The 54,881-nt window shown below is 66.8% G+C and carries 52 protein-coding genes (1 of these 52 only partly in view); 23 read left to right on the top strand and 29 right to left on the bottom strand.

The features are described from left to right. Positions 1-961 (top strand): chaplin family protein (locus tag AB0N61_RS12580; protein WP_363364504.1); only part of this gene is annotated, 961 nt, incomplete at its 5' end. 257 nt (positions 962-1,218) lie between these two features. Here the strand turns inward: AB0N61_RS12580 and rplI are convergent. Genes rplI through rpsF form a run of 4 tightly spaced genes read right to left on the bottom strand, consistent with a single transcriptional unit; the run spans position 1,219 to position 2,871 of the window. Continuing rightward, entirely contained in the window at positions 1,219-1,671 is a 453-nt protein-coding gene (rplI, locus tag AB0N61_RS12575) for a 50S ribosomal protein L9 (RefSeq protein ID WP_056311051.1), read from the bottom strand. An 11-nt stretch (positions 1,672-1,682) separates the two neighbouring features. Beyond that, on the bottom strand, positions 1,683-1,937 hold the full coding sequence (gene rpsR, locus AB0N61_RS12570) for a 30S ribosomal protein S18 (protein WP_042541518.1): 255 nt from the start codon (positions 1,935-1,937) through the stop codon (positions 1,683-1,685). Between the two features lie 50 nt (positions 1,938-1,987). Further along, positions 1,988-2,497: a single-stranded DNA-binding protein gene (locus AB0N61_RS12565; RefSeq protein WP_053098204.1), complete on the bottom strand. Its 510-nt coding sequence runs from the start codon at positions 2,495-2,497 to the stop codon at positions 1,988-1,990. Positions 2,498-2,502: 5 nt separating this feature from the next. Next, on the bottom strand, positions 2,503-2,871 hold the full coding sequence (gene rpsF, locus AB0N61_RS12560; protein WP_029264265.1) for a 30S ribosomal protein S6: 369 nt from the start codon (positions 2,869-2,871) through the stop codon (positions 2,503-2,505). 277 nt (positions 2,872-3,148) lie between these two features. On the opposite strand from rpsF, the gene AB0N61_RS12555 reads away from it, so the two are divergent. Continuing rightward, positions 3,149-3,808, top strand: coding sequence for a hypothetical protein (locus AB0N61_RS12555; protein ID WP_363364502.1), 660 nt, complete (start codon positions 3,149-3,151; stop codon positions 3,806-3,808). Between the two features lie 144 nt (positions 3,809-3,952). Here the strand turns inward: AB0N61_RS12555 and AB0N61_RS12550 are convergent, their stop codons facing one another. The 5 genes from AB0N61_RS12550 to AB0N61_RS12530 are packed head-to-tail and all read right to left on the bottom strand — an operon-like array spanning position 3,953 to position 9,226. After that, positions 3,953-4,792, bottom strand: a complete 840-nt coding sequence (locus AB0N61_RS12550) for an ABC transporter ATP-binding protein (protein WP_363364500.1) — start codon at positions 4,790-4,792, stop codon at positions 3,953-3,955. Beyond that, a complete protein-coding gene (locus tag AB0N61_RS12545; protein WP_167947600.1) occupies positions 4,785-5,660 on the bottom strand; it encodes an ABC transporter ATP-binding protein in 876 nt (291 codons plus the stop codon). The genes AB0N61_RS12550 and AB0N61_RS12545 overlap by 8 nt, the downstream gene beginning before the upstream one ends. After that, positions 5,657-6,568, bottom strand: coding sequence for an ABC transporter permease (locus tag AB0N61_RS12540; RefSeq protein ID WP_363364496.1), 912 nt, complete (start codon positions 6,566-6,568; stop codon positions 5,657-5,659). Before AB0N61_RS12540 ends, AB0N61_RS12545 begins: the two co-directional genes overlap by 4 nt. Next, a complete protein-coding gene (locus AB0N61_RS12535; protein ID WP_363364494.1) occupies positions 6,565-7,626 on the bottom strand; it encodes an ABC transporter permease in 1,062 nt (353 codons plus the stop codon). The genes AB0N61_RS12540 and AB0N61_RS12535 overlap by 4 nt, the downstream gene beginning before the upstream one ends. A gap of 13 nt (positions 7,627-7,639) precedes the next feature. Then, positions 7,640-9,226: an ABC transporter substrate-binding protein gene (locus tag AB0N61_RS12530; RefSeq protein WP_363364492.1), complete on the bottom strand. Its 1,587-nt coding sequence runs from the start codon at positions 9,224-9,226 to the stop codon at positions 7,640-7,642. 149 nt (positions 9,227-9,375) lie between these two features. Here AB0N61_RS12530 and AB0N61_RS12525 point away from each other — a divergent pair, with 149 nt between their 5' ends. After that, the gene (locus AB0N61_RS12525; RefSeq protein ID WP_363364490.1) at positions 9,376-9,963 is read left to right on the top strand and encodes an Lrp/AsnC family transcriptional regulator; all 588 of its coding nucleotides are present in this window, start codon (positions 9,376-9,378) and stop codon (positions 9,961-9,963) included. Between the two features lie 21 nt (positions 9,964-9,984). Here AB0N61_RS12525 and AB0N61_RS12520 read toward each other — a convergent pair whose 3' ends face one another. After that, positions 9,985-10,344, bottom strand: coding sequence for a hypothetical protein (locus tag AB0N61_RS12520; RefSeq protein WP_363364488.1), 360 nt, complete (start codon positions 10,342-10,344; stop codon positions 9,985-9,987). 171 nt (positions 10,345-10,515) lie between these two features. Here AB0N61_RS12520 and AB0N61_RS12515 point away from each other — a divergent pair, with 171 nt between their 5' ends. The 8 genes from AB0N61_RS12515 to AB0N61_RS12480 all read left to right on the top strand — a co-directional run bounded on the left by AB0N61_RS12515 (position 10,516) and on the right by AB0N61_RS12480 (position 18,619). Next, on the top strand, positions 10,516-11,478 hold the full coding sequence (locus AB0N61_RS12515) for a hypothetical protein (protein ID WP_363364486.1): 963 nt from the start codon (positions 10,516-10,518) through the stop codon (positions 11,476-11,478). Continuing rightward, positions 11,475-12,608, top strand: a complete 1,134-nt coding sequence (locus tag AB0N61_RS12510; RefSeq protein ID WP_363364484.1) for a hypothetical protein — start codon at positions 11,475-11,477, stop codon at positions 12,606-12,608. The genes AB0N61_RS12515 and AB0N61_RS12510 overlap by 4 nt, the downstream gene beginning before the upstream one ends. A gap of 375 nt (positions 12,609-12,983) precedes the next feature. Next, entirely contained in the window at positions 12,984-13,679 is a 696-nt protein-coding gene (locus AB0N61_RS12505) for a DUF1684 domain-containing protein (RefSeq protein ID WP_363364482.1), read from the top strand. A 27-nt stretch (positions 13,680-13,706) separates the two neighbouring features. Continuing rightward, complete coding sequence (locus AB0N61_RS12500) at positions 13,707-15,200, top strand: ABC transporter substrate-binding protein (protein ID WP_363364480.1); 1,494 nt, start codon at positions 13,707-13,709, stop codon at positions 15,198-15,200. Between the two features lie 53 nt (positions 15,201-15,253). Beyond that, complete coding sequence (locus AB0N61_RS12495) at positions 15,254-16,216, top strand: ABC transporter permease (protein ID WP_363364478.1); 963 nt, start codon at positions 15,254-15,256, stop codon at positions 16,214-16,216. After that, positions 16,213-17,073: an ABC transporter permease gene (locus AB0N61_RS12490; protein WP_363364476.1), complete on the top strand. Its 861-nt coding sequence runs from the start codon at positions 16,213-16,215 to the stop codon at positions 17,071-17,073. The genes AB0N61_RS12495 and AB0N61_RS12490 overlap by 4 nt, the downstream gene beginning before the upstream one ends. Next, entirely contained in the window at positions 17,070-17,867 is a 798-nt protein-coding gene (locus AB0N61_RS12485; RefSeq protein ID WP_363364474.1) for an ABC transporter ATP-binding protein, read from the top strand. The genes AB0N61_RS12490 and AB0N61_RS12485 overlap by 4 nt, the downstream gene beginning before the upstream one ends. Then, a complete protein-coding gene (locus AB0N61_RS12480) occupies positions 17,864-18,619 on the top strand; it encodes an ATP-binding cassette domain-containing protein (protein WP_363364472.1) in 756 nt (251 codons plus the stop codon). Before AB0N61_RS12485 ends, AB0N61_RS12480 begins: the two co-directional genes overlap by 4 nt. A gap of 117 nt (positions 18,620-18,736) precedes the next feature. Here the strand turns inward: AB0N61_RS12480 and AB0N61_RS12475 are convergent, their stop codons facing one another. Then, positions 18,737-19,177, bottom strand: a complete 441-nt coding sequence (locus AB0N61_RS12475; protein ID WP_363364470.1) for an HIT family protein — start codon at positions 19,175-19,177, stop codon at positions 18,737-18,739. Between the two features lie 253 nt (positions 19,178-19,430). Between AB0N61_RS12475 and trpS the strand changes: the two genes are divergently transcribed. Further along, positions 19,431-20,435 (top strand): tryptophan--tRNA ligase, encoded by a 1,005-nt coding sequence (gene trpS, locus AB0N61_RS12470; protein ID WP_363364468.1) that lies wholly within the window; start codon positions 19,431-19,433, stop codon positions 20,433-20,435. Between the two features lie 245 nt (positions 20,436-20,680). Here the strand turns inward: trpS and AB0N61_RS12465 are convergent, their stop codons facing one another. The 4 genes from AB0N61_RS12465 to AB0N61_RS12450 form a co-directional block, all read right to left on the bottom strand. Then, positions 20,681-21,082 (bottom strand): DUF779 domain-containing protein, encoded by a 402-nt coding sequence (locus AB0N61_RS12465; protein ID WP_363364466.1) that lies wholly within the window; start codon positions 21,080-21,082, stop codon positions 20,681-20,683. Positions 21,083-21,146: 64 nt separating this feature from the next. Continuing rightward, on the bottom strand, positions 21,147-22,712 hold the full coding sequence (locus AB0N61_RS12460; RefSeq protein ID WP_167947568.1) for an aldehyde dehydrogenase family protein: 1,566 nt from the start codon (positions 22,710-22,712) through the stop codon (positions 21,147-21,149). Between the two features lie 123 nt (positions 22,713-22,835). Continuing rightward, on the bottom strand, positions 22,836-24,173 hold the full coding sequence (locus AB0N61_RS12455; RefSeq protein WP_363364986.1) for a GAF domain-containing protein: 1,338 nt from the start codon (positions 24,171-24,173) through the stop codon (positions 22,836-22,838). A gap of 216 nt (positions 24,174-24,389) precedes the next feature. Next, positions 24,390-25,817, bottom strand: coding sequence for a CCA tRNA nucleotidyltransferase (locus AB0N61_RS12450; protein WP_363364464.1), 1,428 nt, complete (start codon positions 25,815-25,817; stop codon positions 24,390-24,392). A gap of 109 nt (positions 25,818-25,926) precedes the next feature. On the opposite strand from AB0N61_RS12450, the gene AB0N61_RS12445 reads away from it, so the two are divergent. After that, entirely contained in the window at positions 25,927-27,678 is a 1,752-nt protein-coding gene (locus tag AB0N61_RS12445; RefSeq protein WP_363364463.1) for an alkaline phosphatase family protein, read from the top strand. Positions 27,679-27,773: 95 nt separating this feature from the next. Here AB0N61_RS12445 and AB0N61_RS12440 read toward each other — a convergent pair whose 3' ends face one another. Both AB0N61_RS12440 and AB0N61_RS12435 read right to left on the bottom strand, forming a co-directional pair. Beyond that, on the bottom strand, positions 27,774-28,829 hold the full coding sequence (locus tag AB0N61_RS12440) for an LLM class flavin-dependent oxidoreductase (protein ID WP_363364461.1): 1,056 nt from the start codon (positions 28,827-28,829) through the stop codon (positions 27,774-27,776). 40 nt (positions 28,830-28,869) lie between these two features. Further along, complete coding sequence (locus AB0N61_RS12435) at positions 28,870-30,393, bottom strand: methyltransferase (RefSeq protein WP_363364459.1); 1,524 nt, start codon at positions 30,391-30,393, stop codon at positions 28,870-28,872. 107 nt (positions 30,394-30,500) lie between these two features. Here AB0N61_RS12435 and AB0N61_RS12430 point away from each other — a divergent pair, with 107 nt between their 5' ends. The 4 genes from AB0N61_RS12430 to trxA all read left to right on the top strand — a co-directional run bounded on the left by AB0N61_RS12430 (position 30,501) and on the right by trxA (position 35,750). Then, positions 30,501-32,684 carry a DUF6049 family protein gene (locus AB0N61_RS12430; RefSeq protein ID WP_363364457.1) on the top strand — a complete coding sequence of 728 codons (2,184 nt, stop codon included), beginning with the start codon at positions 30,501-30,503 and terminating at the stop codon, positions 32,682-32,684. Then, positions 32,677-34,296 (top strand): murein biosynthesis integral membrane protein MurJ, encoded by a 1,620-nt coding sequence (gene murJ, locus AB0N61_RS12425; RefSeq protein ID WP_363364456.1) that lies wholly within the window; start codon positions 32,677-32,679, stop codon positions 34,294-34,296. The genes AB0N61_RS12430 and murJ overlap by 8 nt, the downstream gene beginning before the upstream one ends. 88 nt (positions 34,297-34,384) lie before the next feature. Beyond that, complete coding sequence (gene trxB, locus AB0N61_RS12420; protein ID WP_167947552.1) at positions 34,385-35,359, top strand: thioredoxin-disulfide reductase; 975 nt, start codon at positions 34,385-34,387, stop codon at positions 35,357-35,359. A 67-nt stretch (positions 35,360-35,426) separates the two neighbouring features. Further along, a complete protein-coding gene (gene trxA / locus AB0N61_RS12415) occupies positions 35,427-35,750 on the top strand; it encodes a thioredoxin (RefSeq protein ID WP_042541543.1) in 324 nt (107 codons plus the stop codon). A 96-nt stretch (positions 35,751-35,846) separates the two neighbouring features. On the opposite strand, the gene AB0N61_RS12410 is transcribed toward trxA, so the two are convergent. The 12 genes from AB0N61_RS12410 to rpmH all read right to left on the bottom strand — a co-directional run bounded on the left by AB0N61_RS12410 (position 35,847) and on the right by rpmH (position 47,385). Further along, on the bottom strand, positions 35,847-36,365 hold the full coding sequence (locus tag AB0N61_RS12410; protein ID WP_363364454.1) for a GrpB family protein: 519 nt from the start codon (positions 36,363-36,365) through the stop codon (positions 35,847-35,849). Positions 36,366-36,384: 19 nt separating this feature from the next. Continuing rightward, a complete protein-coding gene (locus AB0N61_RS12405) occupies positions 36,385-36,720 on the bottom strand; it encodes a tryptophan synthase subunit alpha (RefSeq protein WP_167947548.1) in 336 nt (111 codons plus the stop codon). Positions 36,721-36,729: 9 nt separating this feature from the next. After that, positions 36,730-38,178 carry a sugar porter family MFS transporter gene (locus tag AB0N61_RS12400; protein WP_363364452.1) on the bottom strand — a complete coding sequence of 483 codons (1,449 nt, stop codon included), beginning with the start codon at positions 38,176-38,178 and terminating at the stop codon, positions 36,730-36,732. A 62-nt stretch (positions 38,179-38,240) separates the two neighbouring features. Continuing rightward, a complete protein-coding gene (locus AB0N61_RS12395; protein ID WP_363364450.1) occupies positions 38,241-39,209 on the bottom strand; it encodes a ParB/RepB/Spo0J family partition protein in 969 nt (322 codons plus the stop codon). Then, on the bottom strand, positions 39,209-40,135 hold the full coding sequence (locus tag AB0N61_RS12390; protein WP_363364448.1) for a ParA family protein: 927 nt from the start codon (positions 40,133-40,135) through the stop codon (positions 39,209-39,211). The genes AB0N61_RS12395 and AB0N61_RS12390 overlap by 1 nt, the downstream gene beginning before the upstream one ends. Positions 40,136-40,690: 555 nt before the next feature. Then, complete coding sequence (locus AB0N61_RS12385; protein WP_363364446.1) at positions 40,691-41,137, bottom strand: AAA family ATPase; 447 nt, start codon at positions 41,135-41,137, stop codon at positions 40,691-40,693. Positions 41,138-44,329: 3,192 nt separating this feature from the next. Further along, positions 44,330-44,950 carry a 16S rRNA (guanine(527)-N(7))-methyltransferase RsmG gene (gene rsmG, locus AB0N61_RS12380; RefSeq protein ID WP_363364444.1) on the bottom strand — a complete coding sequence of 207 codons (621 nt, stop codon included), beginning with the start codon at positions 44,948-44,950 and terminating at the stop codon, positions 44,330-44,332. 37 nt (positions 44,951-44,987) lie between these two features. Beyond that, on the bottom strand, positions 44,988-45,482 hold the full coding sequence (locus AB0N61_RS12375) for a R3H domain-containing nucleic acid-binding protein (protein ID WP_363364442.1): 495 nt from the start codon (positions 45,480-45,482) through the stop codon (positions 44,988-44,990). Further along, on the bottom strand, positions 45,479-46,549 hold the full coding sequence (gene yidC / locus AB0N61_RS12370; RefSeq protein ID WP_167947536.1) for a membrane protein insertase YidC: 1,071 nt from the start codon (positions 46,547-46,549) through the stop codon (positions 45,479-45,481). The genes AB0N61_RS12375 and yidC overlap by 4 nt, the downstream gene beginning before the upstream one ends. Positions 46,550-46,552: 3 nt before the next feature. Then, on the bottom strand, positions 46,553-46,903 hold the full coding sequence (gene yidD / locus AB0N61_RS12365; RefSeq protein ID WP_363364441.1) for a membrane protein insertion efficiency factor YidD: 351 nt from the start codon (positions 46,901-46,903) through the stop codon (positions 46,553-46,555). After that, positions 46,900-47,241: a ribonuclease P protein component gene (rnpA, locus tag AB0N61_RS12360; protein ID WP_363364440.1), complete on the bottom strand. Its 342-nt coding sequence runs from the start codon at positions 47,239-47,241 to the stop codon at positions 46,900-46,902. Before rnpA ends, yidD begins: the two co-directional genes overlap by 4 nt. 6 nt (positions 47,242-47,247) lie before the next feature. After that, positions 47,248-47,385 (bottom strand): 50S ribosomal protein L34, encoded by a 138-nt coding sequence (rpmH, locus tag AB0N61_RS12355; protein ID WP_022889115.1) that lies wholly within the window; start codon positions 47,383-47,385, stop codon positions 47,248-47,250. Between the two features lie 319 nt (positions 47,386-47,704). On the opposite strand from rpmH, the gene dnaA reads away from it, so the two are divergent. The 6 genes from dnaA to gyrA form a co-directional block, all read left to right on the top strand. Then, positions 47,705-49,096 carry a chromosomal replication initiator protein DnaA gene (gene dnaA, locus AB0N61_RS12350; RefSeq protein ID WP_053098239.1) on the top strand — a complete coding sequence of 464 codons (1,392 nt, stop codon included), beginning with the start codon at positions 47,705-47,707 and terminating at the stop codon, positions 49,094-49,096. Positions 49,097-49,591: 495 nt separating this feature from the next. Then, positions 49,592-50,734: a DNA polymerase III subunit beta gene (dnaN, locus tag AB0N61_RS12345; RefSeq protein WP_363364437.1), complete on the top strand. Its 1,143-nt coding sequence runs from the start codon at positions 49,592-49,594 to the stop codon at positions 50,732-50,734. Between the two features lie 63 nt (positions 50,735-50,797). Continuing rightward, on the top strand, positions 50,798-51,958 hold the full coding sequence (gene recF, locus AB0N61_RS12340) for a DNA replication/repair protein RecF (RefSeq protein WP_363364435.1): 1,161 nt from the start codon (positions 50,798-50,800) through the stop codon (positions 51,956-51,958). Further along, positions 51,951-52,454, top strand: a complete 504-nt coding sequence (locus AB0N61_RS12335; protein ID WP_167947526.1) for a DciA family protein — start codon at positions 51,951-51,953, stop codon at positions 52,452-52,454. The genes recF and AB0N61_RS12335 overlap by 8 nt, the downstream gene beginning before the upstream one ends. 118 nt (positions 52,455-52,572) lie before the next feature. Further along, positions 52,573-54,642 carry a DNA topoisomerase (ATP-hydrolyzing) subunit B gene (gene gyrB, locus AB0N61_RS12330; protein ID WP_185274892.1) on the top strand — a complete coding sequence of 690 codons (2,070 nt, stop codon included), beginning with the start codon at positions 52,573-52,575 and terminating at the stop codon, positions 54,640-54,642. 51 nt (positions 54,643-54,693) lie between these two features. After that, a protein-coding gene (gene gyrA / locus AB0N61_RS12325) for a DNA gyrase subunit A (RefSeq protein WP_363364432.1) crosses the window boundary here: on the top strand, positions 54,694-54,881 show its beginning. It continues 2,374 nt past the right edge of the window; only the first 188 of its 2,562 coding nucleotides appear in the window; it begins with the start codon at positions 54,694-54,696; its stop codon lies off the right edge, out of view.

Raw genomic sequence — 54,881 nt, 5'->3', positions numbered from 1 at the left:
CGGCAACGCCATCTCCGTCCTCGGAGACAGCGAGTCCACCGGCACCACCGGAAACGCCGGCGGCACCACAGGGACCCCGACCGCCGGCAACACCACCACCGGTGATGACGGGGTCGCGAGCGGCACCCAGGTGACCGCACCGATCACCGCGCCCATCACGATCGGCGGCAACGCCATCTCCGTCCTCGGAGACAGCGAGTCCACCGGCACCACCGGAAACGCCGGCGGCACCACAGGGACCCCGACCACCGGCAACACCACCACCGGTGATGACGGGGTCGCGAGCGGCACCCAGGTGACCGCAGCGATCACCGCGCCCATCACGATCGGCGGCAACGCCATCTCCGTCCTCGGAGACAGCGAATCCACCGGCACCACCGGAAACGCCGGCGGCACCACAGGGACCCCGACCACCGGCAACACCACCACCGGTGACGACAGCACCCTCGGCGGCACCCAGGTGACCGCACCGATCACCGCGCCCATCACGATCGGCGGCAACGCCATCTCCGTCACCGGTGAGAGCACGGTGACGGCGCCCCCCGCAGGCCCCGGTACGGACCCCGGAACCGACCCCGGAACCGACCCCGGAACCGACCCGGGAACCGACCCCGGAACCGACACCGGCACTGACCCGGGAACGGACCCCGGCACTGACCCCGGAACGGACCCCGGCACTGACCCGGGAACCGACCCCGGCACCACCCCGGGAACGGACCCCGGAACCGACCCCGGAACCGACCCCGCCACCACCCCGGGCACCAACCCCGGAACCGTGACGGCCGTCGGCACGGGCGCGACCGCGGCCGCTGTCGCAGGCCGCGCCGCTGTGACGGCATCCGGACCTGTGGAGGGCCTGGCCGCCACCGGTGGTTCATCCTCGATCGGCCTCGTGCCGGTCGCCGCTCTCCTGCTCCTCCTCGGAGCCGGGATGCTGCGCCGCCGCCGCATGACGGCGTAGCCGCAGACCCCGGCGGTGTCGACGTCCTCGGGGGAGGAGATACGACACCGCCGGTGTGCGGGTCCCCACGACGCCCAGCGCAGGTTCCCCAGACCTGCCCGCGTCGGCGATGCCGCACAGTTCACGGATGCCCCGCGTCCCCAGCGCGGGGCATCCGTCGTGCCCTCGACCCCCCCTCGCACTGCGAACACAGAGGCCCCGCACACGCAGAACGCCCCCTGTCCCGAAGGACAGGGGGCGTTCGAGAGCGTCGCGCCTTACTTGGCGGCGACGACCTGCAGCGTGATGACTGCGGTCACGTCGTCGTGCAGACGAACCGTGGCCTCGTGCTCACCGGTCGTCTTGATCGCCGACGGGATGTGCACCTTGCGCTTGTCGATCGAGCCGAGACCCGCGGCTGCGACAGCATCCGCGATGTGATCGGTCTTGACCGAACCGAAGAGGCGACCCTCGTTGCCGGCCTTGACGGCCAGGCGCACCTTGGTGCCCTCGAGGGAGTTCTTCAGGGCCACGGCCTCGTCGCGGTCGTGGATCGCGCGAGCCTGACGAGCAGCCTGGATCGAAGCGACCTGCTTTTCGCCACCGCGGGTCCACGCCGTAGCGAAGCCCTGGGGGATGAGGTAGTTGCGGGCGAACCCGTTCTTGACCTCGACCACGTCACCGGCGCTACCAAGCCCGGCGACCTCGTTCGTGAGAATCAGCTTTGCCATCTCGATACCCCTTACCGGCCGGCGCCAGCGTAGGGCAGGAGTGCCATTTCGCGTGCGTTCTTGATCGCGGTGGCGATCAGACGCTGCTCCTGCACCGAAACACCGGTGATACGACGGGCACGGATCTTGCCGCGCTCCGAGACGAACTTGCGGAGGGTGGAGACATCCTTGTAATCGATGACTCCGACCCGGATCGACTTCGCGGGAGCGGTGGGCTTGCCACCCTTCCGCGGCTTGCGGCGGTCGCCGCTCGACTTTCCAGCCATTGTTTTTCCTTAGTTATGAGTCGGATGCCGAAGCATCCGGAGATCCTGTATCAGAAGGGGGTGTCGTCACCGAAGCTGCCCGGAGTGCTCCAGGCATCTGCGCTGGTCGACGAGCCGGGCGTGGACCACGGCTCCTCCGACACCTGCTGCTGCTGCGCGGGACGGGACTGTCCGCCACCGCCGCCGCCACCGGTCGACGCCGCACGGGTGACCTGCGCGGTCGCATACCGAAGCGAGGGGCCGATCTCGTCGACCTCCAGCTCGATCGCGGTGCGCTGGTTGCCCTCGCGGTCCTGGTAGGAGCGCTGACGCAGACGGCCCTGCGCCATGACGCGCATGCCCTTGGTCAGCGAACCCGCCACGTGCTCGGCGAACTCACGCCAGACCGACGCACGGAGGAACAGCGCTTCGCCGTCCTTCCACTCGTTGGCGGCGCGGTCGAAGTTCCGAGGCGTCGAAGCGATGGTGAAGTTCGCCACCGGCAGTCCGTTCTGCGTGTAGCGCAGCTCGGGGTCGGCCGTGAGGTTGCCCACCACGGTGATGACTGTTTCGCCGGCCATCGGACTCAGGCCTTCGCAGCCTTGGCGGCCTTGCGGGCAGCCTTCTCTTCAGAGCGCTTGGCCTCCGAAGCGACCATCGCCTGAGCTTCCTCAGAGCGGAGGACCTTCGTGCGCATGATCTGCTCGTTCAGCTTCAGCTGACGGTCGAGCTCCTGCGTGGCCTCGCTGGTGGCGGTGAAGTTGACGACGGCGTAGATGCCCTCGTTCTTCTTCTGGATCTCGTAAGCCAGACGGCGCTTGCCCCAGATGTCGACCTTGTCAATCGAGCCACCATCGTTGGTGATGACCTTCAGGAACTTGTCGAGCGTAGGGGCGACCTGGCGCTCGTCGATCTCGGGGGTCAGAATGACCATGAGTTCGTACTGGTGCGTCACTTACCCACCTCCTTCGGACTAGAACGGCTTCCGGGACTTTCCCGGAAGCAGGAGGGTGTGTGCACGTCATCCGCCGAGCCACCCCGATTGGGTGCCTGATGGCAGACAACCTTGACAGTGTAGCGGAGAAACCTCTGCGATGCCCCCACGCGCATCCCGTCGCAGTTGGCATGCTGGAATGCGTGCGTGCCGACACTCGGCGCGCACGCGACCGAAGGGGGAAGCGCCATGCGCGTCAACAAGTGGGGGGGTCGGCATCGTCCTGGCCGCCACCGTATTGCTCACCGGATGCTCCGCTGGTGCGGAGGAGCCCGCCGATGCGGAGCCGACGTCGGCCGCCGAAGAGACGAGCGCGCCCGACACCGCTGCATCCGACTGCCCTGAGCTGTCGGAGGGAGCGACGGTCGACGGCAGCGCTCTCGGCGCGTGCATCACCGAGGCGATGACCGACACCGCCGGCTATGCGGCCAAGACGTCGATCCTGGGCATGGACACCACCGCTCGGTACAACCCCGAGACGGATGCCGTCGAGACGATCACGCCCATGGGGTCGCTGATCCTGATCGGCGATGACGCGTGGGTCAAGACGCCGACGACCGAATGGCAGGTCGCCGACCCGAACTCGAGCGACCCGATCGTCGCCGCTCTCAGCAGTGGTGCCGCCACGGCCGCGGGCACCGACCCGGCCACCGCCGCAGGGGCCCTCACCGGCGAGTTCACCGTCACCGGAACCGGCACGCGCCTGGGTCAGGACGTGTACCTCGTGAACGGGACGTCCGAGGCGCAGGGCGTGCCCGTCGACGTCGTCTTCGAGGTCACCGAGGACTACGTGGTGCTGGCGACGACCGGCAGCACCGAGGCCGCGGGCCAGATGATCGAGACCTCGCTCGAGATCACCGAGTGGGACGTCGAGCAGGACATCGTCGCTCCGCTCTGACCGCGAGCGGATGCTGCGGGCCGGGGCTGTCGCCTCGGCCCGCGGTGCGTTCGGACCTGTCCCTCGGGAGGAGTCCTCGCGACAGAGCGGGGATCTGCCGCGGAATCCTCCTCCCGATGAGGAGTTCTCCTCCCGACGGGAGGATCAGTCGAGGACGGGAGCGATCTCCGACCAGACGATCCGCTCGTTCGTCGAGGGCGCGACCGGGATGCGGCCCGCACCGTCGGGCTCGGGGATCGCAGCGAGCAGGGACTGCGTGTACGGATGCTGCGGTGCAGACCACACGCGATCGGTGGCCCCCGATTCGAGCACACGACCCGCGAACATGACGAAGGTGCGATCGGCGATGCGTCGGACCACGGCGAGGTCGTGGGAGATGAACAGCATCCCCGCGCCGGATTCTGCGACCAGGTCGCGCATGAGGGCCGCGACGCTGGTCTGGGTCGATGCGTCCAGAGCCGAGATCGGCTCGTCGGCGACGAGCAGCGACGGCCTCGCGGCCAGTGCCCGCGCGATCGCGAGACGCTGCTTCTGCCCGCCTGAGAACTGGTGCGGGAACCGCGTGGCGACCTCGGTCGGCAGGCCGACCCGTTCGAGCCACTCCGCGACCGTCGATCCCTCGGCGCCCCGGGCCCGAGCGGTCGCGATGCCATCCGCGATCTGATCGCCCACGCGGCGGCGAGGGTTCAGCGAGGTCGACGGATCCTGGAACACCATCTGGATGCCGGTGAGCGCGAGGTCCCGCCGACGGATGCCGAGCGGCTTCACCGGCACATCGCGGAAGCGCACCTCTCCCCCGGCGAGCTTCTCGATGCCGACGACCGCGCGGGCGAGGCTCGACTTGCCGCTGCCGGATTCGCCCACCAGCGCGACGGTCTCCCCGGGGGCGACGGTGAGCGAGACGCTGTCGACGGCGACCACCGGCGGGTTCCCGGGGTAGCGGACGACGACACCCTGTGCGTCGAGGACGGCGACTTCACTCATCTCGGGCCTCCTCTTCGGCATCCTGCGCGCCCGGTTCCGACCGCACAGGGTCGAGCAGCGCGGGATCCGCCTCGACGCCCGCGATCTTCGACCCCGGCAGGGCGGCGAGCAGCGTGCGGGTGTACTCGTGCTGCGGATCGCGGAACAGGGTCTCGCGGTCGGCCCGCTCGACGATCCGCCCGTTCTTCATCACGGCGACCTCATCGGCGATCGCGCTCATCACCCCCAGGTCGTGGGTGACGAGCAGCACCGCGAGGTTGCGCTCGGTCGCGAGTTCGCGCAGCAGGCGCAGGATGCCGGCCTGCACTGTGACGTCGAGCGCGGTGGTCGGCTCATCGGCCAGCAGCACTTCGGGGTCGCACGCGAGAGCGCACGCGATGGCGATGCGCTGGCGCTGCCCGCCGGAGAACTGGTGCGGGTAGCGCTTCAGCGCAGCATCCGGGTTCGGCACCTGCACCGTCTCGAGCAGCTCGATCGCGCGCGCCTTCGCCGCCGCGCCGCGCAGACCGAGATGCACGCGCATGTGGTCGGTGAGCTGACGTCCGATGGGCAGCTGCGGGTGCAGCGACGCCGAGGGATCCTGGAAGATCATCGCGATGCGCTTGCCACGGATGCGGTTGAGGGCCCGTCGGCCCAGGCCCACCAGCTCCTCCCCCGCGAGGGTGATCGAACCGCCGGTGCGAGCCTGCCGGGGCAGGAGGCCGAGGACGGCCAAGGACGTGAGCGTCTTGCCCGATCCGGATTCGCCGGCGAGGCCGTGGATCCGACCGGCTTCGAGGTCGAGAGAGATGCCGTGCACGAGCGGACGACCGATGTCGATCGTGAGGTCTCGGATGCTCAGAGCAGTCCGGGGCGTCGAGTCGCTCATGCTGCCGCTCCCTTCGCGGATGCCGCGTGCTCGGCCTGCTTCTCGTGAGTGACCTCGGCCGTCGGGTCGAGGATGTCGCGCATCGCGTCGCCCAGGAAGTTGAAGGCCAGCACGACCGAGAGGATCGCGAGACCGGGGAAGACTCCGAGCCACCAGGCGTCGAAGTTCTGCATCGCCGCCGAGATCATCGATCCCCATTCGGCGGTCGGAGGCTGCGCCCCGAGACCGAGGAACGAGAGTCCGGAGAGAAGCAGGATGGCGGCGCCGATGTCGAGCGTCGCGAGCACCAGCACCGGGCCGGCGATGTTCGGGAGGATGTCGATGAACAGCGTGCGCAGCGGCGAGTGCCCGAGCAGACGACCCGCGATCACGTAGTTCTGGCCGCGGAGGCCGAGCACGATGCTGCGGGTCACTCGCGAGTACTGCGGCCACGAGACCACGATCGCCGCGATCACCGCGTTGAACAGCGATGGGCCCAGCGACGCTGCCACGACCATCGCGAGGATGACGGTGGGGAATGCCATGAACAGGTCGGTGATGCGCATCAGCGTCTCGTCGACCCAGCCGCCGAAGTAGCCGGCGGTCGCCCCGATCACCGTGCCGATGATCATCGCCGCGATCACGAGCATGAGCGCGAGCGGAAGGCTGACCGTCGCACCCGTCATGAGACGCGAGAAGATGTCGCGACCGTTGCCGTCGGTGCCGAGCAGGGTGTCGATTCCTGGCGGCTGCAGGCGAGGAAGCACCTGGGCGTTCGGGGGGTACGGCACCCACCACTGCGCGGTGAAGGCGACGATGATCCACGCGCCCGCGATCACGGTGCCGATCACGCCGAGCGGCGTGCGCCAGGCGCGCGGCCAGCGGAAGCGGAACCGCCAGGGGCCGGATGCCGAGTCGATGCGGCTCATGCGATCCTCACTCTCGGGTCGAGGACGCCGTAGAGCAGATCGACGACGAAGTTGATGAGGAGGTAGATGACTCCGACGACGAGACCCACGCCCATGATGCCCGGGAGGTCGAGGTTCGCCGCGGAGTTGTAGGCGTAAGTGCCCAGCCCCGGCCAGGCGAACACCGATTCCACGAGCACGGTGCCCGAGAGCAGCGCGCCGAAGGCGACGCCGACGACGGTGAGGATCGGGAGGGATGCTCCGCGCAGCACGTAGTCGATGATCACGCGCATCGCCGGAAGCCCCTTGGAGCGAGCCGCGCGCACATAGTCGCTGCCGAGCACCTCGAGCACCGAGGTGCGGATGAAGCGCGTCAGCAGCCCGATCGTGACGAGCGACAGCACCATCACGGGCAGGGCGAGGTGCGCGAGCGCGTCGACGAACCCGACGCCGTCGCCGTTGAGCAGGTAGTCGACCGTGTAGAGCCCCGTGATGCGGGGCGGCGGGGTGATCGACGGCGAGATGCGGCCCGAGCCCGGGGCGATGCGCAGCTCGAGGAAGAACACGTAGAAGCTGACCAGGGCGAGCCAGAAGGTCGGCACGCTGAGTCCGATCAGCGTCACGATGCGGATCACCTGGTCGGTGACGAGCCCGCGACGGTAGGCGGCGAGCGTGCCGAGCACGACGCTGACCGCGAGACTGAGGATGACGGCGCCGATCGCGATCTCGATCGTCGCCGGCACCGCGGTGGCGAGGTCGCTGGTGACCGGTCGCCCGGTCACCAGCGATGTGCCGAGGTCTCCGCGCAGGAGGTTCCCCATGTAGATGAAGTACTGCACGAACAGAGGCTGATCGAGGCCCTGCGCCTTGATGAACGCCTCGCGCGTCTCGGGGTTCTGGGATGCGCCCTCACCCAGCGCCGCCGACACGGGGTCGCCGGGCACGAGGTTCGTCAGCGCGAAGGTCACGATCGTGACCCCCACGAGCAGGAGCAGCGAGGTTCCGAACCGGCGCAGCAGGTACCCGACGAGCGGCGACCTGCGACGCTGTGACTGCCGTCGCACGGCCACCGTCGTCATGAGTCAGCTCCGATCAGCCGGCGGGCGTGATCTCGGCGATGTCCATCTCCCACACCGAGTTGTAGACGGCGCCGGTGACGGCATCCGCCGTGGCGATGTTGCGACCCGGAACGATCAGCGGCACGAAGGGACCCTCGGCCTGCATCGCCTCGGCGAACGAGGTGAAGGCCTCGCTGCGCTGGGTCTCGTCGGTCGCCGCGGCAGCTCCGGCCGCGATGCCGGCGATCTCGGGGTTGGCCTCAGCCGCCCAGCCGGCACGCAGGCCGACCTTCAGACCGGGAGCGAAGGGGAGGAAGTTCGCCGAGTCGGCGTAGTCGGGGCCCCAGAACCACAGACCGAAGCCCTCGGTGCCGTTGACGTAGGCATCGAGCTCGGTCGCGAAGGGCGCCGGGGCGAGTTCGACGGCGATGCCGGCATCCTCGAGCTGTGCCTGAACGCGCTCGGCGAGCGGGGTGAACTCCACGCCACCGACCGGGTAGTCGTTCGGGAACTGCAGCGTCAGGGTCTGGCCGGTGTATCCGGCTTCCGCCAGAGCGGCCTTCGACTTGTCGAGGTCCTGCTCCACACCGCTGTCGAGGGCGCCCTCGAACCCGGGCGGGATCACGCCGGTCGCCTGCACGGCACCCGCTCCCGCGAGCTCGAGCAGCGCGTCGTAGTCGAGCGCGTAGCGGATCGCCTCGGCGATCTTGACGTTCGCGAGCTCACCCGCGACGGCTTCGGACTGGTTGAGCAGCAGGAAGATGGTCTGACCGGACGGCACCGAGTCGACGTTCAGTCCGTCGCCGAGGCCCGCGACCTGGTCGCCGTTGAGGTCCATCGCGACCATCGAGTCGCCGCCCTTGAGGTTCGCGAGCTGGGTGGCGCTCTCCGAGACGTTGCGCACGACGACACGGCCGTACGCCGCCTCTTCATCGCCGTTGTACTCGTCGCTCTTGGTCAGCACGACCTGCGACGAGAGGTCGAGGGTGTCGAGCACGAACGGACCGGAGCCTGCCGAGGTTCCGTCGAGGAACTCCTGCGCACTGTCGGTGCCGTCGGTCGTTCCGCCGTTCTCGATCACGACGTCGGAGTTGACGATGCCGAGCGCCGGGTTGGCGAGGATCGCGGGCAGCTGCAGCAGCGGCGTCTCGGACGTGATCGAGATGGTCTTCTCATCGACCTCGGTGACGGTGAGGCCGCCGAGGAGGAAGTTCGGCTTGGCATCCGTCATGCCCTGGATGCGCTGCAGGGTGAAGACGACATCCTTCGCCTCGATCGGCGAGCCGTCGGAGAAGACGCGGTCGCCTTCGAGGGTGAAGGTGAACTCGGTCGCCTCGTCGTTCTGCTCCCACGATGCGAGACCCGGGACAGGGGTCGAGACATCCGAGCCCTCGAAGTCGACGAGGGTCTCGTAGAGCGCCTTGGCGATCATGTTGCCGGTCGGGTCGTAGGTGTGACCCGGGTCGGCGGTCTCGATCGAGAACGCGGTGTCGATGACGAGGGAGTCGGAACCTGAGGATTCCCCGCCGTTGTTCGCCGAGTTGCCACCGGAGCAACCAGCGAGAGCGAAGAGCGCGACGGCTCCGATCGCGATGACGGACGTGCTGCGACGTGACGACATATGGGCCTCCAGGGGCGAGGAGTTTCATCGGGTTCGGTCGACGCCGGGTGGACGACCGGTGATCAGATTCGCATTGTATGGGACTATGTGTCCAGCAAGAATGCAGACGTCATCACAGTCTGTCCATGACCCCGCCCGTGAGGAGCATTGTGTCTACGAAGAGCGACGAAGCCGCGAGGCAATCTGGACGAAGTGCCGCCCCACTGGACGACATCGGATACAGAATCCTCGAGACGCTGCGTGATAACGGTCGCATCTCGATCGCCGCACTGGCCGAGACGGTCGGCATCTCGCGCGCCAACGCGTACACGCGGGTCGAGACGCTGATGCAGGACGGAGTCATCACCGGCTTCAGCGCCCGGGTCGATCAGTCGAAGGCCGGACTCTCGATCGGTGCCCTCGTCTTCGTCACCGTTCATCCGCAGGCCTGGGCGTCGTTCCGCGAGAGCGTGCTCGAGATGCCCGATGTCGAGTGGTGCGCCATCACGACGGGCGAGCACGACGCGATGCTGCTGATCCGCGCCGTCGACGTGAGCGGCGTGCACGAGTTCACGACCGGTGTGATCGCGCAGCTGCCCGAGGTGCGCACGGTCGTCAGCGTGGTCGTGCTCGACGAGGTGATCCGTCGGTCATTCCTGCTGCCGAGCGATCTGCCCGAGCGCGATCTGGCGACACCCCTGGGCATGACGCGGTGGACACCGGCGACGCCGGGCCGCGACATGCTCCCGCCGCGCTGACCCGCGCACTCGATCGCGCTGTCAGGCGGCTGCAGCCTCTTCGCAGACGCTGAGCTGCGGCAGCCCGTGCATCTCGTAGTGCTCGACGAGTCGGATGCGACCGTCGTCGGTGAGTTCGAGCTGGCTCTCGCCGTCTCCGGTCACGACGGTGCCGTCGGAGACGAGCACGTGCACGAACGACACCCAGATGGTGTCACCGGTGCGGGTGCCGACGAATCGCCCGAACGTGACGGTGTCGCCGGAGTAGTCGCCCCAGATCGCGCCGTCCTTCTCCCAGTAGACGAACTCGCTGGGCGAGTCGGGATCGACGGCCGAGGTGGTCGACGAGACCATCAGGAACCGGCGGCCGTCGAGGGAGGGAATGGTTGCAGTCGAGCTCACCCTCCGATTATGGAGGGGGCCCGCGGCGTCTCTCATCCCGCCCCGTGAACCGTCTGTGTCAGCCGGTTCGCGAGCGAGTCGAGCGAGACGAAACCCTCGGAGACGCTCCCCTCCGTCCCGTTTCGTCTGACTGCTCGGATACGCCCCGGTACCGTGGGTCACATGCATTGGATGGCTGACACCTCTGCCGGAGACTGGCTGCGCGCGCGGCTCGACGATCCCTGGAACTCGACGATGCACGCGGTCGTGCCCCACGGATTCCCCGCCTACGCCCGCGTCCTGCACCCCGCGATCGTGCGCTCGCTGCCCGACCGCCCCGTGCCCTCGTTCGAGGAGTACGAGCGGATGCCCGAGGCAGAGCACCTGAAGATGCGCGACCAGTTCGTCGATGAGCCGGTGACGTGGGCCGACACCGCATCCGCCTTCGGCACCACGTTGCACCCGCTCGCCCAGTGGCAGCGCATCGTGCGCACCCCGCCGGACGGTGACTGGAACCTTCGTCTCTCACCCGACGGTCGCGAGTTCACCGGCCCGATCGAGGGAGAGATCGCGCCGGAGACGCTGACGATCATCGCCGGGCACCTCGCCGCCCACACCACGAGCCCGGATGCCGGCTTCGCGGCGCTCTGGGAGGGTCGCGGTGACCTCCTCGGGCACCTCGGCCATGCACCGTCGCGGACGCTTCTCACGTTCACCGACGACCCGAACCACCAGGCGATGCTCGGCCGCAGCATCCGCGACCCTCTCAACAACTCGTTCCGCAAGCCCACCTGGCAGGAGGGGATTCTGTCGCGCGAGATCTCGGAGGGCCCGCGGTTCCGCCTGCCCGGACGCGATCACGTGCTCTTCCGTGCGGGTGTCGAGGACTTCGCGCGTCCTGACTGGGTGATGCACGTGCCGTGGCGCGACCGCCCGGGTGAGGAGCACGGCTTCCCGCCGTCGGCGCAGAGTCCGAGCATCCTGTGGCCCGACGACCACGCGTGGACCCTCGTGAGCGAGATCGACTACGACTCGACGATCATCGCGGGGTCCGTCGACCTCGTCGCCGCGATCTGCGCCGACGAGCGCCTCGAGGCTTTCGCGATCCCCGAGAACGCCGACCTGACCTGGGACGCCGACGAGGTGAACCGATGACCACCCCATCGCCGAGCGCGGCACCGTCGTTCGACGCCGCACCTCTCACGGATCCGGTCGACCCGAAGGCCGTCAGCGCGTTCAACGCCGAGCTGCGAGCGCGCGGCGGCTCCGGCATGACGGGTTCGACGGTCTTCGCGATCGTGATCATCGGCATCATGGCTCTGATCGGGGTCCCGGTGCTCGTGGCGACGATCGGAAGCATGATCAGGACTCCGGGGGGCTCCGGCTTCGTCGGTGTCGGCGTGCTCCTGTTCGGCGCTGTCGCGGTGATCATCGCGATCGGCGCCGTGATCGGCTGGCGCCGGGCACGGGTCACCCGCTACCGGCTCAACCGTTTCGCCCAGGCGAACGGCATGTCGTACGAGGGCAAGGTCGCGGCGCCTCGCCTGCCGGGCATGATCTTCAGCCGGGGCAACTCGCGCATGTCGACCGATCTCGTGCGAGGCACGACGCCGCGGATCGTGGAGTTCGGCAACTACCAGTACACAGTGCGCTCGGGAAAGAACTCCACGACGTATCGCTGGGGCTACGTCGCGGTGAAGCTCGACGTGCCGCTGCCGAACATCGTGCTCGACGCGAAGGGCAACAACGGGTTCGGCTCGAATCTGCCCGCGTCCTTTCAACGGGAGCAGCGGCTGTCGCTGGAAGGCGACTTCGACGAGTACTTCACGCTGTACTGCCCCGAAGGGTACGAACGCGACGCCCTCTATCTGTTCACGCCCGACATCATGGCCCGGTTCATCGACAACGCCGCAGAGCTCGATGTCGAGATCGTCGACGACTGGATGTTCCTCTACACCCAGCGCAAGGTGTCGACGCTCGACCCGGCGACCTGGGCATGGCTGTTCGGCGCCGTCGGTGCGTTGATCACGAAGCTGGATCAGTGGGAGCGCTGGCGGGATGAGCGACTGCTGCTCGAGAATCCGGCGGCCTCAGCATCCGCGTCGCCCGCGGTCTCACCGACGGCCGCAGCTGCGCGACTGCCCTTCGCACCGCCGGCGGGCATGCTCGCTCCCCCGCCCGGTGTGGCGCGCGAGGGGCGCAGACTCAAGCGCAGCGTCCCGTGGGTGCCGGTCGTGTTCCTCGTCGGCTTCGCGGTGTTCTGGTTCTTGTCCAGATCGTTCTGAGCGGAACCCCCGAGGGCGGGTTGTGGGGGTGGGTGCTGACTGGGGATCAGCGCTCCCACCCCATCCCCCCTCGGGATCAGAAGAAGATCTGACTCTTCCTCCGCAGGACGGTCGAACCGTCCACGCGCGGGTCAGCTGGGGACTGACGACTCTGCGCGTATACGAGTAATGGTATACCGGTATACGTTGCATTCCGTTGCGTCTGAGAGACCCGACCGAACTCGTTGGATCCCGTCGAAAAACGTACGAAATGCGGAGCGAAACGCCCTCCAGAACCCCGCATTCGTGCATCCTCAGCTCGCGTCTTTCACAAGGCGTTACCCAGAGTGACGCGTCCGGCCCCACTTCCGTCTGCATGCAAGAGAATGGAAGACGATGTCTGAACTCCAAGATCACACCCAGTGGCAGGCCGAGCGCCGCGCCTCCGTCACCTCTGCGACCGGCAACCTCGCCCTGATCGAGACCCGCTGGACGGGCGAAGCGCCCGATCTGGATGCCGAGCAGCAAGCCGCATCCGACACGGTGACGGTCACACCCATCCAGCGCACGGACATCGAGACCGGCGAGGCCGAGCACGGGCTGCGGCTGTGGGATGCCGACGCACCCGCGATCCGCGCCTTCGACCGCATCGACACCTATGAGTACGACCCCGCGTGGGTGCTCGAGGGACACTTCACCCCAGTGTCCGGCGACCGCCGGGTGTCGTTCGAGCACATCCGCGACAACGGCGGCACGCGCGAGCTCGTCGTCCCCGGCGACATCCACTTCGAGCTCGACGGCCACTCCTACGACCTCGCCGCCTTCGACGACGGCGGCACACTGCTGCTCGTCTTCGGCGACGAGACGAACGGCTCGGAGACCTACGGATCCGGCCGCTTCCTCTTCGTCGAGCTGCGCGACGACGAGGGCACCGTGGTGCTCGACTTCAACCGCGCCTTCGTGCCGCCGTGCGGATTCAGCGCCCAGTACAACTGCCCGCTGCCGCCGGCATCCAACCGCTTCCCCCTGCCTATCCGAGCAGGCGAGAAGAACGTCGTGTTCCGCGACGGCTTCGACATCTACGCGGCCTGACGCCGCATCCCTCACCCTGGAGCACTCATGAGAAGAACCCGCATCCTCGGCGCGCTCGGCGCCGTGGCCACGCTCGCCCTCGTGGCCGGATGCGCCTCGGGCGCGAGCGACGACGCCTCGAGCGAAGACGCCACCATCTACATCGGCTCGCTGTACGAGCCCACCAACCTGAGCAACACGCAGGGCGGCGGCCAGGGTGTGACCGAGGCGCTGACCGGCAACGTCTACGAGGGCCTGTACCGCCTGACCGACGACGGAGATGTGGAGCCGCTCCTCGCCGAGGACGCGCAGGTGTCGGACGACGGTCTCACGTACACGATCACGCTGCGTGACGACGTGACGTTCCACTCGGGCGACCCCCTCACCTCTGCCGACGTGAAGTCGAGCGTCGAGGCGGTCACCGCGGAGGACTCCGTGTCGGCGCGCAAGTCGAGCTTCAAGACCATCGCCGACATCGCGACCCCCGACGACCAGACCGTGGTCTTCACGCTGTCGCAGCGGTCGATCTCGTTCCTCTACAACCTCAGCTACGTCTGGATCGTCAACGACGAGGCCGGGGACATCACGTCGACCGAAGACGGCACGGGCCCCTACACGCTCGACGAGTGGAAGAAGGGCTCGACCCTGACGCTCACCCGCTGGGACGAGTACTGGGGCGAGCAGGCCAAGAACGGCGAGGTCGTCTACACGTACTTCACCGACGCCACCGCCGAGAACAACGCCCTGGCCACGGGCGAGATCGATGTGATCACCAGCGTGCAGAGCCCCGATTCCCTGTCGCAGTTCGACTCCGACGACTACGTCGTGAGCGAGGGCACGTCGACCACCAAGGAGCTGCTCGCGTTCAACGACCGGGTGGCCCCGTTCGACGACGCACGCGTGCGCAAGGCGATCTACTCGGCCATCGACACCCAGAAGCTGCTCGAGTCGATCTGGGGCGACTACGGCACGCTCATCGGCTCGATGGTTCCGCCGACCGACCCCTGGTATGAGGACCTCACGACGGTGAACCCGTACGACGTCGAGCTCTCGAAGGACCTCCTCGCCGAGGCCGGATACGCCGACGGCTTCACGTTCACGCTCGACACCCCGAGCTACGACCCGCATCCCGCCGTGGCGGAGTTCCTGCAGTCGCAGCTCGCCGAGGTCGGCATCACCGTCGAGATCAACACGATCAGCGCCGACGAGTGGTACACGAAGGTCTTCAAGGAGCAGGACTTCGAAGCCACTCTGCAGGAGCACGTGAACGACCGCGACGTGGTCTGGTACGGCAACCCCGACTTCTACTGGGGCTACAACGACGCCGACGTGCAGCAGTGGGTCGCCGAGGCCGAGCAGGCCGCGACCACCGACGAGCAAACGGCTCTGCTGAAGCAGGTCAACGAGAAGATCGCCGAGGATGCCGCGAGCGTCTGGCTCTACCTCTACCCGCAGATCGTGGTCGCCTCGAGCGACCTCAGCGGGTACCCGGTCAACGGCCTGAACTCGCAGTTCTTCGCCTACGACATCGTCAAGTCCTGATGCACGAGGGGGATGCCGCAGGTCGGCATCCCCCTCTCCACTCCTGAGAAGTCATGCTCGCCTACCTGATCCGCCGCCTCGCCTTCCTCGTGGTCTCGCTCGTGGTCGCGATGATCGCGATCTTCGTGCTGCTGCGCCTGCTCCCCGGCGACCCGGCGAATGCCCTCCTGTCGGTGAACGCGACCCCCGAGCAGATCGCCGCCGCCCGCGCTCAGGTCGGATCCGATCAGCCGCTCGTGCAGCAGTTCGCGACCTGGGCCGCCCAGCTGCTGCGGTTCGATCTCGGCGAGTCCTTCCTGAGCTCGCGTCCGGTCGGCCCCGACATCGCCGACCGGCTTTCTGTGACGATTCCCCTCACGCTCATCTCCTTCACCATCGCCCTGCTCGTCTCGCTGGTGATCGGCATCACCGCGGCGATCAAGGCCGACCGCTGGTACGGCATCGCCCTGTCGGGCTTCGCCCAGCTGGGGGTCGCCGTTCCCGTCTTCTGGGTGGGAGTCGTGCTGGTGTGGACCTTCGCACTCGGTCTCGGCGTGCTGCCGTCGGGTGGCTTCCCCCGTGACGACTGGGAGGATCCGGCCGACGCGCTGCGCTCGCTCGCTCTGCCGATCGTCACCATCGTCATCGTCATGAGTGCGTCTCTCAGCCGCTACGTCCGCTCGGCCACTCTCGACGTGATCGGCAGCGACTACCTGCGCACCGCACGTGCCGGCGGCTCGGGCATGGCCGAGGCGCTCGTCCGCCACGGGGTGCGCAACGGCTCGGTCCCCGTCGTCGCCGTTCTCGGCATCGAGCTCTCGACCACTCTGCTCGGAGCGGTCGTCGTCGAGAGCGTCTTCAATCTTCCCGGCCTCGGCAGCCTGCTGCTGTCGGCCATCGAACAGCACGACTTCCAGGTCATCCAGGGCGTTCTCGTCGTCAGCACCCTGTTCGTGCTGCTCGTCGGCTTCGCCGCCGACATCGCGCAGCGCCTGATCGATCCTCGGCTGCGCACGAGCGTCTCGGGCAACCGATGAGTCGCGTCGCCGAGCAGCTGGCCACCGGATCCGTCCCCGTGCGGAGACGGCCCAAAGCGACGCTCGTCATCGGGCTCGTCCTCACCGGCATCATCGTCCTCATCGCGGTCGTGTCGCTGTTCTGGCTCCCCTACCCCCTCGCCGACACCAGCGGCAGTCGCCTCGAGGGTCCGAGCGGCCTCCATCTGCTCGGCACCGACCGACTGGGCCGCGACCTGCTGTCGCAGCTCATGTGGGGGGCGAGGATCGCCCTGATCGTCGGCATCTGCTCGGTCGCGATCGCCGCCGTACTCGGCGTGATCGTGGGTCTGATCGCCGCGTTCTCGCGCCCCTGGGTCGATGACACCCTCTCGGCAGCTCTCGACGTCGTGATCGCCTTCCCGGTGCTGCTGCTCGCGATGCTCCTCGTCGCAGTGCACGGAGCATCCCTGTGGTCCGCGATGCTCGCGATCGGCCTCGCGATGTCGGCGGTCGTCGCGCGCCTCACCCGCATCCTCTCGCGTCGCGTGCTGCAGGAGCAGTACATCACTGCCGCACGCACCAGCGGCACGGGAGTGCTCGGCATCGTGTTCCAGCACGTGCTGCCCAACATCGCACCGACCCTCGCCGTCAGCCTGGCGCTGCAGTTCGGTGCCGCCGTTCTCGCCGAGGCGAGCCTGTCGTATCTCGGACTCGGCGCTCCGCCGCCCAACGCGTCGTGGGGTCGGATGCTGCAGGAGGCACAGGGCACGGTTCTCACCGCTCCCGTCGGCGCGATCGCCCCGGGCATCGCGATCATCGCGCTGGTGCTCGGTGTGAACTTCCTCGCCGACGGTCTGCGCGACCTCGCCGACCCGACCCGCCGGAGGAGCCGATGAGCATTCTCGAGGTCTCAGGGCTCACGGTCCGCTCCGGATCCGCGGCTCTCGTGCGCGACGTCTCGTTCTCGCTGCGGGCCGGCGAACGCCTCGGGTTGATCGGCGAGTCCGGGTCGGGCAAGTCGCTCACCTCGCTCGCGGTCACCGGGCTGCTGCCCGATTCGCTCGCCTCGTCCGGCTCGGTGCTGCTCGACGGGCACCAGGTCGTCGGGACCCAGGATGCCGCTCTCAGGCCGCTGCGCGGACCCGTGGCCCAGATCATTTTCCAAGAGCCGCTCACCGCGCTCGATCCGCTGATGAAGGTCGGTCGCCAGATCGCCGAGCCGCTGCGCCGCCACCTCGGACTCCGTGGTGCGGAGCTGCGTGCAGCCGTCTCCGCCGCGCTCGACGAGGTGGCCCTGTCGGAGCCGCGGTTCGCCCGCGCCTATCCGCACGAGCTCTCAGGCGGCCAGCGCCAACGCGTGGCGATCGCGATCGCCCTCGCCGCCCGACCGCAGCTGCTCATCGCCGACGAGCCGACGACGGCCCTCGACGTGACCGTGCAGGATGCCGTGCTCACGCTGCTCGAGCGGCTCGTCGCCGAGCGAGGAATGGCCCTGCTGTTCATCAGCCACGACCTCGCCGTCGTGTCGCGCATGGTCGATCGCATCGTCGTGCTGCGCGATGGCCTGGTGGTCGAAGAGGGTGCGGTCGCCGAGGTGCTGCAGCATCCGGCCGAGCCGTACACGCGGATGCTGGTCGACAGCGCTCGCGCCCTCGATGCGTTCCTCGATGCGAGGGAGGCCGGCGCATGAGTCTTCTCGAACTCCGCGGTGCCGGCTTCGCCTACGGATCGCGCCGGGTGCTCGGCGACATCTCGGTGCGCCTCGACGAGGGCGACTCGCTCGGTCTCGTGGGTGAGTCCGGTGCGGGCAAGTCGACGATCCTGCGGCTGATGCTCGGGCTCTCCGCTCCGAGTGAGGGCGAGGTGCTGTTCGACGGCGCTGCCCTGTCGCTGCGTGACCGCGCGCAGATGCGGCGCTTCCGGGCGAGCGTGCAGCCGGTGTTCCAGGATCCCTACTCATCGCTCGACCCTCGGCAGCGCATCGATCGCATCATCGGAGAGCCGCTGCGCTCACTGGGCCTCGCTTCGGGAGCAGACGCGCAGCGCCGCATCGCCGAGGCGCTGGAGTCGGTCGGGCTTCCCGCCGACACCGCCCGTCGGTACCCTCACGAGTTCTCGGGCGGTCAGCGGCAGCGCATCGCGATCGCCCGCGCCGTCGTCTCGCGTCCTCGTGTGCTGCTCGCCGACGAGCCGGTCAGCGCGCTCGACGTGTCGACGCGGGTGCAGGTGCTCGAGCTACTCGACCGCCTCCGTCGCGAGAACGGCCTGTCGCTCGTGATGGTGTCGCATGATCTCACCGCGATCGCCTCGGCGTGCGACCGCACGGTCGTGCTCAAGGACGGCCGGGTCATCGAGCAGGGGGCGACGGCATCCGTGCTGCACGCGCCGCAAGACCCCTATACGCAGGCGCTGGTCGACGCGGTTCCGCGCCTCCCCCGCTGAGGCGGATCAGCCGAGCGTCTCGGATGGCCGGCCGTTCCACGGATGGCTGCCCGACCGACGGCGTGTCTTCAGCCAGTCGGATATCGTCCAGCCAAGTGGCCGGGACGATTCCTGGTCTCAGGCGACCGCGTGCCACGCCTCCCGCAACACGGCGGCAGACGCTGCGATCTCGGCGTCGGCGAGATACACGGGTCCATCGGACACGTCCACGTTTTGGAGAGGATCGTCTTCGAGGTGCTGCGGGAACACATGGCAGTGAAGATGCGGTGCCCGATGCCCCATCACCAGGTAGTTGATCTTCCGCGGCTCGAATGCTCTGTCGACGGCCCGACCCGCACGTTGGACGTCGCTCCAGAACGCGCTGAGCTGGGCCGCATCCAGCTGACCCAGGTCAGTGAGGTGCTCGCGAAGGATGACGACGGTGTAGCCGGGATGCGCCTGGTTGCGCACCAGCCTGACGTGCGTCATCTCCGTCGAGGCCACGAGGATGCTGTGCTCGTTCTCCGGCAGATGTGCGTCCGCACACATGCCGCAGAACTCCGGGGCCAGGAGTTCCATCCATTCCTCATCCGTCCACCACATCGGCCCATGCTAACCAGACGACAACGCCGCCAGTCGCCTCAAGCACCGAAGGTCACTATCCTCGACCTATGCGTTTCACCGTTTCGTCCTGGTGGCTGCACGAGCAGCCGTAACGCATCGACGCGCGGGCTGCACGGCAGCCCGCGAATCCTCCGCGGATGTAGATTCCGTGCAGCTCCTTTCGAATCAGGAGCAGATCATGGACTCATACGCCGCAACCCTCGCTCGCATGCCCGCTCTCAGGGGAGCGATCGAGCAGCATCCCGAGAGATATCGCGTCCTCACTGGGGAGCGCCCCACGGGACGGCTGCACCTCGGTCACTACTTCGGCACCATTCGCGAGCGCGTGCGGTTGCAGGAGGCCGGCGTCGAGACCTTCGTCATCCTCGCCGACTACCAGGTGATCACCGACCGCGACGCTGCGGGCGATATGCGCGACAACGTCTACGGGGCGGTCCTCGATTACCTCGCCGCCGGTCTCGACCCGAAGACCACCACGATCTTCACCCATTCCTCGGTGCCGGCTCTCAACCAGCTGCTCGTCCCCTTCCTCAGCCTGGTCAGCGAAGCAGAGCTGCATCGCAACCCCACGGTCAAGACCGAGCTCGCCGCGTCCGGTCGCACCTTGAGTGGTCTGATGCTGACCTATCCCGTTCATCAAGCGGCCGACATCCTGTTCTGCAAGGGCAATCTCGTCCCGGTGGGAAAGGACAATCTGCCGCACGTCGAGATGACGCGCACGATCGCACGTCGCTTCAACGAGCGATACGGCGACGTGTTCCCCGAGCCGAACGCTCTCGTCACCGAGACTCCCGAGCTTTCCGGTCTCGACGGCCGCAAGATGTCGAAGAGCTACGGCAATGCGATCGCCCTCGGGATGACGGCTGACGAGACTGCCGACGCCATCAGGCGCGCTCCCACCGACTCGGAGCGCGTGATCACCTACGACCCTGCGAACAGGCCAGGAGTATCAGGGCTGCTCGCGACCGCCTCGGTCGTTCTCGGCCGCACCCCGGAGACGATCGCAGATGAGATCGGCGGCGCGGGAGCGGGTGCGCTCAAACGCCTCGTCACGGAGGCGGTGAACGAGTTCCTCGCAGACCACCGTGCTCGCCGCGCCGGTCTCACGGAGGCGGATGCCGCCGCCGTTCTCCGACAAGGCAACGAGCGTGCACAGTCGGTCGCGAATGACACGCTCGACGAGGTGAGGCGCGCGATGGGCATGACGTACTGACGTACCGCGCGAGATCAATTCGCCTGAACTCCATATCGCTTCGTGGTCGCCGCCGCCGTGCGCAACTCACCGGCCGCGGACTGCCTGCGTGCGTCTTCAATGTCCTGATGAATACCCGGCTGCGACGACCAAAAGTCGACGAGAGGGGAGACGTCCTCTCTTAACTCACTCGGGGATACGCGCTGCATCTCGCTTTTCTAGTCCGATCTGCGGCCAGCGGAGGCATACTTCCGGCCACATTTCTCTCAGCCCCCCAAACCCGCGAGCCCGAAGTACTGCAGCTCCGCATCGTTCAGCATCCGCGAGCGGATCAGGAATCGCATGCCCGTCGGCCCCTCGACGGAGAACCCGGCACCTCGCCCCGGCACGACGTCGATCGTCAGGTGCGTGTACTTCCAGTACTCGAACTGCGACTCCGACATGAACACCTCGACCGGGGCGTCGAGTCCCACGTCGAGCGCGCCGAGCAGCACGTCGCTGGGGCCCGTGATGAACATCCCGACCGGATAGCACATGGGCGATGAGCCGTCGCAGCATCCGCCCGACTGGTGGAACATCAGGGGCCCGTGCTGCACGGTGAGGTCTCGGATGAGGGATGCCGCGGCGTCCGTCACGTCGATCCGCTGGTACGTGCCGATGCTGACCATGATCCGAACCTTCCTGGATGGTGCCGGGCGGGCAGTGCGGATGCAGCGCCCGCCCGGGTCGAACTCAGAAGAAGCCCATCGGGCCTTCGGCATACGAGACCAGGAGGTTCTTCGTCTGCTGGTAGTGGTCGAGCATCATCTTGTGGTTCTCGCGTCCCACACCCGACTGCTTGTATCCGCCGAACGCGGCATGCGCCGGGTACTGGTGATACGTGTTCGTCCAGACCCGACCGGCCTCGATGGCCCGCCCGGCGCGGTAGGCCGTGTCGCCGCTGCGGCTCCACACTCCCGCCCCGAGGCCGTAGAGCGTGTCGTTCGCGATCGAGATGGCGTCGTCGAAGCCGTCGAACGAGGTGACCGACAGCACGGGCCCGAAGATCTCCTCCTGGAAGATGCGCATGTCGTTCGTGCCCTCGAACACAGTCGGAGCGACATAGAACCCTTCACTGAGGTCACCCCCGAGGTCGACGCGCTCGCCTCCCGTGAGCAGCCGGGCGCCGCCCTGCTTCCCGATGTCGATGTAGCTGAGGATCTTCTCCAGCTGGTCGTTCGACGCCTGCGCGCCGATCATCGTGGCGGGGTCCAGCGGGTTGCCCTGCACGACCTTGCCGACGCGCTCGAGTCCGTCGGCGAGGAACCCGTCGTAGATCGAGCGTTGGATGAGCGCGCGCGACGGGCAGGTGCAGACCTCGCCCTGATTCAGCGCGAACATCGTGAAGCCCTCGAGCGCCTTGTCGTAGAACGGGTCGGCGGTGTCACGAGCCACGTCCTCGAAGAACACGTTCGGGCTCTTGCCTCCGAGCTCCAGCGTCACCGGGATCAGGTTCTGCGACGCGTACTGCATGATCAGACGACCCGTCGTGGTCTCTCCTGTGAAGGCGACCTTGCGGATGCGCTTGTGCTGCGCGAGCGGAGCGCCCGCCTCGATGCCGAACCCGTTGACGATGTTCACGACGCCGGCCGGCAGCAGGTCGCCGATGATGTCGAACAGGAACAGCAGGGATGCCGGCGTCTGCTCGGCCGGCTTGATGACCACGCAGTTGCCTGCGGCGAGCGCCGGCGCGAGCTTCCACACCGCCATCAGGATCGGGAAGTTCCACGGGATGATCTGGCCGACCACGCCCAGCGGCTCATGGAAGTGATACGCCACGGTGTTCTCGTCGAGCTGACTGATGCCGCCCTCCTGCGCCCGGAGCACTCCGGCGAAATAGCGGAAGTGATCGACAGCGAGGGGGATGTCGGCCGCGAGCGTCTCACGCACCGGCTTGCCGTTCTCCCACGTCTCGGCGACGGCGATCTCTTCGAGATGCTGCTCGATGCGGTCGGCGATGCGGTTGAGGATGACCGAGCGCTCAGCGGGGCTGGTCTTGCCCCAGGTCGCGAAGGCCTTCCAGGCGACGTCGACCGCGCGGTCGATGTCTTCGACGGTTCCCCGACCCACCTCGGTGAACGGCTTGCCGTTGACGGGGCTGACGTTCTCGAAGAACTGCCCCTTGACCGGGTCGACGAACTCGCCGCCGATGTAATGCCCGTAGCGGGCACGATAGTTCGCGATGGCGCCCTGCTGGCCGGGAGCGGCATACGCGGCGGATGCGGGGGCGGTCGACACGTCTTCTTCGACGATGGTCATCGGGACTCCTTCGACGGGCCGCGGCTCCGATGCTGCGCGGCTGTTGTGTCGACGGTAGGTCGGCGAGGGTTGCGTCCGGATGCGCAACGTTGCGAGAGGTTGCGGTGCCCCGTGGTCGGATCGCTACCCGGCCTCGAGGCGTTCGATCCGGGCCACGAGCCCGGCGCGCTTGGGCGAGCGGGCGGGCAGCATCTCGAGCGCGAGGCGCAGAGCCGCGGCATCCGCCTGCCCCTCCGGGATCTCGGCGTACGCGAGCAGGACGTCGAGGCTGGCCTCCGACAGCATCACCTCGCGCAGTGCCGCGCGGACGTTCTCGCGGAACTCCTCGACGCCGGGCGACGTCGACTCGGGGAGCACCGGGCCGCGGTACGCGGCGAGAGCGACCCGGTGTGCTCCGCGGTCGAGCAGCGAGAGCACGTCGTGCGCATCCGTCTCGAGGGGCACGGGGAGGCGATAGGGCCGCGATTCGGGAACAAGGCTTGGCGCGTGCTTCTCGAGCACCTTGCGCAGGCGCACCATCTCGGGTCGCAGCGTGTCGGCGGAGGCGCCAGGCCCGTAGACGAGTTCGCTGAGCCGTTCGGCCGACAGACCCTGGCGGTTCACCGCGAGCATCAGGAGGATCGCCGCGTGGCGGGCGCTGAGTTCGATCACCGACTCCTCGAGCTCGGTCTCGCTCTCGAGCCGCGCCCTGTCCCTGCCGAGCACGTGCAGCGTCGCGCGGATGGTCGGCTTGGCGCGCGATGAGATCGTGACCGGACGAGGAGCCTCGCTGCGTTCCCGGAGCCGTGCGACCATCAGCTCGGATTCGACCGCACGCGCCGTGGCATCGACGAGCAGGCGTGCCTGTGTGGAGACCACCTCGTCACCGCCCGTGACATCGATCACCCCGAGCACACGCTGGGTCTCGGGGTCGCGCACGGGTGCCGCAGTGCATGACCACGGGTGCACCAGGCGGTTGTAGTGCTCCGCGCCGCGGATCTGCACGGACTGCCCGAGCGTCAACGCGGTTCCGGGTGCGGTGGTGCCGACGGCATCCTCGGCCCAGTTCGCACCGGCGACGAATCCCATGCCCTCGGTGAGCGACTGCAGCTGGCGGTCTCCTTCGATCCAGAGCAGGCGTCCCGCCTGGTCTCCGACGGCCATCACGACACCGGACTCCTCCGGTGTGCCTGGCAGCAGCAGCGCACGGATCATCTCGATGGCGGAGGCGAGGGGATGCGCGAGTCGGTAGGCCTCGAGCTCCGCGGTGACGAGCTCGATCTGCGGAACCTCTTCCGGTCCTACCCGACCCCGCCACGAGCGCACCCACGATTCCCGGACCAGCGGACGCACCTGCTGCAGGCGCTGGTCGTCGAGGTTGCCGGCGATGAGTTCTTCGTGCGCTCGCTCGATGAGCAGCCGAGAGGCCTCAGGCGGGCTCTCCCTGGACACCTGCCACGACGTAGCCACAGCGTCTCCCATCACCGTCGAAGGAGCTTTTCCCCAGTGTAGGAGCGGGATGGCGCGGGTGTAACCCGGTATATCGCATGCTGTTGTCGAACTTTTCGCGCGGTGTCACCCCGTCGGCACGTACAGATGCATGCTCAGATGACGGATGCAGGTCGAGATGCGGGTTCTGCGCATGCAGGTGTCATCCGGGCCTGCACGTGTCACGCGCGGACCGCAGAAGCGACCAGTTCAGGCGCGAGCGGCCCACCACTCGCGAAGCCGCTGCTCAGCGGCATCCGCTCCGATGACGCCCTCATCGAGGCGCAGCTCGAGGAGGAACCTGTAGGCCTCGCCCACCTCACGACCGGGCGCGATGCCGAGGATCCGCTGGATCTGGTTGCCGTCGAGCTCGGGCCGGATGGAGTCGATCTCCTCCTGCTCGCGCAACGTCGCGATGCGCGATTCGATGTCGTCGTAGGCCGATGCCAGTCGCCCGGCCTTGCGCTTGTTGCGCGTCGTGACGTCGGCACGGGTGAGGATGTGCAGCCGCTCCAGCACGTCGCCGGCATCACGCACATAGCGGCGCACTGCGGCATCGGTCCAGGCGCCTTCCGAATAGCCGAAGAACCGCAGGTGCAGTTCGATCAGCTTCGAGACCGACTCCGTCGTGTCGGTGTCGAATCGCAGCGCCTGCAGACGCTTGCGTGCCATGCGCGCGCCGACCACGTCGTGGTGGTGGAACGTGACCACGCCGCCGTCTTCGAGCTTGCGGGTGCGCGGCTTGCCGATGTCGTGCAGCAGCGCGGCGATGCGCAGCGGCACATCGGGCTCGGCATCCGGATGACGCGCCCGCTCGAGCGCGATCGCCTGGCGGAGCACCGTGAGCGAGTGCTCGTAGACGTCCTTGTGGTGATGATGCTCGTCGACCTCGAGCCGCAGGGCGCTGATCTCGGGCAGGAAGTCATCGATCAGACCGGTGTCGACCAGCACGCGGATGCCGCGCACGGGGTCGTCCGTCTGCATCAGGCGCACGAGCTCCGACTGGATGCGCTCGGGGCTCACGATCTCGAGCGTCGCGCGCAGCTGCGTGATCGCGGCGGCGGTGTCGTCATCGATCCGGAAGCCGAGCTGAGCGCTGAAGCGCGCGGCACGGAGCATGCGCAGCGGGTCGTCGCCGAACGAGACCTGAGGGTCGGCCGGAGTGCGCAGAACCCCCGCCACGAGGTCTTCGACTCCCCCGGTCGGGTCGACCAGCGTGACGGCCGGCACCAGCAGGGCCATGGCGTTGACCGTGAAGTCGCGTCGGTGCAGATCCGCGTCGATCGTGTCGCCGAACTCGACGGCGGGCTTGCGCGTCACCCCGTCGTAGCTGTCGGCGCGATAGGTCGTGATCTCGACCTGCTCCCCCTGCACGCGCGCGCCGATCGTTCCGAACGCGCGTCCGATGTCCCACTGCGCGGTCGAGATCGGCTTCACGATGCGCAGGATGTCGTCCGGCATCGCATTCGTCGTGAAGTCGAGGTCGTGGGTCGGCCGGCCGAGCAGAGCATCGCGCACCGGACCGCCGACGAGAGCGAGGTCGAATCCCGCCGTCTCGAAGGCCTCCGCAAGGGTGCGGACGACCGGGTTCTCGGCGAGCGCGCCGAGACGGGCGAGGCCGTCGGCCATATTGAGCATGGGTTCCAGCGTACCGGGGCGGGAGAGTCACGCGTCGGCCGGGACTCCTCGCGCAGGCGAAGTCTCCCCGCTCTCGTGCTCGGCATCGCGCGAGTCCTAGGATCGGCACGTGGCCGCAGAAGCGAACGAGTCCCCCTCCGCGCCTGACACATCCCGGCGAGGGTTCCTCAAGATGGGCGGCGCCGCACTCGCCGGCGTCGTGGTCGGTGGTGCCGGAGGCGCTGCGATCGGCGCGACCATGGCGAATCAGCGCAAGGGCTTCGTCTCGGAACCCGATCCCTTCGCCGCACTGACCCCCCGCAGCGAACCCGGCTTCGACCATCTCGTCGTTGTGATGGGTGAGAACCGCTCGTTCGACAACCTCCTCGGTTACCTGTACTCGACGGACACGCTTCCGGCAGGTGAGAAGTTCGAGGGTCTCGCCTTCGGCACGCACAGCAACACCGCATCCGACGGCACGGTCGTCGACGCCCATGTCTACACCGGCGACACCGACCGGATCATGAGCCTGCCCGACCCCGATCCGGGCGAGGAGTACCCCCACGTCAACACGCAGATCTTCGGCACCGTCGACCCCAAGGACAACGCCGACCTGTTCGTCGACCAGATGACCGCGCCCTTCAACGCTCCCACGCACGGCGAGAAGGCGACGATGTCGGGGTTCCTCGAGGACTACATCATCAACTTCCGCCGTCTGCGCAAGGGCGTCGAGCCGAAGCCCGAGGAGGCCGCGCACATCATGGGCTCCTTCTCTCCCGAGATGCTGCCCGTGCTGTCGACCCTCGCCTCGGAGTTCGCGGTGTTCGACCACTGGTACGCCGGGGTTCCGTCGCAGACGTTCTGCAACCGGTCGTTCTTCCACGCGTCGACCTCGCACGGCTTCGTCACGAACCAGGCCGGCGGCGGATATCGCAAGTGGCTCGATGCCCCCGCGGCGCCGACGGTGTTCAACCGTCTGGAAGACGAGAAGGTCAGCTGGAAGATCTACATCGACAAGCTCCAGCTGGTGTCGTTCACGGGGATGCTGCACGCGGCGGTGCTCGAGAAGTACTGGCGCACCGAGCACTTCGGCACGATGGAGGACTTCTACGCCGACGCGAAGAACGGCACCCTTCCGGGGTATGCGTTCATCGAGCCGCGCATGGTCTACGACCACAACGACTTCCACCCGCCGTTCGGTTCGCCCCGCGAGAGCGAGGTCGACGGCGAAGAGGTCTACGACAGCGCGATCTCCGACGTCCGGGCCGGCGATCGGCTCATCCACGACATCTACGAGGCGGTGCGCACCAGTGCGTCGCCGACGGGGTCGAACGCCGTCAACACCCTGCTGCTCATCACGTTCGACGAGCACGGCGGATGCTACGACCACGTGCCACCGCCCGCGGCGACGAAGCCCACGAAAGACGCCGAGGCCGGAGAGATGGGCTTCACCTTCGATCGCCTCGGGTGTCGAGTGCCCGCCATCGCGGTGTCGGCCTATACGAAGCGCGGAACGATCGTCCACGACGAGATGCACCACGGCTCGGTCACGGCGACCCTCTCGCGGCTGCACGGGCTGAAGCCCCTCAACGACCGCGACCAGTCGGCGAACACGCTCTTCGCCGCCGTGAACCTCGACGCGCCGCGGCATCCGGCCGACTGGCCCGTCACGACGCCCGCCTACACGCCGCCGAACCCCGAGGGGCGCGAGCCGAAGCCGGGCGCGGCCGACCAGATGAAGCCGCTCACCCCACCCGCCCGAGGCCTGCTCGGCCTGCTCCTCGCGAAGTACGGCAAGCCGGGAGAGCCCGAGCCCGAGACATTCGCCGACGCGTATCGCCTGCTGCACGAGCACGGCGACGAGCTGTTCGGACCGGCGTGACGATCGGGGCCGCGAGGGTCTGACCACGTCCTGGCACGAACAAGGGGCGGATGCCGATCGCATCCGCCCCTCTCATCCGTCGTGCCGCCCCGTCCTCAGACCGGATCGCCCTGCACAGGACCTTCGGTGTTCGGCTTCCATCCGAGCGCCGGCGCGACATGCGTCGCGAACGCCTCGAGCACGTGGAGGTTGTATGCCGGGCCCAGCTGGTTCGGGATCGTCAGCAGCAGCGTGTCGGCCGACATCACCGCCTCGTCAGCCAGGAGCTGCTCGATGAGGACGTCGGGTTCGGCCGCATACGTCTTGCCGAAGGTCGAGCGGTAGCCGTCGATGATGCCGATCTGGTCGGCGTTCTCCTCGCTGCGCAGACCGAAGTAGGCCCTGTCCATGTCCGAGACGAGCGGGAACACGCTGCGGCTCACCGAGACGCGAGGTGCTCCGGAGTGGCCTGCCTCCTTGTACGCGGCGCGGAACAGGTCGATCTGCTCGCGCTGCAGCTGGTGGAACGGCACGCCCGTGGCCTCGGTGAGCAGCGTCGAGCTCATCATGTTGAGTCCCTTGCGGCCGGTCTCCTCCGCGGTGGCGCGGGAACCCGAGCCCCACCAGATGTGGTCGCGCAGTGTCGGCGACTGCGGCTCGATCGCGAGGTAGCGGCCGGGGCCGACCATGCGGGGGTCGCCCGGGGCCAGACCCTCGCCGTCGATCGCGCGGAGGAACAGGTCGAACTTCTCGCGGGCGATCACACTTCCGCGCTCGGGATCCTCCTCGTCGTGGAAGCCGAAGGTCTCATAGCCGCGCAGAGCCGTCTCGGGTGACCCTCGGCTCACGCCCAGCGCGATGCGTCCGTCGGCGATCAGGTCGAGCGCGGCCGCCTCCTCGGCGAACTGGAACGGGTTCTCGTATCGCATGTCGATCACGCCCGTGCCGACCTCGATGCGCTGGGTGCGCGCAGCCATGGCCGACAGCAGCGGCATCGGAGACGCCGCCTGGCGAGCCCAGTGGTGCACGCGCACCGAGGCACCGTTCACGCCGATCTCGTCGGCACCCTCCGCGATCTCGATGGTCTGCTTCAGCATGTCTCCCGCGGTGCGGGTCGCCGAACCGGGCACGTCTGCATAGTGCCCGAAGGAGAGGAATCCGAAAGCCTTCATGGTGTATTCGAACGCATATATGCGAGGCGGTATTCCTGCATCACTCCCCCGGCATGAGAAGACCGTCGAGCACGAGCTGCCGGATGCGGGGTTCGAGGTCGGCCCACAGGTCGACGAGCGGCACCTCGAACAGGTCGGCGAGCGCCGCGACGATCTGCATGACGGTGAGCTCGCCGTCGCAGGCTCCCACGAACGCCGCGAGCGCCGGATCGACCGCGATCGTCCGTGCGAACCCACCTCCCTGACGCAGCTCGATGATGCTCGGATCATCGTTGCCCGGCAGCAGATGCCGTGCCTCGGTGACATCGGGTGCGACGACCAGGGTGGTGGGCAGCCCCTCGGCCAGCACGTCATGCGCCGCCAGCCCCGAACGCAGCGCCCCTCCCACGTTCGAGACGTGTTGCGGGACGCGCTCGAGCCGACGCAGGGGGATGCCGTCGCGGTCGGGCCGCCGCACCAGGATGTAGCCGAATCCGACGGCGGTGACACCGCGCGCCGTGAAGTCGTCGAGCCAGGCGGTCAGCAGCGGCGTGAACGCGGCATCACGGGGAGTCGTGCCCCCGTCGCGGATCCACAGTTCGGCATACGCCAGTGGCGACAGCTCTTCGCGCTGGATGACCCAGAGGTCGAGGTCGTCGGGAACCCACGACGACAGTCGATCCAGGCCTGCTCGACCGATCAGCGACGATTGTCCTCCGCGCGACTCCCAGTTGCCGAGCAGCTGCGCCACACCGCCCGCGGTCAGGAACGTCGGAGCCGCGCGCAGGAACTGCTCGACGAGCGCGTCTCCGACCAGTCCGCCGTCGCGGTACTCGTACTCGGGCACGCCGTCGGTGCGCGGGGTGATCACGAAGGGCGGGTTCGAGACGATCAGGTCGAATGCCTCTCCCTCGACCGGCTCGAACATGCTCCCCAACCGGAATTCGATGTTCGAGACGCCGTTCAGCTGGGCGTTCAGCGCGGCATAGGCGAGTGCCCGCGCCGAGATGTCCGTGGCGACGACGGATCCCGCGTGACGAGCCACGAGAAGCGCCTGGATGCCGCAGCCGGTGCCGAGATCGAGAGCGCGGTCGACCTCGATCGGCATGATGATCTCCGCGAGGGTGCGCGAGGCCCCGCCGACGCCGAGCACGTGATCCGCGGGCAGCGGCCCGTCGAGCGCCACCTCATCGAGGTCGCTGGCTATCCACCATTCGCCGATCCCGTCGGCGTCGACGAACGACTGGGGCCGCAGCAGCGCGGTGGGGACCACCTCGTCGCCATCGATCCGCGCCAGGCCGAGGGCCGCGAGGCCATCCGCTCCCAGCCTCGGAAGGGCACTCGTGACGGCGTCGATCGGCTGCGGCATCCCGAGCACCAGCAGCCTGCCGAGAGTCGCGAGCACACCGTCGTCGCCGGCGATCGCGCGCAGGATAGGCTCGCGCATGCCTCTGGCGAGTGCGTCGTCCTCCTCCTCGCCCCACAGCCGACGGAGCGGCTCCGAGCGGAGATCCGCGTCGTCGAGATCTGCGGCGAGCGCGGTGCTGCGGAGCGGATCAGGTGCGGGGGCGAGGGTGTCGGACACGGCCGTCACTCTACGCGTCTTCAGGGTTCTCATTCAGCCGGCGGCCTAGAATCACAAGGTCACCACTCACGAGCAGCCTGGGATCCCGGCGTTCGAGGAAGACCTTCATGACCGCGACCACCTTCGAGAACGGCCTCCGCACGCGCCTGCAGCGTCTTGCGCGCGGGTCCGTCGTCTCGGCGATCGCACTCGGCCTGCTCGGCATGAGCGCAGGCGGCGCGGTCGCAGCCGTCGATGACGAGTCGGAGCCTTCATCCGTCGAACTGCTCCTGTCGGCCGGGGTTCGCGGAACGGTCGCTCCCGGAACCGCGACGACGGCCTCGATCACGGTGCAGAACGACGCCGAGTCCGAGCTGTCATCCGGTCGGATCACTCTCGAGATCAACCGCACTCCGCTCACCGACGAGGCTGCGGTCACGACGTGGCTGAGCGATTCTGACGCGACGGGCGACTTCGAGCAGCTCGGCGCCGACACGGTCGCACCGGTCGACGCCGAGGCCTCCGCGACCACGAGCCTGTTCCTTCCTCCCGAGGTCCTCGGCGACCTCGCACCCGGTGTCTACCCGCTGCGCGCGACGCTCAGCGGAGCAGAGACCGATGGTCAGGATGACGCTCCATCGGTGACGTCGACGTCCGTGCTCGTCGTGACCGCCGCCGCGAGCCCGCCGGTCGCCGTCCTGGTGCCGATCACGGCGACCCCCGCTGACGGTGCCCTGCTCACCGCGGAAGAGCTCAGCGCCCTCACCGCCCCCGACGGCGCGCTCACCGCGGCGGTCGAAGGAGTCCGAGGCACGTCGGCGATCCTGGCGATCGACCCGGCGATCCCCGCCGCCGTCCGAGTGCTCGGCTCGTCGGCCCCGCAGAGCGCGCGTGAGTGGCTGCAACTCCTCGACGCCCTGCCGAACGAGCGCTTCGCACTGCAGTTCGGCGACGCCGACGCCACCACGCAGGCACAGGCGGGGCTTCCCGCACTCCTGCAGCCCACGACCCTCGCGCCGTTCCTCACCCTCAGCAGCTTCACCGAACCTCCGGACGAGACCCCCACCGCGACTCCCGCACCGACGCCGGCCTCGGTGCCGACGGAGGGCTCCGAGCCTGCTCCGGCACCGACGCCCTCCGGCGAGCCGACCCCTCAGCCGACCGACGGTCCCGTGCTGCCCGACGATGCCCAGCTCACTGCCATCGAGGGGGCGACCCCCGGCATCCTGTGGCCCCGCAGCGACGTGTCGACGGCAGATCTCGACGCGTTCTCGACGTATCTGACCGACGGCGCCGTCACGGTCCTGTCGTCGTCGGCGGTCGGCGGTGCCGGCGGCACTCACGCCGACGTGGATGCGCGCTCCGTGCTCGTCACCGCGGATGCCGCGTCGGATGCGCTGTCGCGCGCTGCGAGTGTCGACGACACCGCCGCGCGTCAGCAGTGGCTGGCCGAAGCCAGCGCACATCTTGCTCTGGCGGCTCAGGCGAGTCCTGGCACGCCGCTTCTGATCGGACTCGACCGCGACGAGACGCGCACGGCCGATGCGCTCAGAGACGCCGTCGCCTCGGTCGACTCCCTCGGATTCGGCCTCGCCGAGGTGCTCGCGGTCCCTGCGACCCCGGCGACGCTCTCGACAGAACCCGACCCGGCACGCGCGACGGCCCTGCAGCGGATGCTCGAGAGCGAGGTCGTGCTCGGCGACTTCTCCACGATCCTCGACGACGGTCAGGTGCTGCTGAGTCCGAAGCGCATCCAGATCATGCGGGCGACCGCCGTCGGCCTGACCGAGAAGGGGTTCGACGAGGCCGTCTCCGACGTGAACGAGGCGACGACGCAGACCCTGAACGCCGTCGACATCCCGCCGGCGAGCACCATCCAGCTGCTCTCGGCCAACGCAGACCTGCCCTTCTCGGTGCGCAACGACCTGCCCTGGCCGGTGAACATCGAACTCACGGTGAAGCCGAGCGACCCGCGCCTCGATGTGCAGCCGGTCACGCCGTGGACGATCCAGGCGGGCACCACCACGAGGGTCAAGGTCCCCGTGTCGGCCCGAGTGGGCAGTGGCGAGGTCACCCTGACACTGTCGCTCTCGAGTCCCACCGGCGTGCCCATCAGTGAGCCCGAGCGCGTGCGCGTCTCGGTGCGGGCCGAATGGGAGACCATCGGGCTCGCCGCGTTCGGGGGTCTCATCGTGCTGCTCCTCGGTCTCGGCATCATCCGCACCATCCGACGCCGGCGCCGCGAGGCCCTCGCCGACACCGAAGAAGAGACGACGTCCTCACCGGATGCCGTCGAGGAGCTGAATGAGTAGTCTCGGGCGCGCCAGCGCACTGATCGGGGCGGGAACGCTCATCTCGCGCGTCACCGGGCTCCTTCGAACCATCGTCCTCGTCGGCGTGATCGGTTCGGTGGGCGCCGGCGCCGCGGATGCCTTCGCCATCGCGAATCAACTGCCGAACAACGTCTTCTCGCTGATCTCGGTGGGCGTGCTGACCGCTGTGATCATCCCGCAGATCGTCAAGGCCACAGCGGATGCCGACGGCGGAAACGCCTTCATCTCGAAACTCTTCACGCTCGGCACCGTCGTGCTGGTCGTCATCACGGGGATCGCCACGATCGCAGCGCCCTGGCTGGTGTGGCTCTACGCGGGCAAGGAGGGGTCGCCGGAGTTCCTCGCGCTCGCGACCGCGTTCGCTTACTGGTGCATGCCGCAGATCCTCTTCTACGGGCTCTACGCGCTGCTGGGCGAGGCGCTCAACGCGCGGCGCATCTTCGGGCCGTTCACCTGGGCTCCGGTCGTCAACAACATCGTGTCGATCGCAGGCTTCCTCGTCGTCGGCGCCCTGTTCGGCGGTCCGCTCACCCGGGTCTCCGACTGGACGCCCGAGATGATCGCCGCTCTCGGCGGAACCGCGACGCTCGGCATCGTCATCCAGGCCGCGATTCTGCTGATCTTCTGGAGGCGCACGGGTCTCGCCCTCCGCCCCGACTTCCGCTGGCGCGGCGTCGGCCTCGGCAACGTGGGGCGTCTCGCCGGCTGGACATTCCTCATGGCCCTGACAAGCCTGGGCGCCGGACTCGTCCAGACCCAGATCCTCACCGAAGCCTCCGGGCGAGGCGCGTCCGTCGCCACGTTCCAGTACGCCTGGCTGATCTTCATGCTGCCGTACTCCATCATCGTGCTCTCGATCGGTACGCCGTATTTCACGCAGATCAGCGAGCACGCGGCGGCCGGCAGACATGCCGAAGTACGTGCAGACATCGCCCAGAGCATCCGCACCCTGCTCTTCTTCATCGCGGTCGCCGTCGCCGCCGTCGCCGCGGCAGCGGTTCCCGCCTCGAGGGTCTTCACCAATCAGGCGTCCCACGCCGAGGAAGCTGCGCTCGTGCTGCTCGCCTTCCTCGTGTGCTTGGTTCCGCTCACGATCCTCTTCATCGTGCAGCGCACTTTCTACGCCTACGGCGACACGCGCACGCCCTTCTGGTTCACGCTGTTCCAGTGCGGTCTCGTCGTCATCACCGCTCTCATCGCGCAATGGCTGCTCGCCGCCGGGGTCATCGAGGTGACCATGCTGGCCGCCGCCATCGCGCTGGGCCAGTCGATCGCAAGCACCCTGCAGATGATCGTGGCCAGCTGGCTGCTGCATCGCAAGATCGGCGGACTCCAGATCCGCACCTGGATGACCGCCGTCGTTCGCTACGCCGTCGCTGCCGTTCCTGCGGGACTCGCCGGCTGGGGCGTCTTCCTCCTGCTCGGCGGCCCGAGCGGATGGACCACGTCCGACAAGATCCAGGGTGCGATCGGCACGTGCATCATCGGCGTCGCCGTCGTGATCGTCTACATCGGCATCCTGGCGCTGCTGCGCGCTCCCGAACTCAAGGTCGCAGGCGGCATGCTGCGGCGTTTCCTGCCGGGCCGCTGAGCCCCCTCGCGCGGGAATGTCGCGCGGTTACCATTGGTTGAAGCAGTCGAACGTCTTTCGGCGTCTCAGCATCTACGACGGAGAGCACATGCGTCAGGTCATCATCATCGGTTCCGGTCCTGCCGGATTCACCGCCGCCATCTACGCGGCGCGCGCGAACCTCAAGCCGCTCCTCATCGCGAGCACGGTCGAGGTCGGCGGAGAGCTGATGAACACCACCGAAGTCGAGAACTACCCCGGCTTCCCCGAAGGCATCCAGGGCCCCGAGCTCATGGCGAAGTTCCAGGAGCAGGCTGAGAAGTTCGGCACCGAGGTCGTCTACGACGACGTCACCGAGCTCGACCTCGCCGGCCCGGTCAAGAAGGTCACACTCGGCAGCGGCACGGTGCACGAGACCCAGTCGCTGATCTACGCGACCGGATCCGCCTACCGCAAGCTCGACATCGAGGGCGAAGAGCGCCTCTCGGGCTACGGCGTCTCGTGGTGCGCCACGTGCGACGGCTTCTTCTTCCGTGAGAAGACGATCGCCGTCGTCGGCGGCGGTGACTCGGCGATGGAGGAGGCCACGTTCCTCACGCGCTTCGCCGAGAAGGTCTACGTCATCCACCGCAAGGACACGCTGCGTGCCTCGAAGATCATGCAGGAGCGCGCCTTCGCGAACGAGAAGATCGAGTTCGTGTGGAACAGCGAGGTCGCCGAGATCCTCGGCGGCGACTCCGTCTCGGGCGTGCAGCTGCGCAACACGGTCGACGGCACGCTGAGCGACCTCCCGCTCGACGGCCTGTTCATCGCCATCGGCAACGACCCGCGCACCCACCTCGTGCACGACAAGCTCGAGCTGACGCCAGAGGGCACGATCTGGGTCGACGGTCGCTCGTCGGTCACCTCGGTCCCGGGTGTGTTCGCCGCCGGCGACGTGATCGACCCGACCTATCGTCAGGCCATCACGGCTGCGGGCTCGGGAACGGTCGCCGCTCTCGACGCCGAGCACTTCCTCGCAGATCTCGAAGACGCCTCGGTCGAGTTCCCGGCCGCTGAAGCCGCTGAGATCATCACCGCCTGACCGGGCGGGAACACTTTCACCTCGCCCGCTGTTGTAGCAGGCGAACCTCGAATCAAGGAGAACTCTGATGAGTGCAAAGGCTACGAGCCAGGCGACCTGGGAGCAGGACGTTCTGCAGGCCGAAGGTCCCGTCCTCGTGGACTTCTGGGCCGAGTGGTGCGGACCGTGTCGTATGGTCGCCCCCGTTCTGGACCAGATCCAGGCGGACAACCCCGACAAGATCACCATCCTCAAGCTGAACGTGGACGAGAACCCGCAGCTGGCGATGAAGTACCAGATCACCTCGATCCCCGCGATGAAGGTGTTCCAGGGCGGTGAGGTCAAGACGACCATCATCGGCGCCAAGCCGAAGCCGGCTCTCGAGCAGGACCTCGCGGCGTTCATCGGCTGATCACGCAGTCTTCAGGGCCGTCACCTCTCCGGGTGGCGGCCCTTTCGCATACCCTGCGCGTCTGTGGGATGCGATCGCGGCCTGCGGACGATCCGACTACTTGTCGGAGACCGGCACCGGAGGAAGCCCGCGAGCCGCCCGAGCGCGGTCGACCAGGTCCTGGATGACCGGCGACTTCGCGGCGTTGTAGGTCGTGCGCCCCCGCGCCTGAGCCGCCACGGCGTCACACTTCGCACGCGAGTAGCGTTCAGCATCCTCCGGGTGCGCCTGAAGCCAGTCCCGCAGGACGCGCTGGTGCACCGCATCCCATTCCTCCGCGACGAAGAAATGCGCGATCGCGATTCGGACGCCGTCAGCTTCGCGGATCATGACCGGATGCGTGCGCACGGCGCTGCCCCGGTGCCATCCTGCGGCTTCCAGAGCCGCTCTACGGCCCTCGAAGTCCTCGAGATCCCCCACCCGGACGGCGAGGTCGATGATCGGCTTCGCGCGCATCCCGGGAATCGCCGTCGAGCCGATGTGCTCGATCACCCAGGCGGTGCCCACTGCCTCCCTGATCTCCGCCGCGAACGCCTCGAACTGCTCCGGCCACTCCGGGTCGTAGGAGACGAGCATCCGCGGCACGATACAGGCCCTAGGAGGCGTCGGCGACGGACGGGTCCCAGCGTCGGTGCCGCTGCTGCTCGTCGAGAAGGCCCCACACGGCCGGCGTGAGCTCGGGGTACTCCAGCGCGATCTGGCGCAGCACACGATAGTGCCGAGCGGCGTTCGGACGCACACCATCGTTCGCGGTGATGTTGTCGGCACGCAGCAGGTAGACGACCAGCTCGTCGACGCTCGGCAGCTCCTCCATGAAATCCCACGGATCTTCGCCGCCGAGAAGCCGCTCCTGGATGAGCACAGCGAGCTCGTCCGACGCTTCTGCTCTCAGCACTTCGAGGCTGGCGCGGCGCGGGACTGACTCGGTCATGCTTCCAGCCTACGTCGCCTTTCGGGTGCCCCGGCGATTCACCTTCAGCTCGTCCGACATCTCCTCGAGCTCCTTGCCCTTCGTCTCGGGCACCTTGAAGTACACGAAGAAGAACGACAGCAGCGCGAAGAACGCATAGAAGCCGTAGGCGAAAGTGAGCCCGATGTCGGCGAAGATCGGGAAGGTCGTGGAGATGAAGAAGTTGGCCGCCCACTGGGCCGCCGCGGCGACGGCGAGGGCCCCTGCACGGATCGAGTTCGGGAAGATCTCCCCCAGGAGCACCCAGACCAGCGGGCCCCACGTGGCCCCGAAGAAGACGACGAAGCCGTTCGCGCAGATCAGGGCGACCGTCGCCCAGGGATCAGGGAGTGTGGCAGCGCCTTCTGCATCGAGGGTTCCGAACGAGAACGCCACTGCCATGAGTCCGAGCGTCACCGTCATTCCGACGGAGCCGACGAGGAGCATGATGCGGCGACCGATCTTGTCGACGAGCAGGATCGCGACGATCGTCACCACGATGTTCGTCACGGACGTGATCACCGACGTCAGCAGTGCGCTGGACTCGTCGAATCCGACCGACTGCCACAGCGTCGTCGAGTAGTAGAAGATGACGTTGATGCCGACGAACTGCTGGAACACCGACAGCAGGATGCCGACCCAGACGATGGGCTTCAAGCCCAGACGGCTGCCCCGCAGGTCGCCCAGAGACTCCTTGCGCTCGGTGTCGATCGTGCTCGTGATCTCCTTGATCTTGGCGTCGACGTCGACGGTTCCGGTGACCGTCTCCAGGACCTCTGAGGCGCGTTTCAGGTCGCCCTTGCGCACGAGATACCTCGGCGACTCGGGCAGCCTCAGAGAGACGAGTCCATAGACGAGGGCGGGGATGGCTGCCACCATGAACATCCAGCGCCACGCGGTCAGTCCCCACAGAGGCTGATCCGCTGCGCCCGCGATGCCCGCGAGCAGGGCGTCCGACAGGAGAGCGGCGAAGATACCGATGACGATGGCCAGCTGCTGCAGCGAACCCAGTCGACCTCGGATCGCTGCGGGCGACACCTCGGCGATGTAGGCGGGGGCGATGACGGATGCCGCACCGACGCCGAGACCGCCGATGACGCGCCAGATGATCAGATCGACGACGCTGAAGGCGAGCCCTGAGCCGATGGCGGAGATGAAGAACATCGCCGCAGCGACCACCATCACGGGAATGCGGCCCCGCTTGTTGGCGATGGGTCCCGCGAACCAGGCTCCGACCGCACATCCGATCAGAGCCGACGAGACGGCGAAGCCCTTGAGACCCACGCCGAGATCGAATCCGGAGACATCGCCCGCCAGCGCGTCGACGGCGCCGTTGATGACAGCCGTGTCGAAACCGAAAAGGAAGCCACCGAGAGCCGCGGCGATACTCACCGCTATGACGCGTCGCCTGACGCCTTCTGGATTCAGCGCTTTGGACATGTCATCCCTCTCGTCATCGCGATCTCGGAAGTCTACGACCGCTCAATGCCGGAGAGGCGGAGTCACGCCGGGCCGTACCCTGATTCGCCCAGTTCACCGAGGATGCGGTTGAGGTCCTGAATGGAGGCGAAATCAATGATGACCTGGCCTTTTCTAGCACCCAACGACACCTTGACACGGGTGTTGAGGCGGTCCCCGAGGTTGCCGGCCACCTCGTCGAGGTAGGCACGTCGTGCCCCCGGAGTGGGCTTCGCCGTGCGAGCGGGTGCCGACGGCGCGGTCTTCGCCGCGACCTCAGTGGCCCGCACGGACAGGTCTTCGTTCACGACCTTGTCAGCGAGGCGCTGCATCGCCTCCGGTGTCTCCAGGCTGAGGATCGCGCGGGCGTGACCAGCGGTCAGCACTCCCGCAGCCACCCGCTGCTGCACAGGGACGGGCAGCTTGAGCAGACGGATCGTGTTGCTGATCTGGGGCCGAGACCGACCGATCCGCGTAGCCAGTTCCTCCTGCGTGATGCCGAAGTCCTCGAGCAGCTGTTGATACGCGGAGGCCTCCTCGAGCGGGTTCAGCTCGGAGCGATGAAGGTTCTCGAGCAGCGCGTCGCGCAGGAGATCCTCGTCGGCGGTCTCGCGGACGATCGCCGGAATCTTCTCGATCCCCGCCTCGCGTGCCGCCCGGGTGCGCCGCTCCCCCATGATCAGCTCGTATTCGCCATCGCTGTTCCTGCGAACGACAACGGGCTGCAGCACGCCGAACTCACTCACGCTGTGCACGAGTTCTGCGAGGTCTTCCGGGTTGAAGTGCGTGCGCGGCTGCCGCGGATTGGGAACGATCTTCTGCGGATCGACCTGGATCAGGTGGATGCCGGGCACGACCTCGAGTTCGGCTTCCGTGGTCGCCTCATCGCTCGTCTGCTCCTTCGCCGGTCGCAGATTCGCTCCGGGGAAGAACACGTCCACGGGACGCTCGGACTGATCAGCCGTCGGGATGAGGGCCCCGATGCCCCGGCCCAGTCCAGTGCGCTTCGCCATCATTTCTCCTTGCTCTGCGTCGCCGTCCGCGACGCGATCTCGACAGCGGCCTCGCGATACGCGACGGCGCCGGCCGATTGCCCATCGTAGGCGATCACGGTCTGACCGAAACTCGGTGCCTCCGACACCCGCACCGAGCGCGGGATCACGGTGTCGAGCACCTGTTCGGGGAAGTGGGTGCGGACCTCGTCTGCGACCTGCTGGGCCAGCCGAGTGCGGCCGTCGAACATCGTCAGCAGGATCGTCGAGAGAAGCAGACCAGGGTTCAGATGCTTCTGGATCATCTGAATGCTGCCGAGCAGTTGGCTCAGGCCCTCGAGCGCGTAATACTCGCACTGGATCGGGATGAACACCTCGTTCGCCGCAGTGAAGGCGTTGATCGTGAGCAGCCCGAGAGACGGCGGGCAGTCGATGATGACGAAGTCCATCCGGTTCTCGACGAGGTATTCATCGAGCGCGCGGCGCAAACGGTGCTCACGGGCCACCTGCGCGACGAGTTCGATCTCGGCGCCGGCGAGGTGGATGGTGCTCGGCGCACAGAAGAGGTTCTCATCCTCGGGACTCTGCTGCACGATCTCAGCGAGCGGAGTGTCGTCGATCAGGACGTCGTAGACGCTCTGCGTCTCTGCGTTGTGCGGCACACCGAGGGCCGTCGACGCGTTGCCCTGCGGGTCGAGATCGATCACCAGAACCTGCGCACCCAGTCCTGCGAGTGCGGAGGCGACGTTGACGGCACTCGTCGTCTTACCGACGCCGCCTTTCTGGTTGGAGACCGTCAGGATGCGGGTGTCACCGCCGAAGTCGAGGGAAACGGCGTCGAGTGCTCTGCGCCGAGCGGAGAGGTCGGCGAGCTCCCGTGCGAGGGGGGTATCCATCCCGAAGGAGTCCTTCGGCGATGCCTTTTCGGGCTGTTTCACGTGAAACATCCACTCCTTTCGGGGCCGTCTTCCACTCTAATCGCTGGGACGGACGTTGCCCTTGCGATATCACCCAGGGTTCCTATCCGCCTCGCTCCCCCACGGCGTCTGAGCGACAGGCAACGTGGACTCAGAGGGTGTTGTCTGCGCGTCGTTATCACCCGCGGCCGGGCCTTTCGTCTACTCACGAGCGATCTCGCGACCTCTCGGTTGCTGCGCGCTGCCCGCTGCCTGGCAGCTGGTTGAAAGAGATATCGAAGGAAGCAGTGCTCACGCCGCCCGTGGGGCGAGGCGACACAGGACGATCGGACGATGGGTGAATCGCGTGATTGCGCCGGTGCGGCAGACAAGGCGCTGGCGCCGATAATCCGAGCGGACCCTGCCGTGCCTCGCAAGCGCCAGGAGGCCTGCCGACCTTGCGATCCCTTCCACTGACGGCAAGCGCTCATGCTGAGCGCTCATCCGGCACACGTGTCAACGCCACCCTCCCTCTACGCCGTAGACAGGGCCAATCAAGGTACTCAGCAGCAAGCGCTATCGGTGTGGGCCGTTTCACGTGAAACGTCAGGGCACGCGTAGGAGCCGTTCGAGCTGGTCGACGACGCTTGAGAGATCCTGCGTGGCATCGATCTCGCACGTCGCCGTCGCCCGGAGCAGCGGCTCGACAGTCGCGAGATTCGCGCGGATTTCCTCCTGCTGAGCAACTGTCGATCCGTAGGGATTCGAAGAGCGTCGTCGCACGCGGTCGAGCAGAACGGAGATCGGCGCAGACAGGAGCACCACGTGGTCGAATCGGTCGTAGAACGTGCCCTGATTCGAGACGGTACCCGATACGACGACCTCGTTGCTCTCCCCCAGGAGCGCCCCCATCAGCATCTCGTCCCACAGGCCGTGCTCCGTGGTCCAGGGACCGTAGTCGGTATCGACGACGGCGTACCCTCGCTCGCCCAGCTCGTGAAGCACGCTCGACTTGCCGGCACCCGACATCCCGGTGATGAGCATGCGTGACATCTCCTCACCATATCGATGTTTCACGTGGAACGCGTCGTGCGTAAAGATAGCGGTGGCGCTCGCATCTGAATGAATGGGCGACGAGCGCAATCCAGCCGTTAAGAATCCCAACGCGTGGCAGGGATGCGGTTGATATCGCCCAGCGAGTGCACGCGAGTACCCATTAGAAAGGCGCACATCCGCAACACACCGGGAGAGGTGTTTGACGCGAAAGGGGAATGGTGAGTTCACCGGAATAGGCCGTTGACCGGCCTTTTATACTGGCTGACGGCTGTCGCCCACTACCGCCGGCGTGAGTCACGCCCGCACTCCGTCGCGAATCGCGGCCTGTTGGCGGCGCTGCTCCTCACCCTCCACACAGCGACGCGACGTGGTCTCGACAGGCTCGTCGACGAGCAACACCCGCCTGATTCATTCGTAGTTGCTCCACCCAGGTCGTACCCCCTTGCTGCGGACAAATGGTTCCTCATTGACAGGACGCACGAGTGAGCAGCTAGAGCAGAAGCCCCTTTCGCTACGCTCACCCGCAAACCCTGCCCCGGTCGCGGATCGCCCCGTCGTTTCGGCATCACCAAGGTTTCGCACGACTCGTCGTCGACCCTCAGTCTTTCGCACCGCGCCACAATTGGTCGCCGACATCCCACCTGCCACCACCCCGCCGACGTCACCGTCGACGCCGAGCCGACCACTCCGGTCCTCGAACCCATCGATCCCCACACAGGCCGCGCCGTCGAGCTCCCGGGGTGAGGCGCTTACGCGATACGCAGCAGGCTACTGCGCCGGGCACCCTGTGAACCTCGGGCACTCCGACCATGCTCCGGGATGTACCCCAGCCAGCGTGCGCTATCCCCCCATCGCGCCAACCTTCGAACGCCGCTCGGAGGACGCCGTCAGTGATGCCGCGCCCCATCCGGAGCCCGCATATTCTGCGGGGCTGCACTGATCATCCTCTCGACGTTCTGCAGATACTTGGATCGGATGACCCAGGCCATCCGGGGTTGGCAATAGCGGGAAGACCAATGTCACAGCCACTGACCGGTGGCACGGCCAGCAGCTACATGCCCCATACGATCAGACTGGCGCGTTTCACGTGAAACAATCACCGTGCACGGACTACTTGACACCAGCGCCGCCAGGTCTCGTCGCCATTGTGGATGCGGCAACACACTGCCGATCAGGCCCCAGTGTTCCATTACGCGGCCGTTGCCGACCAAAGCCACCGAACGGACGCGTGAGACCGGACGGGGCCACAGTGTTTCACGTGAAACACCGCTCCGGTGGGCCGCCACCCTACTCCCCTCCGCGCTGACTCGGCGGGTTCCTACGCTTCGCCATCACCGGACGAGTGCATGCCCGGGTCGGGACTATCGATCATGCCACCAGGACTCCGTTTGCGCGATGGCTACCACCCCCAGGCGAAGCCAACCGACGGAACGGTCGTATCTGAGCAGACAGACGCGACAGTGTTCACGAAAACGTGGGGGGGATCAATCGCCACCCACACTGACCTAGGCGCCAGTTCGGCGGACTCGCTCGCTTTTGGCAACACCGAACTAGCCCGCGCCCGAGTCACGCGCGCCGCACAAGCTCCCGCTGACTAGGTTTCACGAACCCAGCCAGCCCCAGGCGCACTCAGCCACCCACATGGGTAGATCAGACCGCGCCGACGCAACGGTGTTTCACGGGAAACATCGCGCCGATGGAACGACCACCCCATACTGGCCTGCGCGCCAGTTCAGCGGAGTCACTCGCTTTTCCCGTCACGGGACGAATCCACGCGTGGGTCGGGCCTATTGACCAAGCCTCCAGTAACTCCGCTTTCCTGATTCCTGCCAGTCCCAGGCGTACCCCGCCACCATGGGTAGTTCAGCCCTGGCAGGCACGACTGTGTTTCACGTGAAACACCACACCAATGCGTCGCCACCCCACACTGGCCTGCGCGCCAGTTCAGCGGATTCACTCGCTCTTACCATCACGCGACGAATCCACGCACAGGTCGGGCCTATCGATCGAGTACCCCGTAACTCCGCTTGCCTGATCCCTGCCGGCCGCGCGCGCATCCAGCCTCCGAAACGGGTGGATCAGACCGGACCGACGCGACACTGTTCATGGGAGACCCCGCACCGGTGCATCACCACTAACACTGGCCTTCGCTTCAACCTCGGCGGCTCACTCACCGATATCACCGACAGCGCACGCGCCGGGCTCGGGCGCATCGATCACCCGCGACGGATCATCAACGTAGAGCCGCCCCCCTCGTACACTCAAGAGAAGGCAAAAGGATCCCGACTCGACCCGCAAACCCATGTTTCACGTGAAACAGGACACGCTACAGTCGCTCCCCGCTGGAAGAGCGCTCGGCACCGGGTAACACGCGGGCTACGCAGTCTGGCCGGACAGCTGGCTCAGCTCACCACACAGCCACGTCACTAGCCAACCGCATTGTGAGAGCCAGTCCCCCGTACCTCACGCCTCGAACGTCGTCCGCCGTCAGGATCACCGGTGTAGCCTCGTACGCGCATGCCGACCGACGAGCTCACACGCGCAGCCTGCGATCCGCCATGCCCCGCTCCACCACCGGGTCGGCTATCAACACCCGTCAGCGAGGGGTCTGGGCAGCCGTTCACTCCCGCCCGTGACTGTCTCAGCGATCCCACGCGGACACGCCACTCCTGGGCAGCGGCATCGACGTTCCACGTGAAACATCGACAACGTCATCTCCTGTATGTCATGCAGCCGGTCGAAGGCGGTCGCGGCGGATCAATCCGACGTTCCTCCACGCAAAGCATGCGGCGCCCGAACTCTCGAAAGCCCCGACGACGCGGAACGCGGCGCGCACGATACCCGGATCTGCTGCGCACCCACTCCCCAACTCGCCCGCGACTATCGACGCCTTGTCTGTCCGAGACGGCGACGGGCTGCCGAACAGGAGCACGTCCGCCACTACACTCGTCACCGTCGACACACCCCGGCAAACCGCATCGAGTCGAGTGCGCGTGCGGGCCCCGACGACGATCCAGTCCAGCCGACACGGCTCAGCGGTCTCGTCATCCCGGACCACGAGACCTGGGTCGCGTCCTCATCCATCGAACGAAAGTCGGAAAACACCCCTCATCAGCCGAAAAGGCGCGCGCGCAGGCTTTCAGCCACCGCAAGCTGTGACCGAGCGCTGGCTCGACACCCGTTGCGGCGTCAGCGGACGACTGCCCGCACGACGCGAGTCGTCTCCGGCAGGACGTTCTCCCCCAGAGTCTCGACGCGAACGTCAGTGAGGCGGAACTTCTTGATCTGCTTCTGCGCAGCCTCGATCTCGTTCGGGGCATTCATCCCCTTGAGGAGCGTGAGTTCGCCACCATCGCGCACGAGCGGCGCCGTGAGAGGGATCAACGTGCGCAGAGCGCTGACGGCGCGAGCGGTGACGACGTCGAAACTCGCAGGGGTGACGTCCTCGGCACGCGCGCGGAGCACCTCGACATTGGTCAGCTCCAGTTCGTCGACCTGCTCGTTCAACCAGATCACACGGCGTTCCATCGGCTCGACAAGGGTCCATCGCACATCGGGGCGCGCAATCGCGAGGACGATACCGGGCAAACCCGCACCTGAACCGATGTCGGCTACCGAGCCGTGGAACAGAGGAGCTGCGATCACACTGTTCAAGATGTGTCGGGACCACAGCCGCGGAAGCTCGAGAGGACCGATGAGTCCTCGCTCCTCGCCATGCGCGGCGAGGGCAGCCGTGAACTGCCGGGCCAGCTCGATCCGATCGCCGAAGAGATCGACCGCGACCTGGGGCTCGGACTCCAGCTCGCTCACGGCAGCATCCTCGACAACAGGGGTCTCACGGGGAACGTCAACGACGACGCAGAACGGTGTGGCGGTCGGCGCCTTCGCCGTACGATTCAGAGACGAGGCCCTGATCCGCGGCGATGTCGTGCACCAACTTGCGCTCGTAGCTCGACATCGCGGGCAGCGATGCCTGCGTCGCTCCATCATCGAGCTTCGCGGCTGCGGCGTTCACCAGCGTCTCGAGCTGACGCCGGCGCGCGTCGCGCGAGCCGCCGACGTCGAGAATCAGTCGCGAGAACGTACCCGTCTTGCTCTGAACCGCCAGACGAGTGAGCTCCTGAAGAGCCTGCACCGTGTCGGGCGCGGAGAGCAGCGCGAGTGCGTCGCCCTCCGCCTCAACCGACACGTACGCGCGGCCCTGGCGGACATCGAGGTTGAGGTCTCCGTCGATGTCGGCGATGTCGAGCAGCTCTTCGAGATAGTCGGCGGCGACGTCGCCCTCGTTCTCCAGGTCTGCAACCGTGGGCTCCACGGTCTCGGTCACGTTGTCGGTCGTCACGAACCGCTCCCCTTCTTCTTCGAACGCTTCTTGCCCACCGGCTGCTGACGCTTGGGAGCCTGCGCCTTCGCGCGCTCCGCCTCTTCGAGCAGACGCTGCTGCTCCGCCTCATACGCCGCCATCGGAACGACCTTGCCCGACGAGTCGATCGCCTTGCCCTTGCGGGCCAGTCGCTCTTCACGAGCCTTCGCCGCTTCGGATCCGGGTGTCGGCATCTCGCGGATGACGAGGAACTGCTGTCCCATGGTCCACAGGTTCGAGATGAACCAGTACACGACGACGCCGAGCGGGAAGAAGATTCCCGAGAAGATGAAGCCGAGCGGCAGCACGTAGAGCATGATCTTCTGCATCTGGTACGCCTGGCCGGTCTTGGCCTCGGGCGACAGGTTCTTCGAGATGATCTGCAGCTGAGTGAAGAACTGCGACGCGATCATCAGCACGACGAGGGTGACCAGGATGATGATCGCCGTGGTGTTGCCGGCATCCACCGCGTTGCCGAGCGTCTCGTGCAGTGATGCGACGCCGAACAGCTTCGCGTCGTAGAACTGCTCGGTGAGCTCTGCATTCAGCAGACCGACACCGCCGATGCCGGCAGCATGGTGCTTGGTCACGTCGTTCAGCACGCTGAACAGAGCGAAGAAGATCGGCATCTGCACCAGGAGCGGGAGACAGCTCGACATCGGCGTCGTGCCGTGCTTCTTGTACAGAGCCATGGTCTCGCGGCTCATCGCCTCGCGAGAGAGCTGGTCCTTCTTTCCGCGATACTTCTCCTGCACTTTTCGCAGTTCAGGAGCGATTTCCATCATCTTCCGCTGGCTCTTGATCTGCTTCACGAAGAGCGGAATGAGCGCAGCGCGGACCACGATGACGAGACCGACGATCGACAGCACCCACGTGAGTCCGGATGCCGCCGGGAGGCCGACTGCGGTGAACAGCCAGTGCCAGGCGACGAGGACGAGCTCGACCGCCCACTTGAGCGGCCAGAGGATGGTGCCGATCAGATCGAAGCCGCCGGAGGCAGGCTCCGGCGACGGTGTTGCGCTGGCGAGCAGAAGGTCAAGACCCACCGATCAGTCCTTTCGGGCAGGGACGACGAAACCATGAGCGGTCAGGTCATAACGGAAGTGTTCGTGCGGACGGACGTCATCGACGCCGCCGTGGCTCCAGGGATTGCAACGGGCGATGCGCCACGCCGAGAGCATCGCTCCCCGCACCGCGCCATGCTGTTGCACCGCACCTACAGCGTAAGCCGAACAGGATGGGTAATAGGCGCACACATCTCCATACATCGGAGAGATCACCTTGCGGTACCCCGCGAGGAAACCCAGGACCAGGTTCCGCGGTATCAGTGGGATGCTGCGGATCACATCACCCGAGTGGAAGTGCCCCGTGCCGATCGACGACGCCGGAAGGGCGGTCATGTGCGCTGCCCGAGTTGATCGAGACAGCGGTTCACGTCTGCGCTGAGCTCCGCATACGTCGCCGTCGCGGATGCAGGAAGGGCACGGATGACGACATCCGTGCCCTCGGGGACCCGCGTCAGCGCATCCGCACACACGGCTTTGAGTCGCCGACGAACGGTATTGCGCACCACAGCGGTGCCCACCTGCTTGCTGATGATGAATCCGAACCTCGCGGCTCTGCTCTCGCCGGTCGCCAGCATCGAGGTGACGACTTTGGCTCCGCCACAACGGGATCCGCGTCGAACGACCAGTCGATAGTCGCTCCCGCGGGTCACACGATACGGGCGGGCGAGCACAGCGATCTACGCGGAGAGCTCGGTGCGGCCCTTCGCGCGACGAGCCGAGAGGATCGCGCGGCCGGCGCGGGTGCGCATGCGAAGACGGAAGCCGTGCTTCTTGGCGCGACGACGGTTGTTGGGCTGGAAAGTGCGCTTGCTCATGAAATCACTCCGGGAATGCTGCCACCGGGATCATTTTGACCGGAGACATAGGGATCTGCCGTTCAGGCATAAGTCAACCGATTAAGGGTACGTCCTGACGGCGCACAGAGCAAATCTGCGCGCTTCGACCGGCAGCCCCGGCACCATCCGCACAGCTATTATCCACAACCTGGGGGCTTGCACGGATGAGCAACACGCTCGCGGATTCCCGTGGGCAGGTTGCCGTTCCCAGCCGTGGTGACTACCGTGGCATCCGAAGTTATCCACAGGCGGGCCTCGTCACCCTGACGGCCCATCGTCCCCCTCAGCTCGGAGCGTCATGTCATCACCTGCCCAGCCCGACGTTCCGATCTGGACCACGGTGCAGGAGCTCCTCGAGGCGGACGACCGAGTCACCCCTCAACTCCAGGGATTCCTCAGTCTCGCGGTTCCGGCCGGAGTGATGGCGGCGACGCTCTATCTCGAGGTCCCCAACGATCTCACCGCCGCGCAGATCAACAAGAGGCTGCGACTGCCGATCATGGAGGCTCTCTCTCATATCGGCGACGAGGTCACCTCATATCGCGTGGTCGTCAACCATGAGCTCGCCGAGCAGCCGACCGCACCCATCGCCGTCGCGGACTACGGCCGCCAGGAGCAGATCCGGGTCGAATCCCCCATGGAGCAGCCCACGCAGCTGCGACACGAATCACGGCTCAACCCGAAGTACACCTTCGACAACTTCGTCATCGGGCAGTCCAATCGGTTCGCCCATGCCGCTGCCGTGGCCGTCGCCGAAGCGCCGGCCAAGGCATACAACCCGCTCTTCATCTACGGAGATTCGGGACTCGGCAAGACCCACCTGCTCCACGCGATCGGCGACTACGCCCAATCCCTCTATGCGGGGGTCAAGGTCAGGTACGTCTCGAGCGAGGAGTTCACGAACGACTTCATCAACTCGATCGCGAACAACCGAGGCGCAGCCTTCCAGGCCCGATATCGCGACGTCGACATCCTTCTGATCGACGACATCCAGTTCCTCCAGGGTCGTGCCGAGACGCAGGAGGCGTTCTTCCACACCTTCAACACGCTCCACGACCACAACAAGCAGGTCGTGATCACGAGCGACGTCGCGCCGAAGCATCTGACCGGCTTCGAAGATCGCATGCGGAGCCGTTTCGAGTGGGGCCTGATCACCGACGTCCAGGCGCCCGACCTCGAGACCCGCATCGCGATCCTCCGCAAGAAGGCGCAGAGCGAGGCGCTTCATATTCCCGACGAGGTACTCGAATACATCGCCACCGTGGTGTCGTCGAACATCCGCGAACTCGAGGGCGCGCTGATCCGCGTCTCGGCATTCGCGAGTCTGAACCGTTCGGCTCTCGACATCTCACTCGCCCAGACGGTGCTCCGCGACATCATCGACACGGCCGAGGACAACATCATCTCGCCGACGGACATCATCACCGCCACCGCGCAGTACTTCAAGCTGACAGTCGACGACCTCTACGGTTCGAGCAGGTCTCAGCAGATCGCGACCTCTCGTCAGATCGCGATGTACCTCTGCCGTGAGCGGACGAGTCTCTCCCTGCCGAAGATCGGCCAGTTGTTCGGCAACCGCGATCACACGACCGTGATGTACGCCTACAAGAAGATCAGCGAGCTCATGAAAGAGCGCCGCTCCATCTACAACCAGGTGACCGAGATCACCACGCAGCTCGGTCGACGCTGAGCCGACACCACCTCGAAAAAAGGGGGTCGTAGCTTCCGATGGGAGGCTACGACCCCCTTCGCGTGCGTGTGAGCGGCACGCGACCGTCGAGATCGATGCCAGTTTGCACATGTGGATAACTTGTGGATGACTCGGCTCGAGGTCGGGACGAATGTGTGTGAAACCGTCGAACCTGTGGATAACTGTGGGAGAGGGCCGGACCCGATGAAGGCCGTCCACCCGCGGATTCCTCAGGGATTCCACAACTCACAACTGTGTAGTTCCCTACTCGCGACTGCTTTCCACCGGGTTATCCACAGTATCCACAGGTGTTAACACCGTTAAGAAGTTAATCCGATTCAAGGGCGATCCGATCACCAGAGGGTGGGGAAAGCCCGACAGGCCCGAGCTTTGCTCCGGTCGTAGGGATACGCCCGACTTGGGGGCTAGCATGGGAAGCCCTGCACAGGCAGGACCGATGACGACGCGTCTCAGAACGACGACAAGGGAGCACCCGTGAGGTTTCAGGTCAACCGCGATGTCTTCAGCGAGGCTGTGTCGTTCGTCGTCAAGCTGCTCCCGCAGCGCAACCCGCAGCCGATCCTCGCCGGAGTGCTGATCGAGGCAGACGGTTCGGGTCTCACGCTCTCGGCCTTCGACTACGAAGCATCGGCACGCACGACCATCGAGGCCACCGTCGAGACGCCCGGCACGATCCTCGTGCACGGACGGCTTCTCTCCGACATCGCCAGCCGCCTTCCGAATGCTCCGATCGAGATCGCCGTCGAAGACGACGGCAGCATCACCGTCCGGTGCGGTTCCGCGCGCTTCACCCTCGCAGCCATGCCCGTAGAGGAATATCCGTCCATTCCCGAGGTGTCCGGCTCATCAGGCGTCGTTCCCGCCGACGAGTTCGGCACGGCGATCGCGCAGGTCGGCTTCGCGGCGTCCCGCGACGACGTGACTCCGGTCCTGACCGGTGTTCAGCTCGAGGTGTCCGGCCACACGCTCAGCCTGGTCGCCACCGACCGTTACCGCGTCTCGCTCCGAGACGTCCCGTGGGATGGCGAGGCCGTCGAGGCCAGCGCTCTGGTGCCTGCGCGCACGCTTCTCGAGGTCGGGAAGACCTTCGGTCACGCGGGAACCATCCAGATCGCGTTCTCGGGTGCCGGCGACCGCGAGATCATCGCGTTCACCGCGGGCAACAAGACCGTCACCTCGCTGCTGATCAAGGGGAACTTCCCTCCGGTCCGTCGCCTCTTCCCCGAGCAGACCGAGCACTACGCGGTGGTGAGCACCGCAGACCTCGTCGAGGCCGTGCGTCGCGTGTCTCTCGTGCTCGACCGCGCAGCTCCCCTGCGCTTCACGTTCACACCCGACAACGTGACGATGGATGCCTCGGGCAGCGAGCAGGCGCGCGCATCCGAGTCCGTCGACGCGATCCTCTCCGGTGGCGATGACGTCACCCTGGGCCTCAACCCGCAGTATCTGATCGAAGCGCTCGGTGCGGTCAAGAGCGAGTTCGTACGCGTCACCTTCACCTCGAGCGACAACGCGAACAAGCTCAGCCCCGTTCTGATCACGAGCCAGACCTCGGTCGATCAGGCAGGTCTGGATTCGTTCAAGTACCTGCTGCAGCCCAACCTCCTGCTCCGCTGATCCTGCGATGCGCGCGCTCGGCGCCGCGAGGGCTGTGTCAGACCCCGAAGGTAGGCTGACAGCGTGATCGTGGAACACCTGAGCCTGGTTGACTTCCGCAATTACGCGACCGCGGATCTCGCTCTGCACAGGGGTCCCAACGTCCTGGTGGGGCGCAACGGTCAGGGCAAGACCAATCTCGCAGAGGCCGTGGTCTTCCTCGCGACTCTCGGTTCGCACAGGGTCTCCTCGGATGCGCCGATGGTTCGCGAAGGCCAGGATTTCGCGATCATCCGAGCCCGCCTCTCACATGGCGAACGCAAGGTGCTGATCGAGGTGCAGCTCAACAAGCAGGGATCGAACAAGGCGCGGATCAACGGGTCCCCGTCGAAGACCAACGAACTCCCCCGCTACGCCCATGTGGTGCTCTTCGCCCCCGAGGATCTGCAGATCGTCCGCGGCGACCCCTCGTCCCGGCGTCGGTTCGTCGACCAGCTGCTGATCCAGCGCACCCCGCGGATGTCGTCGGTCCTCGCCGATTACGACCGCGTGCTCAAGCAGCGCAATGCACTCCTCAAATCGGCACGGGCTCGCGGCATCAAGGGCGATGCTCTGAGCACCCTCGATGTGTGGGACGACAAGCTCGTCGCCCTCGGCGCCGAGATCATCACCGCTCGTCAGCGCCTGGCCGCCGATCTGCAGCAGCCCGTGGCCGAGGCGTATGCCGCTATCGCGGGGGAGGATCACCGTCCTGAACTCGAGTGGGCACTGTCGGTGCGCGGTGCCGACCCCGAAGAGGGCGTCGATGCGCCGGCCGAGACGTCGGGGGACATCGCCGAGATGTTCCATGCCGCACTGCTCGCGAAGCGATCGAACGAGCTCGACCGCGGTCTCACGCTCACCGGGCCTCATCGCGACGATCTCCTGCTCCGGGTTCGCGGCCTCCCGGTGAAGGGGTATGCATCCCATGGCGAATCCTGGTCGGTGGCGCTCGCGCTGCGTCTGGCGTCTGCCGAGCTGCTGCGCAGTGAGTCGCCTGCCGGAGATCCCGTCCTCATCCTCGACGATGTCTTCGCCGAACTCGATGCCGACCGGCGACAGCGGCTCGCCGCGCTCACCGCGGGTTACGAGCAGGTGGTCGTGACGGCGGCGGTGGAGGAGGATATCCCCGAGGTGCTCCACGCCCATGTGGTGCGGATCTCAGCGGGAACGATCAGCGACGAGAGGGAGGCGACGGATGAGTGACATCGCACCGGTTCCGGCATCCGAGACCCCTGAGACCGTCGCGACCTACCTGCGTCTGCGCGGACTCGCGCCGAGTTCGAAGACGTGGAAGCGCAAGAGACGCATCGTCACCGACGAGGAGAACGCGCCGTTCACTCCGGGCCGCGACCCCGGCGCACTGGGCGCTGTGCTCGACAAGCTGACCCGCGACTCCGGGTGGCAGAAGACCCTCGCCCGTGAAGACCTGGTCAGACAGTGGTCCGATCTCGCGGGTGCCGACACGGCCAAGCATTCCGAACCCGTCTCGCTGGAGCGCGGCGTGCTCACCGTGAAGTGCGATTCGACCGCCTGGGCGAAGAACCTCCAGTACATGCGCGGAACGATCCTGACCGAGATCGGTCGACGGTATCCCGACGCCGGCGTCGAGAACCTCCGCTTCATCGGACCGGACGTACCCTCGTGGAAATGGGGTCCCAGAGTCGTTCCAGGACGGGGCCCGCGCGATACCTACGGGTAGGACACCACGGAAGGGGTCCGAAACGCTCAGAGGGCCACACGCGGCCTCTGAGCCGCATCTCGACACGAAAAGCCGCTAGACTGGGGGTTCGTGATATCGATGTGGAGAATGCCCTCTGATGACGCCTGAATCCCCCGCTGACGAGACGGAATCGACCAACGGGGGAACCCCCGCGACCGAGGGCACGATCTCCCCCAAGGCGAAGCAGCCCGGCGAATACGGTGCCGACTCGATCCAGATCCTCGAAGGTCTCGAAGCCGTCCGCAAGCGTCCCGGCATGTATATCGGTTCCACCGGACCGCGCGGCCTGCACCACCTCGTCTATGAGATCGTCGACAACTCGGTCGACGAGGCACTCGCCGGCTACGCCGACACGATCTTCGTCACGCTGCTCGAGGACGGCGGCGTCCGCGTGGTCGACAACGGTCGCGGCATCCCGGTCGATCCGCACTCCTCCGACCCGACGAAGTCGACGGTCGAGGTCGTGCTGACGATCCTCCACGCCGGGGGAAAGTTCGGTGGCGGCGCGTATGCGGTGTCTGGCGGCCTTCACGGCGTCGGCTCGTCGGTGGTCAACGCCCTGTCGACGCGGTTCGACGTCGAGGTCAAGCAGAAGGGCTTCGTCTGGCGGCACAGCTTCGCGAACGGCGGTGTGCCTCAGCAGAAGCTCGAGAAGGGCGAGGCATCCGACGACACCGGAACCAGCATCACGTTCTGGCCCGACGCCGAGATCTTCACCGAGACCACGAACTTCGAGTACGACACCCTGCGCACGCGTTTCCAGCAGATGGCGTTCCTCAACAAGGGTCTGCGCATCGAGCTGTCGGATGAGCGTCCCGATTCGGCCTACGAGGTCGAGGTCGACGGGCAGCCGACTCTCACGCAGCCCAACGACGTCTTCTTCTACGAGCGCGGCCTCGTCGACTATGTCGAATACCTCAACAAGGTGCGTCACGCCGAGGTGGTCAACGACGAGATCATCGCGTTCGAGTCCGAGGACACCGATCGCAAGATCTCTCTCGAGGTTGCGATGCAGTGGACCACGTCGTACACCGAGAACGTGTTCACGTACGCGAATACGATCAACACGCATGAGGGCGGCACGCACGAGGAGGGGTTCCGCGCAGCGCTGACCACGCTCGTCAACAAGTACGCGAGGGCGAACAACCTCCTCAAGGAGAAGGACGACAACCTCTCCGGCGACGACGTCCGCGAGGGACTCACGGCCGTCATCTCGATCAAGCTCGGCGAACCGCAGTTCGAGGGCCAGACCAAGACCAAGCTCGGCAACACCGAAGCCAAGGCGTTCGTGCAGAAGGTCGTCGGCGATCAGCTGGGCGACTGGTTCGGCCGCAACCCGAACCAGGCGAAGAACGTCGTCCGCAAGGCGATCGACGCGGCGACCGCTCGTCTCGCCGCCCGCAAGGCCCGCGAGACCGCTCGTCGCAAGAGCGTCTTCGAGTCGGCTGCGATGCCTGACAAGCTCAAGGACTGCACGAGCAAGGATCCCTCGATCAGCGAGATCTTCCTCGTCGAGGGTGACTCGGCAGGCGGCTCCGCGGTGCAGGGTCGCGACCCGCACACGCAGGCGATCCTCGCGCTGCGAGGCAAGATCCTCAATGTCGAGCGCGCTCGCCTCGACAAGGCTCTGGGCAACAAAGAGGTCCAGGCGATGATCCAGGCCTTCGGCACGGGCATCGGTGAAGAGTTCGACATCGAGAAGGCGCGCTATCACAAGATCGTGCTGATGGCGGATGCCGACGTCGACGGCCAGCACATCACGACCCTGCTGCTCACGCTGCTGTTCCGCTACATGCGCGGGCTCATCGAGGCCGGTTTCGTGTACCTGGCGATGCCGCCCCTCTACCGTCTCAAGTGGACCAACCAGCCGCACGAGTACGTGTTCAGCGACGCCGAGCGCGACGCGCTGCTGAAGTTCGGCCTCGAGAACGGCAAGCGGATCCCGAAGGATGCCGGCATCCAGCGCTACAAGGGTCTCGGTGAGATGAACGCCAAGGAACTGTGGGAGACCACGATGGACCACACCACGCGGACGCTCCGCCAGGTGACCATCGAGGATGCCGCCGCCGCCGACGAGATCTTCAGCGTGCTGATGGGTGAGGACGTCGAATCACGACGCAGTTTCATCCAGCGCAACGCCAAGGATGTCCGCTTCCTCGACATCTGACGCGTCCCGCGCCTGCATTCGTTCCCATAACGACCGGAATCGACAACACACATGACTGACGAAATACGCCCCGAGCCGGCACACGACCACGGCAAGATCGACCAGGTCGACCTGCAGTCGGAGATGCAGCGCAGCTATCTCGACTACGCGATGGCTGTGATCGTCGGCCGTGCGCTGCCCGACGTCCGCGATGGACTCAAGCCGGTTCACCGCCGCGTGATCTACGGCATGTACGACGG

Origin of the sequence: Microbacterium sp. NPDC089320, from assembly GCF_040684875.1 — a bacterium.
In the GTDB taxonomy this organism is placed as follows: domain Bacteria; phylum Actinomycetota; class Actinomycetes; order Actinomycetales; family Microbacteriaceae; genus Microbacterium.
Note: the sequence above shows the minus strand (reverse complement) of the source record. Positions and strands in the feature narration are given on the sequence as shown.

Excerpts from the sequence above, each read along its gene's own strand:
- AB0N61_RS12485 (WP_363364474.1), top strand. The coding sequence starts at position 17,070 with ATGAGCATTCTCGAGGTCTCAGGGCTCACGGTCCGCTCCGGATCCGCG.
- trxB (WP_167947552.1), top strand. The coding sequence starts at position 34,385 with ATGCGTCAGGTCATCATCATCGGTTCCGGTCCTGCCGGATTCACCGCC.
- AB0N61_RS12450 (WP_363364464.1), bottom strand. The coding sequence starts at position 25,817 with ATGCTCAATATGGCCGACGGCCTCGCCCGTCTCGGCGCGCTCGCCGAG.
- yidD (WP_363364441.1), bottom strand. The coding sequence starts at position 46,903 with ATGACCGCCCTTCCGGCGTCGTCGATCGGCACGGGGCACTTCCACTCG.
- rplI (WP_056311051.1), bottom strand. The coding sequence starts at position 1,671 with ATGGCAAAGCTGATTCTCACGAACGAGGTCGCCGGGCTTGGTAGCGCC.
- AB0N61_RS12395 (WP_363364450.1), bottom strand. The coding sequence starts at position 39,209 with ATGGCGAAGCGCACTGGACTGGGCCGGGGCATCGGGGCCCTCATCCCG.
- AB0N61_RS12495 (WP_363364478.1), top strand. The coding sequence starts at position 15,254 with ATGCTCGCCTACCTGATCCGCCGCCTCGCCTTCCTCGTGGTCTCGCTC.
- AB0N61_RS12460 (WP_167947568.1), bottom strand. The coding sequence starts at position 22,712 with ATGACCATCGTCGAAGAAGACGTGTCGACCGCCCCCGCATCCGCCGCG.
- AB0N61_RS12455 (WP_363364986.1), bottom strand. The coding sequence starts at position 24,173 with ATGGGAGACGCTGTGGCTACGTCGTGGCAGGTGTCCAGGGAGAGCCCG.
- rpsR (WP_042541518.1), bottom strand. The coding sequence starts at position 1,937 with ATGGCTGGAAAGTCGAGCGGCGACCGCCGCAAGCCGCGGAAGGGTGGC.
- gyrB (WP_185274892.1), top strand. The coding sequence starts at position 52,573 with ATGACGCCTGAATCCCCCGCTGACGAGACGGAATCGACCAACGGGGGA.
- trpS (WP_363364468.1), top strand. The coding sequence starts at position 19,431 with ATGCCCGCTCTCAGGGGAGCGATCGAGCAGCATCCCGAGAGATATCGC.
- AB0N61_RS12475 (WP_363364470.1), bottom strand. The coding sequence starts at position 19,177 with ATGGAACTCCTGGCCCCGGAGTTCTGCGGCATGTGTGCGGACGCACAT.
- AB0N61_RS12535 (WP_363364494.1), bottom strand. The coding sequence starts at position 7,626 with ATGACGACGGTGGCCGTGCGACGGCAGTCACAGCGTCGCAGGTCGCCG.
- AB0N61_RS12390 (WP_363364448.1), bottom strand. The coding sequence starts at position 40,135 with ATGTTTCACGTGAAACAGCCCGAAAAGGCATCGCCGAAGGACTCCTTC.
- trxA (WP_042541543.1), top strand. The coding sequence starts at position 35,427 with ATGAGTGCAAAGGCTACGAGCCAGGCGACCTGGGAGCAGGACGTTCTG.
- AB0N61_RS12515 (WP_363364486.1), top strand. The coding sequence starts at position 10,516 with ATGGCTGACACCTCTGCCGGAGACTGGCTGCGCGCGCGGCTCGACGAT.
- AB0N61_RS12385 (WP_363364446.1), bottom strand. The coding sequence starts at position 41,137 with ATGTCACGCATGCTCATCACCGGGATGTCGGGTGCCGGCAAGTCGAGC.
- AB0N61_RS12430 (WP_363364457.1), top strand. The coding sequence starts at position 30,501 with ATGACCGCGACCACCTTCGAGAACGGCCTCCGCACGCGCCTGCAGCGT.
- AB0N61_RS12500 (WP_363364480.1), top strand. The coding sequence starts at position 13,707 with ATGAGAAGAACCCGCATCCTCGGCGCGCTCGGCGCCGTGGCCACGCTC.
- murJ (WP_363364456.1), top strand. The coding sequence starts at position 32,677 with ATGAGTAGTCTCGGGCGCGCCAGCGCACTGATCGGGGCGGGAACGCTC.
- AB0N61_RS12550 (WP_363364500.1), bottom strand. The coding sequence starts at position 4,792 with ATGAGTGAAGTCGCCGTCCTCGACGCACAGGGTGTCGTCGTCCGCTAC.
- AB0N61_RS12565 (WP_053098204.1), bottom strand. The coding sequence starts at position 2,497 with ATGGCCGGCGAAACAGTCATCACCGTGGTGGGCAACCTCACGGCCGAC.
- AB0N61_RS12505 (WP_363364482.1), top strand. The coding sequence starts at position 12,984 with ATGTCTGAACTCCAAGATCACACCCAGTGGCAGGCCGAGCGCCGCGCC.
- AB0N61_RS12530 (WP_363364492.1), bottom strand. The coding sequence starts at position 9,226 with ATGTCGTCACGTCGCAGCACGTCCGTCATCGCGATCGGAGCCGTCGCG.
- AB0N61_RS12540 (WP_363364496.1), bottom strand. The coding sequence starts at position 6,568 with ATGAGCCGCATCGACTCGGCATCCGGCCCCTGGCGGTTCCGCTTCCGC.
- AB0N61_RS12510 (WP_363364484.1), top strand. The coding sequence starts at position 11,475 with ATGACCACCCCATCGCCGAGCGCGGCACCGTCGTTCGACGCCGCACCT.
- rpmH (WP_022889115.1), bottom strand. The coding sequence starts at position 47,385 with ATGAGCAAGCGCACTTTCCAGCCCAACAACCGTCGTCGCGCCAAGAAG.
- AB0N61_RS12440 (WP_363364461.1), bottom strand. The coding sequence starts at position 28,829 with ATGAAGGCTTTCGGATTCCTCTCCTTCGGGCACTATGCAGACGTGCCC.
- AB0N61_RS12400 (WP_363364452.1), bottom strand. The coding sequence starts at position 38,178 with ATGTCCAAAGCGCTGAATCCAGAAGGCGTCAGGCGACGCGTCATAGCG.
- AB0N61_RS12545 (WP_167947600.1), bottom strand. The coding sequence starts at position 5,660 with ATGAGCGACTCGACGCCCCGGACTGCTCTGAGCATCCGAGACCTCACG.
- AB0N61_RS12465 (WP_363364466.1), bottom strand. The coding sequence starts at position 21,082 with ATGGTCAGCATCGGCACGTACCAGCGGATCGACGTGACGGACGCCGCG.
- AB0N61_RS12480 (WP_363364472.1), top strand. The coding sequence starts at position 17,864 with ATGAGTCTTCTCGAACTCCGCGGTGCCGGCTTCGCCTACGGATCGCGC.
- AB0N61_RS12335 (WP_167947526.1), top strand. The coding sequence starts at position 51,951 with ATGAGTGACATCGCACCGGTTCCGGCATCCGAGACCCCTGAGACCGTC.
- dnaA (WP_053098239.1), top strand. The coding sequence starts at position 47,705 with ATGTCATCACCTGCCCAGCCCGACGTTCCGATCTGGACCACGGTGCAG.
- AB0N61_RS12410 (WP_363364454.1), bottom strand. The coding sequence starts at position 36,365 with ATGCTCGTCTCCTACGACCCGGAGTGGCCGGAGCAGTTCGAGGCGTTC.
- AB0N61_RS12405 (WP_167947548.1), bottom strand. The coding sequence starts at position 36,720 with ATGACCGAGTCAGTCCCGCGCCGCGCCAGCCTCGAAGTGCTGAGAGCA.
- AB0N61_RS12490 (WP_363364476.1), top strand. The coding sequence starts at position 16,213 with ATGAGTCGCGTCGCCGAGCAGCTGGCCACCGGATCCGTCCCCGTGCGG.